The sequence below is a fragment of the Holophagales bacterium genome, from assembly GCA_016699405.1.
GTDB lineage: Bacteria > Acidobacteriota > Thermoanaerobaculia > Multivoradales > JAGPDF01 > JAAYLR01.
The window spans coordinates 4386662-4444332 of the sequence record CP064972.1 but is presented as its reverse complement, the minus strand read 5'-3'; the positions used below and the strand labels follow the sequence as shown (position 1 = coordinate 4444332).

At 69.7% G+C, this 57671-nt stretch carries 44 protein-coding genes (1 of these 44 cut by a window edge); 15 read left to right on the top strand and 29 right to left on the bottom strand.

What is annotated here, in order from left to right; all coding sequences use genetic code 11:
* Positions 1-3: 3 nt before the first annotated feature.
* Positions 4-645, bottom strand: a complete 642-nt coding sequence (locus IPJ17_18335; GenBank protein ID QQR73417.1) for a GNAT family N-acetyltransferase — start codon at positions 643-645, stop codon at positions 4-6.
* A 142-nt stretch (positions 646-787) separates the two neighbouring features.
* Here IPJ17_18335 and IPJ17_18330 point away from each other — a divergent pair, with 142 nt between their 5' ends.
* The 4 genes from IPJ17_18330 (at position 788) to IPJ17_18315 (ending at position 5560) form a co-directional block, all read left to right on the top strand.
* Positions 788-1915 (top strand): alanine dehydrogenase, encoded by a 1128-nt coding sequence (locus IPJ17_18330; protein QQR73416.1) that lies wholly within the window; start codon positions 788-790, stop codon positions 1913-1915.
* Between the two features lie 3 nt (positions 1916-1918).
* Positions 1919-3217 carry an acetyl-CoA hydrolase/transferase family protein gene (locus IPJ17_18325; protein QQR73415.1) on the top strand — a complete coding sequence of 433 codons (1299 nt, stop codon included), beginning with the start codon at positions 1919-1921 and terminating at the stop codon, positions 3215-3217.
* A complete protein-coding gene (locus IPJ17_18320; protein QQR73414.1) occupies positions 3214-4473 on the top strand; it encodes a PLP-dependent aminotransferase family protein in 1260 nt (419 codons plus the stop codon). Before IPJ17_18325 ends, IPJ17_18320 begins: the two co-directional genes overlap by 4 nt.
* 76 nt (positions 4474-4549) lie before the next feature.
* Positions 4550-5560: a malate dehydrogenase gene (locus IPJ17_18315; protein QQR73413.1), complete on the top strand. Its 1011-nt coding sequence runs from the start codon at positions 4550-4552 to the stop codon at positions 5558-5560.
* An 84-nt stretch (positions 5561-5644) separates the two neighbouring features.
* Here IPJ17_18315 and IPJ17_18310 read toward each other — a convergent pair whose 3' ends face one another.
* From IPJ17_18310 to IPJ17_18265, 10 genes are all read right to left on the bottom strand, one after another.
* Positions 5645-8998, bottom strand: a complete 3354-nt coding sequence (locus tag IPJ17_18310; GenBank protein ID QQR73412.1) for a DUF499 domain-containing protein — start codon at positions 8996-8998, stop codon at positions 5645-5647.
* A 53-nt stretch (positions 8999-9051) separates the two neighbouring features.
* The gene (locus tag IPJ17_18305) at positions 9052-9576 is read right to left on the bottom strand and encodes a DUF4276 family protein (protein QQR73411.1); all 525 of its coding nucleotides are present in this window, start codon (positions 9574-9576) and stop codon (positions 9052-9054) included.
* 32 nt (positions 9577-9608) lie between these two features.
* Positions 9609-10784 carry an AAA family ATPase gene (locus IPJ17_18300; protein ID QQR76219.1) on the bottom strand — a complete coding sequence of 392 codons (1176 nt, stop codon included), beginning with the start codon at positions 10782-10784 and terminating at the stop codon, positions 9609-9611.
* 9 nt (positions 10785-10793) lie between these two features.
* Complete coding sequence (locus IPJ17_18295) at positions 10794-13793, bottom strand: DUF1156 domain-containing protein (GenBank protein QQR73410.1); 3000 nt, start codon at positions 13791-13793, stop codon at positions 10794-10796.
* A gap of 7 nt (positions 13794-13800) precedes the next feature.
* Positions 13801-14562 carry a hypothetical protein gene (locus IPJ17_18290; GenBank protein ID QQR73409.1) on the bottom strand — a complete coding sequence of 254 codons (762 nt, stop codon included), beginning with the start codon at positions 14560-14562 and terminating at the stop codon, positions 13801-13803.
* A 208-nt stretch (positions 14563-14770) separates the two neighbouring features.
* A complete protein-coding gene (locus IPJ17_18285) occupies positions 14771-16375 on the bottom strand; it encodes a TolC family protein (GenBank protein ID QQR73408.1) in 1605 nt (534 codons plus the stop codon).
* A gap of 46 nt (positions 16376-16421) precedes the next feature.
* Positions 16422-17024 (bottom strand): hypothetical protein, encoded by a 603-nt coding sequence (locus IPJ17_18280; GenBank protein QQR73407.1) that lies wholly within the window; start codon positions 17022-17024, stop codon positions 16422-16424.
* Between the two features lie 26 nt (positions 17025-17050).
* Complete coding sequence (locus tag IPJ17_18275) at positions 17051-18757, bottom strand: DUF262 domain-containing protein (protein ID QQR73406.1); 1707 nt, start codon at positions 18755-18757, stop codon at positions 17051-17053.
* 27 nt (positions 18758-18784) lie between these two features.
* Entirely contained in the window at positions 18785-22363 is a 3579-nt protein-coding gene (locus IPJ17_18270) for a DUF3883 domain-containing protein (protein QQR73405.1), read from the bottom strand.
* Positions 22364-22585: 222 nt separating this feature from the next.
* Positions 22586-23572: a hypothetical protein gene (locus IPJ17_18265; protein ID QQR73404.1), complete on the bottom strand. Its 987-nt coding sequence runs from the start codon at positions 23570-23572 to the stop codon at positions 22586-22588.
* Between the two features lie 98 nt (positions 23573-23670).
* Between IPJ17_18265 and IPJ17_18260 the strand changes: the two genes are divergently transcribed.
* Positions 23671-25359 (top strand): hypothetical protein, encoded by a 1689-nt coding sequence (locus IPJ17_18260; GenBank protein ID QQR73403.1) that lies wholly within the window; start codon positions 23671-23673, stop codon positions 25357-25359.
* An 82-nt stretch (positions 25360-25441) separates the two neighbouring features.
* Here IPJ17_18260 and icd read toward each other — a convergent pair whose 3' ends face one another.
* The 4 genes from icd to IPJ17_18240 form a co-directional block, all read right to left on the bottom strand.
* Positions 25442-26740, bottom strand: coding sequence for an NADP-dependent isocitrate dehydrogenase (gene icd, locus IPJ17_18255; protein QQR73402.1), 1299 nt, complete (start codon positions 26738-26740; stop codon positions 25442-25444).
* Between the two features lie 97 nt (positions 26741-26837).
* A complete protein-coding gene (gene aceK, locus IPJ17_18250; protein QQR73401.1) occupies positions 26838-28553 on the bottom strand; it encodes a bifunctional isocitrate dehydrogenase kinase/phosphatase in 1716 nt (571 codons plus the stop codon).
* Entirely contained in the window at positions 28550-30043 is a 1494-nt protein-coding gene (locus tag IPJ17_18245; GenBank protein QQR73400.1) for a UDP-N-acetylmuramoylalanyl-D-glutamyl-2, 6-diaminopimelate--D-alanyl-D-alanine ligase, read from the bottom strand. The genes aceK and IPJ17_18245 overlap by 4 nt, the downstream gene beginning before the upstream one ends.
* Before the next feature lie 12 nt (positions 30044-30055).
* Positions 30056-31648, bottom strand: coding sequence for a radical SAM protein (locus tag IPJ17_18240; GenBank protein QQR73399.1), 1593 nt, complete (start codon positions 31646-31648; stop codon positions 30056-30058).
* Between the two features lie 144 nt (positions 31649-31792).
* Here IPJ17_18240 and IPJ17_18235 point away from each other — a divergent pair, with 144 nt between their 5' ends.
* From IPJ17_18235 to IPJ17_18225, 3 genes are all read left to right on the top strand, one after another.
* On the top strand, positions 31793-32434 hold the full coding sequence (locus IPJ17_18235; protein ID QQR73398.1) for a DNA-3-methyladenine glycosylase 2 family protein: 642 nt from the start codon (positions 31793-31795) through the stop codon (positions 32432-32434).
* A gap of 130 nt (positions 32435-32564) precedes the next feature.
* Positions 32565-32924, top strand: coding sequence for a hypothetical protein (locus tag IPJ17_18230; protein ID QQR73397.1), 360 nt, complete (start codon positions 32565-32567; stop codon positions 32922-32924).
* A 31-nt stretch (positions 32925-32955) separates the two neighbouring features.
* Positions 32956-34344 (top strand): hypothetical protein, encoded by a 1389-nt coding sequence (locus IPJ17_18225; protein ID QQR73396.1) that lies wholly within the window; start codon positions 32956-32958, stop codon positions 34342-34344.
* An 8-nt stretch (positions 34345-34352) separates the two neighbouring features.
* Here IPJ17_18225 and IPJ17_18220 read toward each other — a convergent pair whose 3' ends face one another.
* Complete coding sequence (locus tag IPJ17_18220; protein ID QQR73395.1) at positions 34353-36002, bottom strand: VCBS repeat-containing protein; 1650 nt, start codon at positions 36000-36002, stop codon at positions 34353-34355.
* A 114-nt stretch (positions 36003-36116) separates the two neighbouring features.
* Entirely contained in the window at positions 36117-37769 is a 1653-nt protein-coding gene (locus tag IPJ17_18215) for a SpoIIE family protein phosphatase (protein QQR73394.1), read from the bottom strand.
* A gap of 78 nt (positions 37770-37847) precedes the next feature.
* Between IPJ17_18215 and xth the strand changes: the two genes are divergently transcribed.
* Positions 37848-38618, top strand: coding sequence for an exodeoxyribonuclease III (xth, locus tag IPJ17_18210; GenBank protein ID QQR73393.1), 771 nt, complete (start codon positions 37848-37850; stop codon positions 38616-38618).
* Positions 38619-38670: 52 nt separating this feature from the next.
* Here xth and IPJ17_18205 read toward each other — a convergent pair whose 3' ends face one another.
* Positions 38671-39216, bottom strand: a complete 546-nt coding sequence (locus tag IPJ17_18205) for a YaeQ family protein (protein ID QQR73392.1) — start codon at positions 39214-39216, stop codon at positions 38671-38673.
* An 84-nt stretch (positions 39217-39300) separates the two neighbouring features.
* Positions 39301-40998, bottom strand: a complete 1698-nt coding sequence (locus tag IPJ17_18200) for a hypothetical protein (protein QQR73391.1) — start codon at positions 40996-40998, stop codon at positions 39301-39303.
* Positions 40999-41240: 242 nt separating this feature from the next.
* On the opposite strand from IPJ17_18200, the gene IPJ17_18195 reads away from it, so the two are divergent.
* Entirely contained in the window at positions 41241-41747 is a 507-nt protein-coding gene (locus IPJ17_18195) for a hypothetical protein (protein QQR73390.1), read from the top strand.
* A gap of 103 nt (positions 41748-41850) precedes the next feature.
* Here IPJ17_18195 and IPJ17_18190 read toward each other — a convergent pair whose 3' ends face one another.
* Complete coding sequence (locus tag IPJ17_18190) at positions 41851-42285, bottom strand: tetratricopeptide repeat protein (protein ID QQR76218.1); 435 nt, start codon at positions 42283-42285, stop codon at positions 41851-41853.
* An 856-nt stretch (positions 42286-43141) separates the two neighbouring features.
* Positions 43142-43372 (bottom strand): hypothetical protein, encoded by a 231-nt coding sequence (locus tag IPJ17_18185; protein ID QQR73389.1) that lies wholly within the window; start codon positions 43370-43372, stop codon positions 43142-43144.
* A gap of 613 nt (positions 43373-43985) precedes the next feature.
* Here IPJ17_18185 and IPJ17_18180 point away from each other — a divergent pair.
* Entirely contained in the window at positions 43986-44924 is a 939-nt protein-coding gene (locus tag IPJ17_18180) for a hypothetical protein (protein QQR73388.1), read from the top strand.
* The gene (locus tag IPJ17_18175) at positions 44921-46663 is read left to right on the top strand and encodes a hypothetical protein (GenBank protein QQR73387.1); all 1743 of its coding nucleotides are present in this window, start codon (positions 44921-44923) and stop codon (positions 46661-46663) included. Before IPJ17_18180 ends, IPJ17_18175 begins: the two co-directional genes overlap by 4 nt.
* Here the strand turns inward: IPJ17_18175 and IPJ17_18170 are convergent.
* Together IPJ17_18170 and IPJ17_18165 are read right to left on the bottom strand one after the other, a co-directional pair.
* Positions 46632-46901, bottom strand: coding sequence for a hypothetical protein (locus tag IPJ17_18170; protein ID QQR73386.1), 270 nt, complete (start codon positions 46899-46901; stop codon positions 46632-46634). The genes IPJ17_18175 and IPJ17_18170 overlap by 32 nt on opposite strands.
* 108 nt (positions 46902-47009) lie before the next feature.
* Complete coding sequence (locus tag IPJ17_18165; GenBank protein ID QQR73385.1) at positions 47010-49739, bottom strand: serine/threonine-protein kinase; 2730 nt, start codon at positions 49737-49739, stop codon at positions 47010-47012.
* 250 nt (positions 49740-49989) lie between these two features.
* Between IPJ17_18165 and IPJ17_18160 the strand changes: the two genes are divergently transcribed.
* The 3 genes from IPJ17_18160 to IPJ17_18150 all read left to right on the top strand — a co-directional run bounded on the left by IPJ17_18160 (position 49990) and on the right by IPJ17_18150 (position 54566).
* Complete coding sequence (locus tag IPJ17_18160; GenBank protein ID QQR73384.1) at positions 49990-51663, top strand: cobalamin-dependent protein; 1674 nt, start codon at positions 49990-49992, stop codon at positions 51661-51663.
* Between the two features lie 48 nt (positions 51664-51711).
* Entirely contained in the window at positions 51712-52560 is an 849-nt protein-coding gene (locus IPJ17_18155; GenBank protein QQR73383.1) for a YihY/virulence factor BrkB family protein, read from the top strand.
* 260 nt (positions 52561-52820) lie between these two features.
* Positions 52821-54566, top strand: coding sequence for a M20/M25/M40 family metallo-hydrolase (locus IPJ17_18150; protein ID QQR73382.1), 1746 nt, complete (start codon positions 52821-52823; stop codon positions 54564-54566).
* Positions 54567-54704: 138 nt separating this feature from the next.
* On the opposite strand, the gene IPJ17_18145 is transcribed toward IPJ17_18150, so the two are convergent.
* The 6 genes from IPJ17_18145 to IPJ17_18120 form a co-directional block, all read right to left on the bottom strand.
* The gene (locus IPJ17_18145; GenBank protein ID QQR73381.1) at positions 54705-55259 is read right to left on the bottom strand and encodes a BON domain-containing protein; all 555 of its coding nucleotides are present in this window, start codon (positions 55257-55259) and stop codon (positions 54705-54707) included.
* A 71-nt stretch (positions 55260-55330) separates the two neighbouring features.
* Entirely contained in the window at positions 55331-55480 is a 150-nt protein-coding gene (locus IPJ17_18140) for a lmo0937 family membrane protein (protein QQR73380.1), read from the bottom strand.
* A 187-nt stretch (positions 55481-55667) separates the two neighbouring features.
* Positions 55668-56492, bottom strand: coding sequence for a pirin family protein (locus IPJ17_18135; protein ID QQR73379.1), 825 nt, complete (start codon positions 56490-56492; stop codon positions 55668-55670).
* 91 nt (positions 56493-56583) lie between these two features.
* On the bottom strand, positions 56584-56856 hold the full coding sequence (locus IPJ17_18130) for a GlsB/YeaQ/YmgE family stress response membrane protein (GenBank protein ID QQR76217.1): 273 nt from the start codon (positions 56854-56856) through the stop codon (positions 56584-56586).
* A 186-nt stretch (positions 56857-57042) separates the two neighbouring features.
* Positions 57043-57210 (bottom strand): DUF3309 family protein, encoded by a 168-nt coding sequence (locus tag IPJ17_18125; protein QQR73378.1) that lies wholly within the window; start codon positions 57208-57210, stop codon positions 57043-57045.
* A gap of 228 nt (positions 57211-57438) precedes the next feature.
* Positions 57439-57671, bottom strand: the 3' portion of a protein-coding gene (locus IPJ17_18120; GenBank protein ID QQR73377.1) for a CsbD family protein. Its footprint extends 67 nt past the window's final position; only the last 233 of its 300 coding nucleotides appear in the window; its start codon lies beyond the right edge, outside the window — the gene reads right to left on this strand; it ends in the stop codon at positions 57439-57441.

Sequence of the window (57671 nt, the reverse complement as noted above, 5' to 3'; positions counted from 1 at the left end):
ACGTCAGAGCAACCGGCGTCCGAGGGCGTCGCGGGCCTCGACGACCCGGCTCGCGGCGAAGGAGGCCGGGTACTCGTCGGCCAGCAGCGCATAGAGGACGAGGTCGCGGGGATCGCCGGGGCCGAACGGCGTGCGCTGGCGCAGCACCCCTTCGCGGCGGAAGGCGAGCTTCTCGGCGACGCGCAGGCTGGCGACGTTCTCCGCCACCGCGTGGAGCGTCACCCATCCCACCTGATCGACCACGAAGGCGACCTGGACCAGGGCGCCGGCGGCTTCGGTCGCGAACCCCCGGCCGACCGCCGAGCTGCGGATCCAGTAGCCGACCTCGCGCGAGCGCCCGTCGTCGCGGACGTGCAGGCCGGCGCCGCCCAGCACCGAGCCGTCGAGCGGGTCGAAGACCCCGTAGTGGAACGCCTGGCCGAGGTCGAACTCGCCCCGGAAACGGCGCAGCAGCGCCGCCTTGTCGTCGAGCGACATCGGCTCCTCGGCCGCCCAGGGGAGGAAGGGGCGCAGCTGGTCGAGACTCTCGTCGACCGCCTCCTGGGCGCGCGGAGCATCCGCCGGCTCCCAGCAGCGGAGGAGTAGCCGCTCGGTGCGCAGGCGGTAGGCGGGGCCCCTGGGGCGAGGGGAGGCGGGGGCGCTCATCGGCCGGACGATAGCAGGCGGCCGGACCTGGCCGTCTGGGGCGGCGGGGCAGCCGCTACCCAAACGGACGGCAGGCGGCGGAAGAGGGCGGGTTACCATCGTTCAGGACGGGTTTCCTCCCGTTCCAGAAAGGACATTCAACGTGCAGATCGGCATTCCGAAGGAGTCGCGGGCTCGCGAGCGCCGCGTCGCGTTGACCCCCTCCGGGGTGCGCGCGCTGGTGCAGCAGGGTCACCGCGTCTGGGTCGAGACCGGGGCCGGGGCCGGCGCGGGATACCCCGACGCCGACTACCAGTCGGCCGGGGCGACTGTCGTCTTCGGGCGGATGGAGGCGTTCCTCCGCGCCGAGATCGTCGCTTCCGTTTACGCTCCCGAGCCCGCCGAGTTCGAGCTCTTCCAACCAGGCCAGACCGCGTTCGCGTTCTGGGCCCTTCCCACCGTTCGCCCCGGCGACGTCAAGATCCTCCAGGACCGCGGCATCACCGCCGTCGGTCTCGAAGCGATCGAGGACGACAAGGGGCAGGCACCCGTGCTCACCGCCATGTCGGAGATCGCGGGCGGGCTCGCGCCGATCATCGGTGCGGGGCTCCTGCTCAGCGAGTTCGGCGGCAAGGGGATCCTGCTCGGCGGTGCGCCCGGCGTGCCGCCGGCGCACTTCGTCGTGCTGGGTGCCGGAGTGCTCGGCCGCACGGCCGCGCGCGGGGCGCTCGGCATGGGCGCCCAGGTCACGCTGCTCGACCGTTCGGTCGAGATGTTGCGCGAGGCCGGCCGCGAGCTCGGTGCCGGGGCCACGACGATGCTCTCGACTCAGCCCAACATCGAGAAGGCGCTGGGATTCGCCGACCTCGTGCTCGGCGCGGTCGCGGTGCACGGCCAGCGGGCGCCGATCCTGGTGCGTCGCGACATGCTCGCGCGGATGAAGCCCCGCTCGGTGGTGATGGACCTCTCCATCGACATGGGCGGCTGCTTCGAGACCTCGCGCCCGACCAACTTCCCCGACCCGGCCTACCTGGTCGACGGCATCTTGCACTTCTGCGTTCCGAACCTGCCCTCGGCGGCAGCCCGTTCGGCGACGCTCGCCCTCACCAACGCCCAACTGCCGTTCCTCGAGGCGATCGCCGCCCAGGGAGCGGACGCGGCGTTTGCCTCCATTCCCGAGCTCAAGCGCGGCGTTTATCTCTATCGCGGTCGCTGCGTGCGCGAGTCGCTCGGGCGACTGCTCGGCCTGCCCTGCGAGCCGCTCGACGTGCCCGCGGAAGGAGAGGTCTGACCCATGCAGTGGAGTGAAACCTACCGCCGGAAGGTCACCACCGCCGAGGAGGCGGTCAAGGCGATCAAGTCGCACGATCGCCTCTGGGTGCATGCCGGCTGCAACAACCCCGAGGAGCTCATCCGCGCGATGACGGCGCGGGCCGACGAGCTCGAAGGCGTCGAGGTGGCCCATCTGCTCACCTTCGGCGCCGCCGACTACACCGAGCCGAAGTACGCCAAGTCGTTCCGCCACCGGGCGCTCTTCACCGGCGGCAACGTCCGCCAGGCCGTCAACGACGGCCGCGCCGACTGGGTGCCGGTCTTCCTCTCCGAGATCCCGCGACTGATCTACTCCGGCCTGCAGCCGGTCGACGTGGCGCTGATCCATGTTTCGCCGCCCGACGAGCACGGCTTCTGCTCCTACGGGGTCGGCGTCGAGTGCACCAAGGCGGCGGCCGAGCGCGCGAAGATCGTCCTGGCGCTGGTCAACCCGCAGATGCCGCGCTCGCTCGGCGACTCGTTCATCCACGTCTCGAAGCTCACCCACGTCGTCGAGATCGACCGCCCGCCGGTCGAGCTGGCGATGGCCGAGGAGGTCGGCGAGACCGCCAAGGCGATCGGCGCGCACATCGCCGAGCTGATCGAGGACGGCGCGACCCTGCAGATGGGCATCGGCGAGATCCCCGACGCCGTGCTCCTCTTCCTCAAGCAGAAGCGCAACCTCGGCGTGCACACCGAGATGTTCTCCGACGGCCTGGTCGAGCTGTTCGAGAGCGGCGTCATCACCGGCGAGGCGAAGACGCTCCACCGCGGCAAGATCATCTCCTCGTTCGTGCTCGGCACCCGGAAGACCTTCGCCTTCCTCGACAACAACCCGTTCGTCGAGTTCCACCCGAGCGACTACGTCAACGACCCGTTCATCGTCTCGCAGAACGAGCGGATCGTGGCGATCAACTCGGCGATCTCGGTCGACCTGACCGGGCAGGTGAACTCGGACTCGATCGGCACGCGCATCTACTCGGGGTTCGGCGGCCAGGTCGACTTCATCCGCGGCGCCGCACGGGCCAAGGGCGGCAAGCCGGTCATCGCCCTGCCGGCAACGGCCAAGGACGGCAAGCTGTCGCGCATCGTCGACACGCTGGCACCGGGCGCCGGAGTGGTGACCAGCCGGGCCGACGTGCACTACGTCGTCACCGAGTTCGGCGTGGCCTACCTCTTCGGCAAGAGCCTGCGCGAACGGGCCGAGGCGCTCATCGGCATCTCCCACCCGGACTTCCGCGACGAGTTGCGCGCGGCGGCCCGCAAGAGGAACCTGCTATGACCCAGCTCGTCGATACCCCGTGGTCGGATCGCTTCGCGATGCGCACCGAGGGGATGACCAGCTCGGCCATTCGCGAGCTGCTCAAGCTCACGGCTGACCCGGAGGTCATTTCCTTTGCCGGCGGGCTGCCGGCGCCCGACGTCTTCCCGCTCGAAGAGATCGACGCCGCCTGCGACCGCGTGCTCGCCGAGCAGGGCAAGGCCGCCCTGCAGTATTCGACCACCGAGGGCTACCTGCCGCTGCGCGAGATGCTGGTGCGGCACATGGAGCGCTACGGCATCCAGGTCCAGCCGGCCAACGTGCTGATCACCTCCGGCTCGCAGCAGGCGCTCGACCTGATCGGCAAGCTCCTGATCAACTCCGGGGACCACATTCTCACCGAGGAGCCGACCTACCTCGGGGCGCTGCAGGCGTGGAGCGGCTACCAGGCGCGTTACCTGCCGGTGCCGATGGACGACGACGGCATCCGCACCGACCTGATGGAGGAGGAGCTGCGCGGCGGGGCGAAGTTCATGTACATCCTGCCGAACTTCCACAACCCGGCCGGCGTGACGCTGTCGCGCGAGCGCCGTCTCCGCGTGGTCGAGCTCGCCAGCCGCTACGGCGTGCCGATCCTCGAGGACGACCCTTACGGGCAGCTGCGCTACGAGGGCGACCATCTGCCGACGCTCGTCGAGCTCGACTCGGAGTATCACGGCTCGCACGCCGCGGCGCACCCGTTCCGCGGCGGCGTGATCTACCTCGGCACCCTGTCGAAGACGCTCGCCCCGGGGCTGCGCATCGGCTGGGTCGTCGCGCCGACCGAGGTCATCGGCCGCCTCGTTCAGATGAAGCAGGGCGCCGACCTCCACACCGCCACCTTCACCCAGATGGTCGCCTACGAGGCGGCGCGCGGTGGCTTCCTCGATCGTCACGTCAAGCGGATCCGCCAGGTCTACGGCGAGCGGCGCGACGCGATGCTCGCCTCGCTCGACCGGCATTTCCCTCCGGGTTGCCACTGGACGCGGCCGCAGGGCGGTCTCTTCCTCTGGGTGACCCTGCCGGCGGGGCTCGACTCCGGCGAGCTGATCCACGAGGCGCTGCGCGCCAAGGTGGCCTACGTGCCGGGAGCCTGCTTCTTCCCGCGCGGCGGCGGCGAACGCACGATGCGCCTGAACTTCTCGTACTGTTCGCCCGAGATGATCGACGAGGGGATCCGTCGGCTCGCCCGGGTCGTCGAAACGAGTCTCAAACCGGCGATGGTCGCGGTGCCGTGACGCGGCGAAAGGTCGACGGGCCGCGCGCCCGGCGACCGCGACGTGCGATTTCACTGACCGAGAAAGGAGAAACGCCTTGCTGAAGAAGATCGGTCTCATCGGAGGTGGCTACATCGGGGGCGTGCTGGCGCAGGAGATCGCGCAGCGCGGATTGGCGCGGGAGATCGGCATGACCGACCCGGCGCCGATGCCGAACCCGGCCGACCCGGCGGATCGCCAGGAGGTCGTCAAGAAGCAGTCGGTGTCGATCGGCAAGTGCCTCGACATCGCCGAGGGCCTGCCGGTCATCGGCAAGGACGTCAAGCTGGTCGGCTCGAAGGACTACTCGGCGCTCGCCGGCGCGGAGATGGTGATCAACACCGCCGGGGTGCCGCGCAAGGCGCGCCCGGACGGCACCTTCCCGAGCCGCGAGGAGCTGCTGGCGATCAACCTCAAGGTCACCCTCGAGGTCGCCAAGGGGATCCAGCAGTACTGTCCCGACGCGATGATCCTGTCGATCGCCAACCCGCTCGACGCGATCGTCTTCACGCTCGACAAGCGTCTCAGCCTGCCGAAGAACAAGATCCTCGGCATGGCCGGCGTGCTCGACTCGGCGCGCTACCGCTGCTTCGTCGCCGAGGCGGCCAACGTCTCGGTCGACAACGTCAACGCCATCGTGCTCGGCGGCCACGGCGACGACATGGTGCCGGTGCGCAGCTCCTGCCAGATCGCCGGCATCCCGGTCGCCAAGTTCCTCGACGCCGACACCCTGGCGAAGATCGAGGCGCGCACCCGCAAGGCGGGCGGCGAAGTCGTCGGCCTGCTCGGCTTCGGCTCGGCCTTCGTCTCGCCGGCCTGGTCGGCGCTCGAGATGGCCGAGGCGGTGATCTTCGACAAGCGCAAGATCCTGCCGGTCTGCGTCAAGCTCGAGGGCGAGTACGGCGTCAACGGCCTCTTCGTCGGCGTGCCGGCGATCGTCGGCAAGAACGGCGTCGAGAAGGTCATCGAGCTCGACCTGACCGAGGACGAGAAGGCCGCCTTCGCCAAGTCGGCCGCCGGCGTCGGCAAGACCTGCGCCGAGGCCGAGGAAATGCTCAAGACGATGTAGTCGCACCGCGTCGGGCCGCTCGGCCCGACGTCGCTCGATCGACCGGGGCGGAGCGCGTCTCCGCCCCTTTTTCTTGCTTTCCGATCAGTCTTCTTCGAATCCCTGACTCTCGAATCCCAGAGTTCGGCAGTTCTCGGTGACCGTTCGAACGATGTGGTGGGGTACGCCGGCCGCAGTCCGGGCTTCGATCTCGAGGGTGACCCGAACATCGGCTCCTACCAATCCGACGAGGTGGGCGATGACCTCTTCCGCGATGCGGGAGGCGTCGCGGCCGACCCGCTCCGGGTCGAGGGTCACACCGCCGTGGAAGCGCGTGGGTGGGGCAGGGCGTGACAGAGGTGATGGAGAGGTCACTCCCTCGCCGATGGCTCCAGCGATCGGATCGCCCGCCGTCTCCCGCGGCGACGGTAGGGACGCGGGCCGAGTGGCTTCCCGTTCCGCATCCAGTTGTGCCCGGGCGACCTCGGCCTTCACGACCAGGGCGGCCGGGCCCTCCGAGACGAGCACCCGTTCACCGGCGCGCAGACCCGCGTAGCGCGCGCCGGTCGAGTCGTAGGAGTCCGCGTACGCGAAAGTCTCCCGGGCCCACGTCAGCAGCGCCACGCCATCGGCCACGGCGCGGCGGAGGACCTCGGGGCCTGAAAGGCGTGGCAGGTAGAGGTAGCTCGCGAAGTCCTCGACGAGCTGGCGCACCGAAACGTGGTCGGCACCACGCCAGAGGGGCACGCGGTCGAGCTGCATTCTCAGCAGGGTTCCGGCGAGCGTTGTCACCATGAGCTCGTCGTTGCGGAGCTTCTTGCTGACGCGGGCCGCGAGCGGTTCCTGCCCGGCGAGCCGGTAGGTCTCCCACTTCGGCTCTTCTTGCGGCGAGCCCTGGGCCGGGACGAGGAGCCACTGGTACGCCTCGGGGAGGCGGCTGATCACCGTGCTCTCGGCGTTGCCGCGTTGAGTCTCCGCCTGCTTGGCCTGGTGGGGATCGAGGTTCAGCGCCTCTCGTTCGGCGAGGATCGACTCCCATGCGAGGAACTTGCGCACCGCTTCGTCGAGGTCCTGCAAGCGAGTCTGGTCGACCGCCAGAAAGACGAGCGTGTTCTGGAACCGCCGCGGCGTGTTGCCGCGCGCGGCGAGGATCGCCCGGGCCGCCGTCTCGGCGCGGTTGCCAGGCTCTTTGCTGAAGGGATGGTCGACACCGAGCACCACGAGGCGTGTGTCCAGGTCGTCCGGCACGTCCTGACCCGAGGCCGGAAGCGGATGGACGCGAGCGAATTCTCCCGTGCGGCGCAGGTCGACACGCAGCCGCTTCTCGATCTCCTGTGCGACGGCGTCGGGATTGCGCCGCAGCTGCTCGGCGCGGTCCTCGGCGAGCTTGGTCACCGTGGGCTGGGTGGAGTACCAGTAGCGGGAGCCGTCCTGGTAGAGGTAGGTCGCGCTCGTCGAAAGGCGGCGCAGGGCATCCCCGAAGATCGCCGGGGTCTCACCCGGCATCACGCAGCCGAGCTTGATTCGCCGGTCCTCGAGACCGCGGTTGGCGGCCGTCGCCGTTGGCGCCGAGCCGAGGTAGATCGTCCGGGCGACGCGGCGACAGGCCGACGAGCGACCGAGGTTCGGGACCTCCCGGTCGAGCCGCAGCGGCAGCGCACTCTCGCCGTCGACATCGTTCTCGATGACCGGCAGCCAGTTGTCCGAGAGGTAGCGGGTGAGCTCGAAGCGGACCTGTCGATCGTCGATCGGGAGGTTCGACGGCAGAATCAGCGGATTGCGGTCGCCCTTCTCCCAGAGGCTGTGGATCACCGCGGCCATCAGCCGCAGCACGCCGCGGGTGCGCTGGAACTTCACCAGCGTCGACCAGTCGTTGTAGAGCCGGTCGAAGACCTCCGGGTGGATCGGGTAGGCCGCCCTGATCCGCTTCTCGTAGTCGGCGTCCCGGCACTCGGGCGGGAACTCCTGGTGCTGCGTCCGGTACAGGTCGTAGAACGCCCGGGCGATCGAGTCCCGGGCGACGAACTGCTCCCGCTCCACGATCGGCTCGAAGAGACGTCGGCGGACGATCTCGAACCCCTCTTCGGCGCTCGCTGGCCGCCACGAGGCCTCGACGCGCCCGATGGCGTTGCGCAGCCGGTCGAGAGCCGCGCGACCTCGCTCGCCGCCGACCTCGACGTCATCGGCGCGCGCGTGGGGCGAGCCCACGTTGTCGGAAGCCGGGAGGCTGACGACGAGGAGGCAGTGCTTGGCGAGCTTGGCCGACTCGGTCAGCGCCTGCGCGAAGCTGAAATGGGTTTCGAAGTCGCCGCCCGGCAGGTTGGCTCCATCGTCGAGCTGATGGAGCTGCCGCGCGTAGGCAACCCATTCGTCGATCAGCACCAGGCACGGGCCGTGCTCGTTGAAGAGCTCGCGCAGGGCGTCTCCCGGGCTGGTCGCCCTCTCGTCGTCGGCCCGCAGCCGTTCGAAGGCCTGCCGGCCGCCGAGCTGCCAGGCGATCTCGCCCCAGAGGGTGCGGACGATCGTTCCGTCCGCCTTCACGGCCGGATTCCCCGGAGAGATCTTGTTGCCCACCAGCACCACGCGCTTGACCTGCGGGAGCTTCGGGACGCCGGCCTCGGCGAGCACCTTCTCGATCCCTGGAAGCTCGTGAGGATTGGCGTCGGAGAAGAGGTGGTAGAGGGCGAGCATCGAGTGCGTCTTGCCGCCGCCGAAGTTGGTCTGCAACTGCACGACGGGATCTCCCATCTCGCCGGCGAGCCGGCGCACGGCGCCGACCAGGAGGTCCTTCAGGCTCTCGGTGAGGTAGGTGCGGCGAAAGAACTCGACGGGGTGCCGGTACTCGTCGCTCCCCTCGCCGATCGCGACCTGCCAGAGGTCCGCTGCGAACTCCGCCTGCTGGTAGCGACCGCTCGCCACATCCCGGTGGGGGCTCACGACTTCGCGCCAGGGCTTGAGTGCCCCGGTGACCTGGCTCTCGATCGCGGTCCCGGCGATCTTGCGCTTCTCGCTCCGCACCTGTTCGTCGAAGCGCAGACGCAGGAGCTCCTGCTTCATCTTCTCGACCTCGTCGGCTTGCGATGCGGAGACCGCGATCAGCAAGCGTGAGGCGGAGTCGAGGGCCCGGTACGTGTCGTCGCCGGAGAAGGTGGCCTGATGCGCCCACTTGTTGCGGACGTCGCGGAGCTCGGACACCAGCGTCCGCTCGGCCTGGCCAAGGGTCTTCTTGAAGACGAGGTTCCACTCGTTCCACATCACGGAGAGCAGCGCCGCCGCATCCCACGTGACCGATGCCTCGCTCTGGAAGAGCTTCTCCTGCGTCGGCCCGACGGCGTTCCGGGCGTGCTCGAGCCACTGCTGAGCGTGCTGCGCCTTCAGCTCCCGCTCGACGAACGGCAGGAGGCCGTCCTTCAGAAGCTCCAAGGTCCTGCCGACGCGCTCGTGATTCGTGATCGCCATGGCCTCCGCTCCTCCTCGGAATCGAGCGGCAAGCCGCTCGCGTCCGTGCGTCCCTACCCTTCTGGAGCGCCCGCCAGGCGCCGCACACCGGAAAGAAAGACCTGAAAGCTCCTCGAGCGATTCGCTTCCGGCCGCAGCCTCCCTCCCAGGAGGCGTGCCGCGGAGATCTTCTGAAACTCGGGCACCAGTGCTCGCAGCTCTCTCGCCGGGTTCTGGAGGACGTCCGGGTCGCGAAACTTCGCTCTTCGCTCGAGAGAGGCGAGTGAGCGATCCGAGAACGCCTCGGCCAAGATCTCCAGGTCTCCCAGATACCAAGCCTCGAGCTCCTGGCACGGAATGCGAATCAGGCTGTCGCTTCGTCCCCCCTGAATGCACAAGTCGCGCAGACGGCCCTTCAGTACGCGACAGTCGCTGCCGTCGTTGTCCTGAACAACCACGAACCGGACACCCGGTTCGCGCCAGGCTCGGAGCTTCCGGGGAATACTCCTCTGCAGGTCGCGCTTGCCTTCGTGAGGAATGCAGAGAAACTCGACGCCCGGGAGCACGCGAGGCAGCAGCCCTTCGAGGAGGGCCTTCATCGAAGGCTCCTCGAGAAGAAAGACGACGCGGCTCACCGCGCCCACGCTCCGGCGAAGAGCCCTTGCTTCCAGAGCGCCCCCGGAAGGTCTCCTTCCCTCTGGAGCTCTCTCAGTGTCTCGCTTTCGGAGGCGCGCCGAATCGTCGAGAATCCGTCCCGCTTCTCGAGCCAGTAGACCTCGGACAGGTCAAGACCATTCAGGAAGTCCGGTGAGTGCGTCGAGACGAACACCTGGCCACCGCGATCCGCGTAGGCGCGGAACTCTTCGGCAAGCTCCGGGAGGAGCTCCGGGTAGAGCTGATTCTCGGGCTCTTCGACCGCCAGTAGCGGGAACGGCTTGGGGTCGTGGAGAAGCACGAGATAGGCGAACATCTTGATCGTACCGTCCGACACGTAACGTGCGATGAACGGGTCCTTGAACGAGCCATCCTGGAAGCGAAGGACTAGGCGACCATCCTCGGTCGGCTTGGCCTCGACCTTCTCGATTCCTGGCACGCGGCGCTTCATCGCATCCAGGATCTTGTCGAAGCGTTCCCGGTGATGTTCGAAGAGGAACTGCGCAACCTGCGCCACGTTGTCGCCGCGGGTGGACAGGTGCTCCGAGTAGCCCTGCTCGGCGCTCGGCCGCGCTTCCGCGATGTGAAAGTCGGAGATCAGCCAGTTCTCGATCAGGTTGCGGAACTCGGCCACCACCCGGAACTCCTTGAACTGACCAAGTCCCTTGATGGCGAGCAGAGTCGGTTCGTCGAGCACGTGCTCTTTGCGCTCCTCTTTGGCACCGGGGCGACCGTACATGGCCTCGTTGGTGATGGCGCTGCCACGCCCGCGAGAGAAATCGACGAAGTGCCACGGCTTGCCGCGCTGCCCCCGGCGAAACTTGAGAACCTCCCGCTCGACGATCGGTAGCCCGTCCTGAAGCCCGACTTCGAGCTGGTAGGTCGCCAATCGCCCTCCGGTCTCACGAAACCGGATCACCACGGAGATCGGTCCCTTCTCTCCCCGGCTGACGAGCTCGGCGAAGCCTCCACGCTTGCCCACGGCAACGGCAACATTGTGGGTGAGGGCGTCCTTGAGGAACGAGAAGACGTCGAAGAGCGTGCTCTTGCCCGAGCCGTTGACTCCGACGAGCACGGAAAGCCGTGGAAGTCGATCCAGAACCGCTTCCCGAAAGACGCGGTAGTTGCGAATCTCGATGCTCTCGATCTGCATGCTCATGCGCTACTCCTGCTCAAACAACGACGTCTGCCCCACGCCTGTGGGCTCCTGCTGGGCAAGTCGGACGACCTCCGGCCAGCTCTGGACAAGCGCATTGTACGAGAGCGCCTCCGCCGCCCGCTTCTTGCGCTCGCAGAGGGTGTAAAGGCGGTAAGCGAGCTCGCGGGCGACTTCGGCCTGGGCTCCGAGCTTCTTCTGCAGCTCGGCCGCGGCACCTTCTCCTCCGGACTCGAGGACGCGAACGAGATGGTGGACGGCCTCCCACGCGGTGCGGCGACTGTCCTTCTCCGGGTCCCAGTCGGCGGGGAGCTCGGCGGGGCGCAGCAGGCGGACCTTGCCACCCTTGGACTTCAGGATGCCCGCATCCTCCATGCCGCCGACGCTCGTGTTCTTGGACTTGGAGAGCTGTTCGGCCACGCCGTACTCGCCCTCGTCGAAGCCCGACTGCTCGAACCAGGTCAGCGCCCAGCGGGTGTCGGCGTCGAAGTCCCCCTCCTGCTCGGCCAGCGCCTCGTCGAGGGTCTGATTGATGAGCGCGAGCGCCTCGCGCACGCTGAGCGCCTTCCCCTCGGCGTCGAGCACCTTGGCGTAGCGGGTGTAAACCGCCATACCCGGGCCGATGGCAGCCTGCGCCAGGTCCACTGGCGCGATGTTGCCGCGCTGGAGGTGGGCGAGCGCTACTGGCAGCTCTGCCTTGAGCGCGGTGACGAACTCGCGGCGCGTGGCAGTGGGTGCGGATCCGGAGCGCGGGCGGCAGACGAGGATGATGCTTGAAGCGAGGGCGTTGCTCTCTTGATTTCGTGTTCGGTTCTCGCGTTCAGTGCGCACCGGCCAGGTACCGTTGATGGCGAATCCGGCGCGTATTCCCGCAGCGAGGAAGACCTCCCACCCCGTGCTTGCAGTTCCCTCAGTTCCGTCGCCCTCGGACTGCTTGAACGCATAGTAGATCGTGACCGGGAAGGCCGGGTGCGCCTGCTCGGCGAGGCGATGCATTACTTGCGTCATGCCGTTCAGGAAGAACTCCTCGGCCTTGTGCTTGCCCCCGTGCCTGTCAGGTGTGGCAACGAGCTCCGCGGCCTTTGGCACGACGACCGTGGCGAAGAGATCAGAGAAGACCGGCTTCAGCGAGGTGCGAAGCCAGACATAGAAGAAGTCCGACAAGTCGGCGTACCCAACATTGTCGTAGTAGGGGGGATCTATCGAGATCACTTTCCCTACTGAGTTTGTCTGTACCGCCGCATCCGCTTGAGCGGCAGCGCCGCGTGCGCCCGAAGCGGACATGAAGTCCAGTGCTCTAGCCGTGTCATCTACCATGCTCCAGAATGAGCCACTTGGTCCATTCAGCGAATTGGCTTCGGAGAAGTCCCAGCTCATCGGAATTGCATGGCGCCGGAAGAGGTGTCCGGGGCACTGCACCGAAGGCATCCACGTAGCCAGACTATTTGATCGATTCGATGTCTTCGACACTCCGAATGCGAGATATACCGCTACTGCGTCCGCGTAGACGGCGGCGCCGAAGCCACCGGCGTCCAGGCCGCGGCCTTCGTCGGATGGGCTGGCGACGAGCGCGTCGCGCTGCACCCGCTCGCGCGCTTCATGCACCAGGCCGGAGAAGGTCGTCAGAACTGTGAGTTGGCGGGATGTGAATAGGTCGCTCCACTTCCTCATTCCATAGTTGCCGACGCGAAAGCCGAGCGCCTGCTGGAAGAAGTCGACGTCCGGCCTCCACTCCGGCTGCGCCTCGAGCGCCGCCGCCTCGTGCTCCAGTGTCGGAGAGAGATAGACCCGCTCACGGCCACCTTCGGCCACGATTGCCATCAGCCGCGCACCCAACCGCCCGGCCTTGCCCTCGGCCATGAGGTAGTCGCCCGCGATCGGCGCGCCAGACATCAGGCAACGGAAATTCGAACCGCGCGAAAGCTTCGTGCCGTTCTTCGCCTCCTCCGCGTCCTTCGACGCCCCCACCTTCACCGTGAACCGATAGCCACCGCTCCCGATCACCGGCTCGACGTACGCCTCCTTGCCCGCCTTGGTGGAGAGCATGAAGGTCGAGGCGAGCGGCACGTCCACCTGCGCGAAGGCCGGATTCGGGCTCTTCACCGTGCGCGCCCAGATCCAGGCGATGACGGTGAGCCCCTTGCCGACGTACGGCTTCAGGTCGGGCCGCTCCTTCGCCATCTCGGCCGTGACCTCGATCTTCGGGTAGAGGTGGCCGATGCGCTTCTCGGCCTCGTCGCGCATCCACTGGCCGTAGTAGCGCACGTCCTCGGCGAGGCCCTCGGCCCCCTTCCAGGTGCGAAGCGCCTTCTCCTCGGGGCTCTTGCTCGTCCACTCCGGGTTGACCGGCGGCCTGCCCGCGAACTTCGGCGGGATCTCGATCATCGCCTTGTTGATCAGAACGGCGACAGGGTTCAGATCACTCGCGTAGCTCTCCAGCCCGAGCCGCTGCGCCTCGAGCGGCAATGCGCCACCGCCTGCGAAGGGGTCGTGGAAGGCGGGCAGCTCGTTGCGGTCGAACAGCTCCTTGGCCCGCGGATGGTCCGCGTTCTCGGCACAGGTCCGCCGCCAGCTCTGCCAGATCTCGTCGCGAGCGGCCTGGAGAACGGCCTCGTTGGTGGTGTTCTCCCAGAGGACCAGCTTCTCGATGATCTCGAAGAGGCGCTGCCTCTCGAGATCCGCCGCGCATTCGGCGAGCGTCGGCTCGGGCGATGCGGCCTCCTCAGCCTTCGCCTTCGTCGCCTCCCAGACTTTCCGTCGCTTGCGCAACTCAGTCTCGGCCTTCCGCCGCGTCCCCGGCTCCGAGAGCAGCACGTCGACGTACTCCGACGGATCGTCCACCATCTGCGCAAAGATCACCGCCCGCGCCGCTGCCAGCGGCCGGCGGGCCCACCAGAGGTGCAACGTCGACGGATGGCCGTGGCGGATCGACTTCTCCCGCGCCGAGGCCGCGTTGATGGCCTCGAGGGGGAGGGCGACTTCGATGAGCTTCTTGCGATTCAACATCCCAGCCTCACGTAACGAGAATCCCGGAGGGGTTGAGCTGCTTGAACATGGACTGACTCCCTCGATCAAGACTCCCTAGACCGCCGAGGATTATCCCCAGGGTCCTGATGTCGAGGTCGACGACCTCGTTGAACACCCGCCCGGGATTTGCGCGGTCTGGCGTGAGCCCGTACTTTCCGAACCAGCTCAGAGCTCCCATGAACAGGACCTGAATGCGAGAAGCTGTAGCCGGTCCGGCCACTCCTGGAGCACTTGCTCCGAACTGCGGACGCCAGATTTCGTCGTAGATTCGCGAGGAAATCATCACCCGATCCTCCGCGACCTGCGACAAGAGGGGCTCTGTCACGTCTCCCTGGTTCGAGACCGCGACCATCTTTGGAATCAGCCTGGTCATTTCCATCAGGCCCTGCACTCCCTCCCCGACCTGCGACCTCCATCGAAGTAGGCTCTCCGGTCCAATCCAAGATCGGTCCCCTGAGCGGATTCGTTCGAGAAGGTCCGGCGAGCAGTGGGCGGAGGCGTGCCGGCGGTCGCCGCTCATCTCCGCTTGCAGAAGAAAGGACGGGATGGGACACGCCACGGCACCTGGCGTGAGTCTCAGTTTCTCGGCGAGGGTTACGATCCGGTCCTCGGCCGGAGAGTCTTCGTGCCGTGGCACCACCCATTCCATCACGAGGTGCGTGGGCACGGCGAGCTGGAAGGTGGCGTCGAGTTCTTCCGCTCGGGAGTCGAAGCTCGAGTCCCGCACAAGGCTCTTGTCGAGCACCAAGAAAGGCTTGGTCGGATTTCCTTCTGCGGATTGCTGAAGAGGAGTCATTTGCTGACGCTCGTGCCCGATGCGCTAGCCCATCTCGCCCCGAGCTCGCGCTCGCACAGCCGTGGAAGGCGAAGAAGCAGCTGGACCCCTCCGAAGCGAGAACGAGGATTAGATGGCTGGTCGGTCGTTGTCATGAGTCCTCAACCTCATCTTCCAGAGGCTAAGACTGCGTGTTGCGCAAGTGCCGGCCGACATAAGCCACGACGACCTTGTCCTTCCGAAGTTGGGTCGAGAAGTGGATCGAAAGGCAGGTGTTCGCCGACTTCACACCGATGGTGAAGTGCTCTTCGAAGAGCTCGCGGCGGCCGTCGATAAGGAAGCGGTAGTCATCCCCCCACGTGTTCCGTGTCGTGTCCGAGAGCCGAGGCTTGTACTCAAAGCCCCGGTGCTCGAAAAACGACTTCCAACCGCCCTCGATTCGCCTGGTCCGGTTTCGCGTATCGGCGCCGTCTTGGAGCGCGCGAAGCGCAGCTCCGACGCGGTCCGTGAACTTGTAGGTCACGGGCACCTCGTCTGCCGACTTGCGAGCCGACTCCAGTACGAGGAGATCCGGAGAGTCTTCGGCTGCCTCCTCCAGGACCTCAAGAACCGTTGCCTCGTGGACTTCTGCTTCCGATTCGACCTGCGGCGCCAGCGTCGTCGTGAGATGGGCACCGGTCAACTGCCGGATGTTCTGTTGCGCGGCGTCGAGCGCGGACTGCAGAGCCCGTAGCTGCTCGTCGCGGCTCTCCAGGTCCTTTTGGAGCTGTTCCCGCTCTCGGGTGAGGGCGCGGTTCTGCGCCTCGAGCTCGCGCGCATACGATTCGTAGTAGCTGACATCGGCGGCCTGTTGGCCGCGGATCTTCTCGAGCTTTTCCTGGCGCTCGGCGTCCAGCAACTCTCCAAAGGTGCGAACGAGCGGCGATTCTCGAAACCGCGTGAGGGCCTTCTCGGCGAGCCGATCGAAGAGGAAGTCCGAGAAGTCGATATCCGTCAGTGCCTTCGCGTGAATCGTCTCTCCGAGGAAGTGCCAATGCCCGTCCACGCCCGAGCCGGGCTCCAGCCCGGGCGCAAACACGCGGATTGCGTTCGGCCCGATCGCAAGGGGACGTCCGAGGTACTGATCGAGGACGAGGGTGGCCAGCTTGTCGCGGACCCGGAAGACTCGCGCCGTTCCCGCCAAGCGGGTCGCCAGCGTCTGCGGGGCGATCGGCCAGTGCTTCGCGGGTAGATCCGGGGTGACCACCACGGCCGGAAGCTCTCGCTGGGGCGAGAAGAGCACGTCGCTGCAGATCGTCTCGACGTCTTGGGCGGTGACGAGGTGAGGGATCACCGAGACCGGATCGGGCCCAATGCGGCAGGTCCATCCCGGATGGCTGAGAACGGTGGACACCAAGCGTGGGCGGGACGGGCGGGGCCGTCGCGAATCGAGCAGCACCGCCTCGGCTTCGATCCCGAGCTGCAGCTGAAATTCGATCCGGCTCCCGTCGCTCAACAGCTCGACATGGGAGACCCAGTTCCGGCCGGGCTGGCCATCGTCCGCCTTGGACCAGTGAAACGCGTGGTGGAGGGCCCCGCACTCGAGACGCTGCATACGCACCTGGGGCTGGTGACTGCGAAGGTCGATCTCGGGGACCTCAGCCACCCCGGGGGAGGTCTGTCGACCCTTCTCGAACGAGCGGTCGACCCAGTCCGAGATCAGCGCGAGACACTCGCGCTCGACAACCTTCGCCGTCACCCCCGCACCTGGCACCAGCTCGAACCGGATCTTGTAGAGGGGTAGCATTCACGGCCTCCCCGGGCTCACCCAGCGCTTCATCTCGGCGCGCCTGTCATGAGTTGTTCGGTGGTTGGAAGCGAGCCACCTGGCCGGCGTGCGGCTTCCTCGGCGCCTGGCGGCGAACAGCGCGCTCGACGGCCCAAAGGAGGTCGGCCGCCGTCACACCGAGCGGGCTCAGGATCTCGAGCGCCCGCATGACGAGGCGGTCGCGTCGCTCCATCACGGCCTCGAGCTCAGGGCCCAGCCCCGATTGATCGATGACCGTAGGCGCATGGGTGCCGCGCAACGCAAGCACTTCGCCCGGCGACGGATCCATTGGGAGCTCGACCCGGCCCCCGACGACCGGTCCCAGCTCACAGGGTAGTGTGATCGGACCGATGCGACACCCGTTGCTGCTGGCCGAGATCTCGATGCGATCGAGGCGAGGAAGGCGGCGGGCGAGGCCGACGAACAGGCCGCCTGGGACCCGCACCCGCATCCTCCATCGACCCTCGCCCGGGATCTCGCCCCCGACCCCTCCTAGCGCCACTCCGAGTCCACCCGGCGCCGGCTCGAGCACTGCCTCCTGCTTGGTGTCCAGTCGAAGGAACCTTCCCATTGGGCGCAACACTTCCAGGAGGTCCTTGCGCGCAACCAGCAGGCGACAGTCACTCATCTCGGGTCCATCCTCTACCGGGCGCGTCAGGAGTCCTGAGCAGATTCGAGGTCTGTTGCTTCTACCAGTCCCGTCACGCGCCGAATCTCCGCCCAAAGCCTCTCCTGCCTCCACATGAGGAACCGGTCGAAGTCGTCGCACAACAGGGCGGACTCGTTTCCACTGGGCAGGCAATGCGACGTCAGCACTTCGTCAAACGGAAAATCTCGCGTTGTCCTCATCTCAGCGAGATAGTCCGACGGGGCCCGATTACTGATCCTCTGATTCGTCGACCGGTCGATCAGCGTGCGGTTCAACACGCAGTCGCGCCGTCTCGCGAGAGAGATGCCCCTGTGGCGCAAGAGGTAGTCGTCGGGGAAAACGTGGTGATCGTCGATGTCCTGGTCCACCATCAGACTTGTGGTTATGAGACCACCACTATGAAAGTCGCGCGCCCCGGTCCCGGAGCCCAGAATCAGACAGATCGTGCCAGAGTAGATCGCGCGCTGGCGAGGCGTCACATCCAGAAGGGTGTTCGGGTCGAATCGAAGGCCACGGACTGACTCTGGTGCAGGACCTCCACCCATCCAGGTCCTCAGTTCCGCAACATCCTTCGCAGCCTGACTGTTGGCTGAGCTGTCGTACGCTTGCCCAAAGACGGCGCACCAGAACCAACGCTTGAGCTTCTCCCGCATTGCCCCCGCTTCGGGGCCTCTCGTGGAGCTTGCGCCAGCGAGGACAGCCGCGAGCGGGGCGATCATCGAGTTGTAGGGGAGCCACTTCGGCAGCATCACCTTGCAGTCGTCTCGAAGTATGCCGAGACCGTCGACAAGACCGAGAACGACTCGATCCCACCACTCTCTAATGTCGGAGGCGCTCATGTTCAAGACATCGCCACGCTTGCACGATGGCGTGTCGCGGCTGGCTAGGGCGATCGCTTGCAGGACGCTGTAGGGGTCCACCTCAAAATCCGCGATGATCGGGTACGCTGCCTTGGCCTCGTCCCATAGAGCTCGCAGGTTGATTCCGTGTGGCCAGAAGCGAGCCGTGAGGAGCTCGAAGACGCTGAGTTTGACCCCTGTCCGGTTCAGCGTCTCGAAGATCGTGCAAAGGGCATCAGCTTCAGTCTTCTCTGAGAGAGTCACCACGGGGAAGTGATAGTCATCGATAGTCTTGATCCAGTCCTCGTCGATCCTCGTCAGACGGTCCAGCATCGCGGTGCGGTCATCTGCCGGCATGGGATTCGTGACCTTGATGACCCACTGAAGGAACCCTCCCGCACCACCTTTCAAGACCGAGAGCGGCATCAGGAGTTCTCTTGCTTGAACTGAGAAGTCCTCACGCGCCTGCGCCCACTTCGTGCTCGCACGGACATGGAAGAGCGCGTCTTCAAAGTCCGCTCCGTCGATGAGCTTCTTAAGGCTAAGGTAGTACTTGTGCTCTCCCACGCCGAAGAAAGCCTGGTATAGGGATGTCAGCCGCTGCTGGCCATCGAGCACAAGGAAGGTGTGCGTCCCACCGTCGAGCTTCGGCGCTCCTTCAAACTCGCGAGCAGCGAAAAGGCGTGCTCGATCCCGGACTCGAAGGATGCTCCCAGCCGGGTAGTTGTAGGCGATCGACACGATCAGCTCTTGAGTCGCGACCGGTTCCCAGACGAAATCACGTTGAAAGTCGGGAAGAGCCATAGTTCGGGAATGGATCTCTCCGAGGAGGTCCTTCAGGGCTCGCGGATTGGTGTCTTCGAAGATGCTCAACGTTCGCCTCCCATCGGTACGTAGGTTCTAGGCCGGCGGCAGGGCCCGCACCAGGAGCTCGGCGAAGTCGTAGTTCACGCTCGTCACCCCGAAGTCCGGTTCGCGACGGAAGGGCTCGCGAAGGTAGAGGACGCGGTGGTTGCCGTCCTGGCCGAACTCGACAATGGCCAGGATGTAGCTCTCGGGCTGGTTCAACGAGTAGAGAACCTCGTTGCGGGTCACGGTGAGCGTCGCGGCCCCTTCAATGCGGCCCTTCACCTCGAGGATGCGCAGGCGGCCGGTGTGTGGGTCGCGGCTTTCGAGGTCGTAGCCGAGCTTGTCGAGCTCGCGGTCGACCGGCTCGAACCCCAGGCTGCGCTCCGTCGCCATCACCAGCTCGCGGGCGCGCGCCGCGGCGGCCTGGGTGTCACGCGTCGGCAGAGTCACGGACGGGCCTCTGCCGGCCATCTTGTCGAGAAGCCCGGCCGGCACGACCACGAAGCCACCCATCACGAACGGCGGGAGCGCCGAGATCTGCGACTCGAGATCGAGTTGCTCGAGGCGCTTCTTGAGACGCCCTTGGAGCTCGTCGGCTCGACGGCGGGCCTCCTGTGAATTGAGACGAGCATTGGGGCGACCCGCCTGCTCTTGGTGTTGGAGCTCCTGCGCGCGATGGTCCCAGTGCATGATCTCTCGCGTCAGGCGGGCTTTCACGGCGGCCCTGGTGCGTTCCACCCAGGCAACACGCCGATCGCGCACCTCGGCAAGGTGCGCCGGAACGAGCTCGGCGATTGCGTGGCCTTGCGCGGTGCGCTCGAGCTCCCGCGTGATCCAGGCGCACTCCGGGCGGTCGAGAAGAGCCTCGACGGCCGGTTCGCCCTTCTCTAGGGGTCGGTAGTCGAGGTAGGGCGCGTACTGGATGTGCCGTGCGTTTCCGGCGGGATCCATCTGCACGTAGAGCATCCGCTTCGAGACCGTCCGGCGCTCCCCGACGCGAGTGAGGCTCGCGTCCTGGATCGCGTGCTCCAGGGCGAAGACCACCCTCGGTGTCTCGCCCGCGTCGGCCGGGTCGATGAGCACCGCGCCGCGGCGGAGGAGGTCCCGGTCGCGCTCGAGGGTGAGGTCGATCACCGCATCGAGCAGCGGGTGCCCAGGGCAGAGGAAGGCTGCGGGAGCGAGCCCCTGCGGGCTGATCTCGCCCTTCTCGAAGGCGACCCGCTCGTACCGCGGCAGGACTGGTTCGCCCTGACCGATGAGCCGGTCGCGGTTGCGGACCGGCGCTGGCACGTGGGTGACCTCGTAGCGCCGCCCTTCGCGCTGGCGGATCGACCCCCCGAGCCGCCGGAAGGCATCGAGGAAGAACGACTCGATGAAGTGCGGCTGGAGGCGGCGCGTCTCGGCACGCTCCATCTCGTCGCGCACCCGCTGGAGGCGGGTCGAGTCGAGCGCGTCGTGCGCCAGAGCCCGTTCTTCGAAGAGCAGAACGAGCTGCTCGAGGTCGAAGGCCCCCTCGACGACCTGGGTGAGCCTCGCGCGCACCTCGGGAAGGTCGCCGTAGCGGATCGCTTGAATGAGCAGGTCGCGCAGCGGCCTGCCATCGAACTGGACCTTGCCGAGAACGTCGAAGACCTGGCCGCCGAGCGACTTGCGCGCCTCGTCGAGCTTCTCGAGGAGCGTGCGGTAGACGTCGCCCTCGCGGGTTTCCTCGGCGATCAGGTTCCAGAGGTGGCAGACCTCCTTCTGGCCGATGCGGTGGATCCTCCCGAAGCGCTGCTCGATGCGGTTCGGATTCCATGGCAGGTCGTAGTTCACCATCAGGTGCGCGCGCTGCAGGTTGATGCCTTCGCCGGCAGCGTCGGTGGCCACGAGGACCTGGACCTCCGGGTCGTGGCGGAACGCCTCCTGCGTCTTCATCCGTTCCTCGCGGCCCATCGAGCCGTGGATGACGACGACTGCGTTCCTCCGGCCGAGGACGGTCGAGATCTTCTCCTGCAGGTAGTTCAGCGTGTCGCGGTGCTCGGTGAAGAGCACCAGCTTTTGCCGTGGGGACGGCGTGGGTTTCGGAGGATCTTCGTGGCCGAAAGGCCTCTCTGCTTCTGCGACCTCGTCGGCGAGCGTGGACGGGGTGAAGATCTCGCCGAGCAGGAGGGCGAGCTCGCGCCACTTGCAGTCCTGCCCGCTCCGCCGCACCGAGCTCGCCAGCTCCTCGAGCTGTCGGAGGGTCGCGATCTCGGCCTTGAGCTCCTCGATTGTCCGGGCTGCTGTCGCCTGGTCGAGGATCTCCTCCTCGACCTGCTCGACCTCCTGGTCCGGGGCCTCGTCGAGGTCATCCCAGTCGTCGGCGTCGAGCGTGCGGGTGCCGGCCTCGATCGCCGAGCCGACCGCCCCGCGATGAAGCACTTCGAGCTCGCGCAGCTTCTTCTCGAGGCGCTCGCGGCGGCGCCGGAGCGACTGGTAGATCGCCTCGGGCGAGGAGGCGAGGCGGCGCTGGAGAATCGTCAGCGCGAAGCCCACCGTACCGGCGCGCTTCTCGTTCTGCAAAGCCTCGGCCCGGTTGAACTCCTCGCGGACGTACGCGGTGACCTCCCGGTAGAGCCGGGCCTCCGGGTCGGAGAGCTTGTATGGCACGGTGTAGGCAATCCGCTCGGGGAAGAGCGGCGTGCCGTCGAAGCGAACCAGGCCTTCCTTCACCGTGCGCCGCATGAGGTCCGAGACGTCCGTGGTGTGGGCCCCGTCGCGGAACTGTCCCTCGAAGCGGTCGCCGTCGAGCAGCGCCATGAAGAGGTGGAAGTCCTCCTCTTTCCCGTTGTGCGGTGTCGCCGTCATCAGCAGGAAGTGCCGCGTCAGGGTCGCGAGCCGCTGGCCGAGGAGGTATCTCTTGGTCCTCTTGATCTCGCCACCGAAGAAGGTGGCGGACATCTTGTGCGCCTCGTCGCAGACGATGAGGTCCCAGCGGCAGTCCGGCGTTGCCAGCTTCTCCTGGACGTCGGCATTGCGCGAGAGCTTGTCGAGCCGCGCGATGACCAGATTGGTCTCGAGGAACCAGTTCCCGGTCCGTGCCGCCTCGAGCTTGTCGTTGGTCAGGATCTCGAATGGAAGGTGGAAACGCTTGTTGAGCTCGTCCTGCCACTGCTCGGCGAGGCTCCCGGGGCAAACGATGAGGCAGCGCTGGAGGTCCCCACGGACGATCAGCTCCTTGATGAGCAGGCCGGCCATGATCGTCTTGCCGGCTCCGGGGTCGTCGGCGAGCAGGAAACGCAGCGGCTGGCGCGGCAGCATCGCCTCGTAGACCGCAGTGATCTGGTGCGGGAGCGGCTCGACCAGAGAGGTGTGGACGGCGAGCACCGGGTCGAAGAGGTGCGCGAGACGGATTCGGTGGGCCTCGGAGACGAGCCGAAAGAGCCCGCCCTCCCCGTCGAAGCTCCAAGGACGCCCGGTCTCCACGACCTCCAGCCGGGGCTCGTCATGGCGGTAGAGGATCTCGTTGGCGACCCGCCCGGCAGGGTCCTTGTAGGTCAGCTCGAGGGCGTCGCTTCCGAACCACTGGACGCTGACGACGGTGGTGAGGGTGTTCGGGAGAATGCCGCGAACAGCGGCATTGGGCTGGAGCTCTTCAAGGCGTGCCATGAGGTCTCGTCACCATGGTCGATCGAGCCGCCGTCGCCGGAGTGGGCCCGAGTGCAGTCGAAGCGCGAAGCGGGGATCGCCTCTCCCTTCGTACTGCCTTCCGTGCTGTCATCGAGACTACATCGAATCTTCCGCAAATGGGCAAGCACCGGAGGTGATGATGGGGTCTGCCCGCTTCCGGGCGAGGCCATCACGCGCAGGCTCGACTTCCTCCCCGACGTCTCAGCGGGCGTGCCAGGAGAGCGAGAGCAGGAGTGAGCGGTCGATGCCGTCGTGGGTGAAGCGCTCGAAGAGCGGGTAGAGGAGCGCCGCGCCGAGGTCGAGCTCGAAGCCGCTCGCGCGGTCGCGCAGGCCGGCGCCGAGGGCGACGAAGCCGTCGCCGATCCTGCCGGGGCGGCCGCCGGGGTCGCGTGTCGAGCGGTCGAAGCCGGGGCCGGTGATGCGGGTGTGGAGGTCTCCGGCCGGCAGTGGGGCGCCGGCGACGACGCGCGGCAGCAGGAGGAGACGCGAGCCGAGCGGTCGCACCCACTGGATACCGACGAGCGGAGTGACGAAGTCGTTGCTGCCGCTCTGCTCGACCGTGCCGCTCACGCCGGCGGTCGTCCCGCCGAGCAGGCGGTAGCGGAACGCGTAGGCGTCGCGCTCGAGCCGGTCGATCGTCAGGCCGGCGACGAGGTTCCACCGCGAGGCTCCGGCCGAACCGCCGAACGCACGTTCGACGAGCACCCCGCCGCCGAGGTGGCGGACGGTGCCGCCGGCGCCGGTGATCTCGACGCGCTCGGGCAGGTCGAGCGGGAGCGCCGGAACGCCGCCGTCGCTCAGCACCTCCGCGCCCTTCCCGGCCCGGACGTCGAAGCGGTCGTAGAAGGCGAAGATCGACACGCCCCAGTGCTCGCTCCAGGCGCGCGATGCGCCGACCGTGGCGAGCGCGCCGCGCAGCGTCGCGACGCCGCCGTCGGCCGATGCGCCGGCAATGCCGGCGTGCAGCTTCCATCGGCCGGGGGACAGGCTCCCTTCGGGCCAGAGCAGGGAGAACGCGCGCGCGTCCTGCGCCGCCTCGGGGAGGTGCTCGGTGAGGAAGAAGAGGTCCTCGTGCGGCGGGTTGGCGATCGCCGCGCCGGCGGGAGCGTAGGAAGCGAGCATCGATGCGGCCAGGGCGACGACGCCGAGGGTGAGCGGAGGCCGGGAGCGGTGCGGGCAGGAGCTCATGCCGGAATCCTACGACGAGCGGCGCTCGTCGCCCGGTGCGCGAGACGCGGTGGCCGTTCACCGGCCGTTCATGCGAAAGGTGTCAGAAAGTGGGGTTGATGCTGCCGCGAACCCGTCTCGCCGTCGCCGTCGCCCTCCTCGCCGTCGCAATCCGCCCGGCTCGCGGTGACGAGCGCCCTGCCCCCGACCTCTCCGGCTGCGAGTCGGCGTCGGCGGCGGAGCTCGAAGGGCACGAGCGTCGCGTCGGGCGGATCGAGGTGATCGCCGGCGACATCTTCGACGAGTCGAAGCCGGAGGAGCGCTTCGCGCTCTTTCGCGCGGCCAACCGGCTGCACCGCACGACGCGTCCCGAGGTGATCCGTCGCATGCTGCTCTTCGCCTCGGGAGACCGCTACTCGGCCCGGCTCGTCGCCGAGTCGGAGCGCATCCTGCGCAGCCACCGCTACTTCTTCGACGCCCGGATCGTGCCGATCCGCTGCGAGGGCGATCGCGTCGACCTCGAAGTGCGGACGCGCGACGTCTGGTCGCTCGACGCCGGCGCCCGCTTCGGGCGCAGCGGCGGGACGAACTCGGTGAGCTTCGACGCGCAGGACAAGAACTTCCTCGGCACCGGCAAGGAGCTCGCCGCGGTCTGGGAGACCAACGTCGACCGCGACACCGCGCTCCTGCGCTATCAGGACGATCGCCTGCTCGGGACCCACCTGCGGCTCGAGACCGAGGTGGCCAAGAGCACCGACGGCCATGCGGTGCTCGTCGACTTCGCCCGTCCCTTCTACTCGCTCGACACGCGCTGGTCGGCGGGGTTGCACGTCGTCTCGGACGATCTCGTCGACTCGCGCTACCGGCTCGGTCACGTCTTCGACCGCTTCCGCCACGCCTCGGAGCTCGTCGAGCTCTCGGCCGGGTGGTCGCCGGGTCGACAGGGCGACTCGACGATGCGGCTCTCGGCGGGCCTGCGCTACGAGGACCAGAGCTTCACGGCGGTCGGTCCGGACGACGGCAGCGGTCCGCCGACCGGAGAGCTGCCGCGGGATCGCACGCTCGCCTATCCCTGGGTCGCGTGGGAGTGGGCCGAAGACGGCTACGTGGTGGCGAGCGATCTCGACAAGATCCGGCGCAGCGAGGACCTCAACCTCGGCCGCGAGGCCGCCGTGCGTCTTGGGCGCAACCTCGGCGGGCTCGGGGCGAGCGAGAGCTCGTGGATCGTCTCGGCGCGCTGGAGCGACGGCGTGCGCCTGGGCGAGCGGCACCTGCTCGTCTACGAAAGCGGCTTCTCGGGTCGCTTCGGCGACGGCGGAGCGCGCGACGTCCGCGCCTCCTTTTCGGCGCGCGACCTGATGACCGATTTCGGACGCCACCGCCTGGTGCTCGGCGTCTGGCTCGACGCCACCCGCCGCGCCGACCCGGAGACGCAACTGCTGCTCGGCGGCGACAACGGGTTGCGCGGCTATCCACTGCGGTATCAGGAGGGCGACCGGCGCGTGCTCTTCTCGATCGAGCAGCGGTTCTACAGCGAGCGCGAGATCCTGCACGTGGCGCATCTCGGGGCGGCGATCTTCGCCGACGCCGGCCGCGCCTGGTTCAACGAGCTGCACGAGACACCGGCGCGCTCGCCTGGCCCCGGCCCGGCGAGCGGCTGGCTCGGCGACGTCGGCGTCGGGCTGCGCCTGAGCTCGAGCCGTTCGTCGCGCGGGGCGATGATCCACTTCGACCTCGCCCTGCCGCTCGCCGGTCCCTCCGACCTCGCGCACCTGCAGTGGCTGGTGACGACCAGCGACCGCTTCTGACCGCCGCGCACCAAAGCAAAGGGGCGGCTCAGCGCCGCCCCTGGTCCTTCGCTCCTCGACCGGCGCGAGGCCGGCGAGGCGTTCACATGTGGGCGATCAGCGCGTCGCCGAACTCGCTGCACTTGATCTTGGTGGCACCTTCCATCAGCCGCGCGAAGTCGTAGGTGACGCGCTTGGCGGCGATGGCACCGTCCATTCCCTTGATGATCAGGTCGGCGGCCTCGGTCCAGCCCATGTAGCGCAGCATCATCTCGCCGGAGAGGACGACCGAGCCCGGGTTGACCTGGTCGAGATCGGCGTACTTCGGTGCCGTGCCGTGGGTCGCCTCGAAGACGGCGTGGCCGGTCGTGTAGTTGACGTTGCCGCCCGGCGCGATGCCGATGCCGCCGACCTGCGCGGCGAGGGCGTCGGAGAGGTAGTCGCCGTTGAGGTTGAGCGTGGCGATGACGTCGAACTCGTCCGGCCGGGTCAGCACCTGCTGCAGGGTGATGTCGGCGATGGCGTCCTTGACCAGGATCTTGCCGGAGGCGAGCGCCGCCTTCTGCTCCTCGTTGGCCGCCTTCTCGCCGCCGGTCCGCTTCGTGCGCTCCCACTGCTCCCAGGTGTAGACCTTGTCGCCGAACTCGCGCTCGGCGAGCTCGTAGCCCCAGTTGCGGAAGGCGCCCTCGGTGTACTTCATGATGTTGCCCTTGTGCACGAAGGTGACGCTCTTCTTGCCGTTGGCCAGGGCGTACTGGATGGCGGCGCGCACCAGGCGCTCGGTGCCCTCCTGCGAGACCGGCTTGATGCCGATGCCGACCGTGCCGGGGAAGCGGATCTTGCCGAACTCCTTGGGGAACTCGTTCTTGAGGAACTCGACGATCTTCTTGACCTCGGGCGATCCGGCCTGCCATTCGATGCCGGCGTAGATGTCCTCGGTGTTCTCGCGGAAGATCACCATGTCCACCTTCTCCGGGTGCTTGACCGGGGAGGGGACGCCCTGGAACCAGCGCACCGGGCGCAGGCAGACGTAGAGGTCGAGCAACTGGCGGAGCGCCACGTTGAGCGAGCGGATGCCGCCGCCGATCGGCGTGGTGAGCGGTCCCTTGATGCCCACCAGGTACTCGCGGAACGCCTCGACCGTCGCCTCCGGCAGCCAGCTACCGGCCTCGTCGAACGACTTCTGACCGGCGAGCACCTCCATCCAGGCGATCTTGCGCTTGCCGCCGTAAGCCTTCTCGACCGCGGCGTCGAGCACGCGCACCGAGGCGCGCCAGATGTCACGCCCGGTGCCGTCGCCTTCGATGAACGGGAGGATCGGATGGTCGGGGACGTGCAGCTTGCCGTCGACGAGCGTGATCTTCTCGCCGCCGGCGGGGACCGTGAATCGCCAATCGGACATCGTCAAAGCCTCCTTGGGGGTGGATCGGCCGGAGAAAGACGGCCTGAGGGGTCAGAATACCATCGCCGCGCGCCGTGGTCCCCGCCCGAACGTGCGGTCAGTCGCGCCGCAGCCGGCGCGCGGCCGGGTAGGGGAGGACGTCGAAGAGGCGACCGGCGAGGAGCTCGGTGCGCAGGTTGCGCCAGTAGGCAGAGGTGAGCAGGTCGCCGTGGGCGGCGAGGAAGCGCTCGCGGGCGCTGCCGCGCAGGCCGAGGAAGCGCAGGAACTCCTCGGGGAAGATGTCCTTCTCGTCGACGTAGAACCAGGCCTCGCCCGCCGTCTCCTCCTCGTCGCTCGAGGGCTCCGGCAGGTCGCGGAAGTTGCTGTCGGTGACCCGGCAGAGCTCGTCGTAGTCGTAGAACACCACCCGCTTGTGGCGCGTGGCCCCGAAGTTCTTCAGCAGCATGTCGCCGGGGAAGATGTCGGTGGCCGCGAGGTCGCGCAGCGTCTCGCCGAAGTCGAGGATCGCCGCGTCGGCGTCGGCGGGCGAGGCCTCGCGCAGGTAGACGTCGAGCGGGGTGAGCCGGCGCTCGGTGTAGACGTGGGCGATGTCGACCTGCCGTTCGCCGATGCGCACCGTGCCGCTGACCTTGGCGGCGAGCTCGGCGAGCAGCTCGTCGGAGAAGCGACGCCGATCGAAGGCGAGATGCTCGAACTCCTGGGCGTCGACCAGCCGCCCGGCGCGGTCGTGCTCGAAGACCAGCCGGTACTTGGCCATCACCTCGGCTCGGGTCGTCGACTTCGGGTAGTCGAAGCGGTCGCGGATCACCTTGAACACCGAGTCGAAGCCCGGCAGGTCGAAGACGACCATCACCATGCCGCGCTCGCCGCGGGCGATCTCGAAGCGGTCGTCGGTGGTCTCGAGATGGTGGAGGAGCGCGCGGTAGAGCTCGGTCTTGCCGTGCTTGTTGTGGCCGATCGAGTTGTAGAGCTCGCCGACCGGCTTGCGCGGCATGATCGACTTGAGGAAGCGCACCAGCTCGCGCGGTCGCTCGCAGTCGACGAAGAAGTAGGAGCGGGTGAAGCTGAAGACGATCGAGACCTCGTCTTCGCTGAGCAGCACGGCATCGAGGTGCGCCCCGGCGGGCGGGCCCTCGGGATGGGTGAAGGCGAAGACGACGGGGCACCGCGCCGCCGGGGCCAGCAGGCGGCCGATGACGTAGGCGCCCTGGCCGCGATAGAACGGCGACTTGACGAGCTCGATCCCCGCGGCGTCGGCGTCCGGCACCTGCCGGCGGATGACCTCGACGGCCAGCGCGAGGTCGCCGGCGAGGTCGGCGAATCCTGCCCGCGGCAGATGGTGGGCGAGCGCCGTGGCGAGGAGCGCGGCGAGCGAGCCGCACGGGGCAAAGCGCTCGGTCTCGCCGGAGGGCTCGCCGGTGTCGCCGACGTCGGTCACCGGGCTGACGAACTCGATCTCCGGGTCGATGCCGACGGTGGCGAAGACGCGACGCGTGGCCGAATTGAAGAAGGTCTCGGCGAGCTCGAGGTCGGGCAGCGTCTCGGCAAGGTCGAGGTAGGCGGCCTTCATCTGGCGCCAGGGCTCGCGCTTGGCGACGTCGTCGCCCCAGAGCGAGCGCAGCTTGGCGAGGGTCTTGTCGAGCCCGCGGCGGTAGGCGGCGTGCCGTTCGACCGAATCGCGCTGAGCGCTCGCCCAGTCGCGGGCAGCGAAGCGGTCGGCGGCCTTCAGCGTCAACACGCGGAAGGCGCCGCGGTACTGGAGATAACCGCCGAGCAGCAGCGAGGCGCCGCGGGAGGCGCGTGGGTCGCTCACCCTTCGGCTCCGAAGCGGGCCGCGAGCGGCTCGAGCAGGCGCTCCATCCGCATGCCGCGCGAGCCCTTGATCAGCAGGACGTCGCCCGGGGCGAGCGCCATGGCGAGCGCCGGCGCCATCGTCTCGGAGCTGGCGGCGACGAGCCGGGGCAGAGCGAGCCCTCTCGCCCGCACCGCGGCGAGCATCTCGCTGCCGACCAGCGCCAGGAGCGCCGGGGCGGCGCGCTCCGCCTCCTCGAGGACGGCGCCGTGCATGGCGCGCGACAGCTCGCCGAGCTCGAGCATGTCGCCGAGCGCGACGATCAGCCGGGCGCCGCGCCGATCGGCCACCTCGCGCGCCGCGGCGAGCGCGGCGCGCATCGACCTCGGGTTGGCGTTGTAGCTGTCGTCGATCACCAGGATCCGACCGGAGCGGCGCGGAGTGAGACGTCCGGGGACCGCCGGGACGGCGCCGAGGGCGGCGGCCACGGCGCCGAGCTCGTCGACCGACAGCGGCTCGCCGCGCAGCACGGCGGTCGCGGCGACTGCCGCGGCGAGGTTGTTCGCCGCCGCGGCACCGAGCAGGGGGGTGGAGATGACCAGCGGGCGCGGACCCCCGGCGGCGAGCCGGGCGGAGACCTCGAGAGCGATCGCCGTGGTGCCGTCGTCGCGCACCTCGCGCCCGGCGATGCGCACGTCGGGTGGCGGTGCGCCGGCGGTCCCGTGGCCGAAGGTGAACGTCTCGATCCCACGTCCGCTTCGCTGCTGCGCCAGGCGGCTCATCAGCTCGAGGTCTTCGTGCCAGGTGATCGCGGCGCGGCGGGCGGCGGCGAAGAGCGAGCCCTCCTCGTCGGCGATCGCGGTGAGGTCGCCGAGGCCCGCCGAATGCTCGATGTCGGCGTTGAGCACCAGCGCCACGTCGGGCTGGACGATCCGTCCGAGGCGCGGGATTTCGCCGGTCGTCGAGGTGCCGCACTCGATCACCAGCACGCGGTGCGACGGCCCCAGCGTGAAGAGGGTCATCGGCACGCCGAGGAGGTTGTTGAGGCTTCCGGCGGTGACCAGGACCGGCCCGAAGAGCGCCTCGGCCGCCGCGGCAGCGAGGGTCTTGGTGGTCGTCTTGCCGACCGCGCCGCCGACGGCGAGCGCCGGCACCGGGCGCCCGCGCGTTTCGCGGGCGACGAAGTGGCGAGCGATCTCGCCGAGGGCGACGAGCGTGTCGTCGACCTCGAGTCGCGGGCCGGCCAGATCGCGGCTGCGTTCGACGAGCGGAAAGGCGCCGCGCTGGCGCGCCGCGGCAACGAAGTCGTGCCCGTCGCGAGCGAAGGCGATCGGCCCCCCCGGCGCCACCCAGAGCGCGACGAAGAGACCACCCGCCGGGACGGTGCGCGAGTCGGCGGAAATGCCGGCGATCGTCGTCGCCGGGTCGGCATCGACGAGGCGACCGCCGGTCGCCGCGACGAGCTCGCCGAGAGAGAAGACAGCCTGATTGGAGGGGATCGGGGTCGCCACGACCCGATGAGCCTATCGCGCCGGAACGGGCGCCGGGGGGACCAGCGCGAGGGCCCGGGCGACGCGCTCGCGCGCCGCGTCGAGGCGGAGCGACACCTCTTCGCCGGCGAGCCGCCGGCCGAGATCCTGGAGGAGGGCCTCACTCGGCTCTCCGGCGTCGAGGCGTCGTCGCCACGATTCGGCCTCGGGCGACTCCGGATCCTGTCCCAGCATCGCTCGGCAGATCTCGTGGGACAGCCCCGCGGCGGCGCGGAGCGGACCGTCCCCGACCTCGAGATGGCAGATGGCCGGGGCGGAGCTTCGTTCGGAGAACCAGGCGACCCCTTCGTGGACCAGATCGACGAAGAGTCGATAGCGGCCCGGCTGCTCCGGGGCCTTGCCGTCGAGCACCAGCCAGCCCGAGCCGTGGCGGCGGCCGACCGCCTCGGGGAGCGGCAGGCCGGGGAGCTCGCGAATCGGCCGGCCCTCCGGCGTCTCGAGACGGACGCCGAGGCGCACGCCTCGCGAGGATCCGACGGGCCAGGTTCCCGGACTGGCGTTGGCGATTCTCACGATGGTGGCGAAGCGCCCCCCGGGGGTGGTGCGCAAGGCCCGCGGCTCCGGTGCGATGCTGGCGGCATAGAACGACGACGCGACGCCGCGATGGCGCCAGAGGCTCGCCATCCGGGCATCGCAGGTGAGCGCCCGGTAGTCGTCGCCGCCGAGCAGGCGGCGTGCGGCATCGCTTCCTTCACGGATCCGACGAGAGGCTCCCTGGGTGTGGGTGAGCACCCACTCGATCCTCACGCCGAGTCGGCCGGCGAGCTCCCGCGCCGCGGCGAGCTCGGCCTCCGAGTCGTTCCACGTGAAGAGGATGTACTGCCAGAGGACCTCGACGCGCCGGCGCGTGGCGTGCGCGTCGAGCGCCTCGAGCAGCAGCCGCATCGCCGCGAGGGCCTTGCTCAGCGAGCCGCCGACCCGGTAACGGCGATAGCTCGATTCCCGGGCCCCGTCGATGGAGAAGACGATCCGGTCGAGCAGCGCCTCGGCGGCGATCGCCTCGATGGCGGTGCGAGAGAGCGCCAGGCCGTTGGTGCTCGTGTGGATCGTGACCTCGGGACGACGGCGTCGGACTTCGCGCAGGAAGTCGATCGCCTGCGGATGGAGGAACGGCTCGCCGAAGTTGTAGAAGAGGATCTTCTCGAGATACGGAAGCTGGGCCACCACGTCGAGCATGACGGCGAGCGGCAGGACGGCGGCGCGATCGCCGCGGAAGGCCGGGTGCGTGCCGAAGGAGGTCGTCGGGCATTCGGGGCAGCGAAGGTTGCAGCGCGAGATCGGCTCGAGCTGCAGGACGCGGACGACGCGCCCCGTCGCCTGGTCGTCCGCGGTGGGGCGTGAGACGCGCCCGCCGCAGAACGACTCGATCACCGGGCAGTAGGAGTCGCCCGCCGCGGCGAGCTGGTCGCTGCGCGCGGCGCGGTAGAGCGGGCCGTTGTAGACCTCGTCGATGCGGTCGCGGTGAACGTTGCCGAAGACACGCCGACCCGGCGGATCGGCGCAGGAGCAGACCAGGTCGCCGTTGGCGTGCACGCAGAGCTCGTCGAAGATCATGCGGCAGATCATCGGCGCGCTCCCCGTGGCGACCCGCCGGCGACGACGGAGCCGGGCGACCAGGCGGTCGGCAAACGGGAAGACACTCACATCGGTGGATACGCGCCGCGACGGTCCGACGTTTGAGCCGGAGCGGTTGCTAGACTGCGTCGCTCGATGCGACACACCGCCTCTCCGCCGTTCGACACCCGGGCGGCGGCCGCCGAGCTGGCGCGCCGGGATCGCCGGCTCGGCCGGCTGATCGCGCGGGTCGGCGAGTGCCGGCTGGCCGTGGCGCCGGCTCGGGTCAGTCCGTATGCGGCGCTCGCCGAGGCGATCGTCTACCAGCAGCTCCACGGCAGGGCGGCGGCGGCCATCTGGCGCCGGCTCACCACGAGCTTCGGGCGGAGCGGTGCTCCCGCGGCGCGGCGGCTGGCGGTGGCCGATCTCGAGGCGCTGCGCGCGGTGGGGCTCTCCCGCAACAAGGCGTTGGCGTTGCAGGATCTCGCCCGTCGTGCCGTGGCGCGGCAGATCCCCGGCCGGGCGGCGGCCGAGCGACTCGACGACGAGGCGCTCGTCGAGCAGTTGACGGCGGTCCGCGGCGTCGGGCGCTGGACCGTCGAGATGCTGCTGCTCTTCACCCTCGGCCGTCCCGACATCCTGCCGGTCGGCGACTTCGGCGTGCGCAAGGGCTTCGCCTTGGCCTACGGGCGGGAGGCGATGCCGACGCCGCACGAGCTCCAGGCGCACGGCGAGGGCTGGCGTCCCTTTCGTTCGGTGGCCAGCTGGTACCTCTGGCGGGCCCTCGACACCCCGTGATCGCGGCCCGCGGCGGCGAGTCGGCCGAGCGACGATCCCGGCCGCTGCGAGGGGCTCGGCAAAAGGGGTGGCCTCCGAGTACCATTCCAGTCTGTAGAAGTCTGCTTTTCTCCCCCAGGAGGGCGGTCGGATGCGTTTCGGCGAGTACTTGATGGAGCGGGGTCTGCTCACCAGCGATCAGGTGGAGTCGGTACTCGAGGCTCAGGGCCGGACCAACGTCTGGTTCGGCACGCTTGCCTACCTGCTCGACTATCTCGATTTCGACGACATCGCCGAGATCCTCGCGGTGCAGCAGCGCGACGGCGGGCGTTTCGGCGAGATCGCCGCCCGGCTCGGCCTGCTCGACGGCGTGCAGATCGAACGGATCCTCGCGCTCCAGGAGCAGAAGCGGGTACGCTTCGGCGAAATGGCGGTGGCGCTCCAGGTGCTCTCGCGCGAACGACTCGCCGCGCTCCTCGAAGAGTTCCTGCAGCATCGCGAGAGCGCCTGACGCGCCTCTCGGCGTGCGGCCGCCGGATCCGATGAACGACACCGCGCCGCTCCCGCCACGCTCCCGTCTCAGCAAGGCGCTCCTCTGGGACGCCTTCATGGTCTGGGTGGCCCTGGTCAACCTGGGGCTGATCCTCTTCGATCTCACCTTCCTCTGGCTGCGTCCGACCTACGTGGCGTGGCTGCCGGTGGTCCCGCGCCTCTACGACCGGGTGAAGGGGATCCGGCCGCACCCGCTCACCGAGGCGATCCTCGGGGAGGTCGAAGGGGTGCGGCGGCGTGTCGAGGTGTCGCCGGCCGAGCCGGTGCCGGAGGAGCGGCTCGAAACGCTGCGGGCACTCTTCGCCCGCCTGCTCGTCGAGAACCCGTTCGAGCGCGCCGGCGAGAGCGCGAGCTTCGAGGCGATCCGGCGCCAGGTGGCGGTCGAGGTCGAGCAGCCCACCTTCGGGCTCGACGACCCGGCGCGCGCCGCGGCAGTCGCGACGGCGTATTGGCCGGCCGAGCGCGGGCTGCTGCGGCACCGCCTCGACCAGTTCGAGCGCTCGATCCGGCCGCGCCTCGAGGCGAACTTCTTTCGCGAGTTCGACCGCGACGGCCAGCTCGAGGACCACTTCTGGAAGCTCGACCTGCCGTTCCTGCTGCTCTTCGTCGTCGAGTTCGGCTGGCGCTGGATCGGCTCGGTACGACGGCGCGAGTACGCCCGCTGGTGGTTCTTCCCGGTCTTCCGCTTCTACGACGTGATGGGGTTGCTCCCCACCGCCTACCTGCGACCGTTCCGCGTCCTGCGGGCCGTCTCGATCTACATGCGCCTGCGGCGCAGCGAGCTCTCGTCAGTGGGGCGCGACGTCCTCAGCCGGGCGATGGGCACCTTCGGGGCGATCGTCGCCGAGGAGGTTTCGGACCGCGTGGCGATCCTCATCCTCGACGAGCTGGCGAGCGAGATCGGTGCCGGCACCCACCGGCGCATCGTCGCCGCGGTGGTGGGCGAACGCCGTGCGGCGATCGAGGCGATGCTGCGCTCGCAGGCGCGGGCCCTGGCGAGCGACCCGGAGCTGCTCGCCGGAGTGCGCCGTCTCGTCGAGCTGAACCTGGAGCAGGCGGTCGAGCGCTCGGTGGCACTCGACGCGGTGCCGCTGCCGCAGATGGTCGTCCGCCCGCTCGCCCGCTCGATCGGCGCCGTCGTCGTCGAGGCCACCTTCGAGTCGGTCGGCGAGACGCTGCGCTCGGCGGAGGGCGGAGCGGCGATCGACCGCCTGGTCGCCGCGGCGCTCGACCGCGCCTTCGCCGCCGAGAGCGTCGACACCCTCGAGCCGCTCGCTCGCGAGATCTCGCTCGAGCTGATCGCCCACATGCGCGCCACCGTCGCGGTGCGCAAGTGGGCGCGCCCCGCGGAAAAGGCGACTCCGAGCCCGCCTGCCTGAGCCCGGCGTCAGGGCGTGCGCCGCCAGCGCAGCGGCGCGCCGGTCTCGAAGCCGTCGCGGAAGAGGGCGAGCGGGAGATTGCCGTCGCGCAGCCTGCTGCCGCGACCGGTCGGCCAGAGGCGCCGCGCGTTGGCGGTGCCCGGCAGGTCGTAGGCGACCAGGCCGGTCGAGGCCGTCCCGAGCACCAGCTCGAGGTCGGCATCGCCGTCGAGGTCGGCGAGCGTCGGTGCGCCGAGCGCCCCGTTCCAGGTGGCACTGCCGAACGGCGCCGGCAGCGCGACCTGCTGCAGGATCTGGCCGCTCGACGAGAGGACGAAGAGGTCGCCGGTGCGTCCGGTGTTCTTCTCGGGCCACGAGGCGAAGATCACCTCCGCCTGGCCGTCGCCGTCGAGGTCGGCCACGGCCGGCTCGCTCGCGAAGCGGATGCCGCTGCCCGGCACGGCAAAAGGCCAGAGACCGTGTTCGCTCTTGTCGAGCCACCAGACGTGCAGCCGCCCGTCGTAGGAGGGAAGGAGGACCTCGCGGCGACCGTCGCCGTCGAGATCGGCGAGCACGGCGTTGGCCACCGCGTTCTCGATCACCGAGTAGTCCTGGGAGAGCGGGCCGCTCCCGGGCTCGGCGGTCGGGAGCACGGTCCAGTCGACGCCGCCCACCGTCGCCCGGCGGCGATCGGCGCGGAGGATCCAGGGCAGGTAGTGGAGGTCACCGTCGGGATCACCGATCGAACAGTCGTAGACGTCGCCCGGCAGGACGAGCTCGAGCGAGCCGTCGCGGTCGAGATCGCCGATCGCCGGCGCGGCGTTGGCGAAGTTGGGGCGGTGCTCGACCCCGCACTCGGCATAGCCGCGCAGGTCGGCGGCGAGATCGACGTGCACTCCCACCTGACTCCAGACCTTGCCGGGCCAGGTCGCGGGGTCGGCGGCGCGCTGATTGCCGTCGCGATCGAAGACCGAGACGTAGTGGGTGTCGGTGGGAGCGTAAATCTCCGGGCGGCCGTCGCCGTCGAGGTCGCCGACGGCGAGGTTCTCGTTGTACATGCCGGCGCCGTAGCCCGGCTCGCCGTCGCGCCGGGCCGGCCAGCCCGGGCGCAGATCGCCGCCGCTCGAATAGACGGCGACCTGTTGCGTCGACCCGCTCGAGGCGCGGCCGACGAGCAGCTCGACGCGGTCGTCGCCGTCGAGGTCGGCGGCGGCGAGCGTCCGCACCTCGCCGCCGGCAAAGGGATGGCGGCTCCAGGCGAGCGCGCCGTCGGCCTCGACCACGGCGAGCTCGTTGCCGCCGCGGCCGACGGCGATCTCGAGGGCTCCGTCGCCGTCGAGGTCGGCGACCACCACGCCCGGCCAGGAGCGCTGGCCGCTCGCCGAACGCCAGACGAGCGTGCCGTCCGTGCCCTTCACCGCGACGAGATCGTAGGAGGCCCAGATCACCTCGACGGTCCCGTCGCCGTCGAGGTCGGCGACCGCCGGCGATCCGTACCAGCCGGTCTGGCACCACGAGGTGAAGCAGCCGCCGCGCACCCACTTGAGCACCGGCGTGGCGACCGCGGCGCCGAGCGGCGACGCGACCGCCAGGACCGCCACGGCGACGACGCCGAGGCTCCAGGGCCGGAGTGAGGCGAGGGCGTCGAGAATGGAGGGTCCTTGCCGGCGGGTCGTCATGGCGTCACCTGTCTAGCACCGCCTCGAGCGGACCGGCTGTCGCCTGTTTCGCAGGGCGGAGCGGGCGAGGGGTGCGGCGGTGTGCGCGGCGGGCGGGACGCGGTGCGGAGCGACTCAGCCGCTCTTCCGGCGCAGGAAGAGGACGGTGCGGTCGTCGGCGAACGGGACGCCGCGCACGAAGGTGTCGACGGCGCGCTCGATGCACGAGCGGAGCTCGCCGAGCGGCGCGTCGCGGTGCTTGCCGGCGATCGCCGCCAGACGCTCGAGACCGAACTCCTCGTCGGCCGGATCGACCGCCTCGGTGATGCCGTCGGTGTAGATCAGCAGCAGGTCGCCGCGGCCGAGCTCGGTGGCATGCGCCTGGTAGTCGGCGTTCGGCAGCAGTCCGAGCGGCGGGCCCGAGGCGGAGAGACGTTCGATCGTGCCGTCGCGCCGCAGGAGGAGGGCCGTGTTGTGGCCGGCGTTGGCCCACTCGAGCCGGTGGCTCGACGGATCGACCCGGGCGATGAAGCCGGTGGCGTACTTCTCCGGGGGGGTGCGCGCGTAGAGACGGCGCGAAACGCGCACGCAGATCCCCTCCGGGGGGAGTCCGATCTCGATCGGTCCGGTCGCCAGCGCCTCGAGCGAGGCGCCGAGGAGCGACGCGGCCATCCCCTTGCCCGAGACGTCGCAGACCAGGCAGGTGAGCACTCCCGTCTCGGGATGCACTTCGGCCTTGTAGAGATCGCCGGAGACGCCGCGCGACGGCACGTTGCCTGCCAGCAGCTCGTAGCCGTCGACCTCGGGCAGGCGCGACGGCAGCAGGGCGAGCTGGATGCGGCGGGCGAGCTCGAGCTCCTGCGCCAGTCGGCGCCGTTCGGCGGCCTCCTCGGCAAGGTCGAGGTTGCGCAGGTGGAGGGCGGCCACCGAGGCGAGCGAGGCGAGCAGCACGAGGTCCTCGTCAGCGAACTGCCGCACCCGCAGCCGCGACGAGAGGACGAGCATGCCGAGCGCCCCGGCCGGGGTGAGGAGCGGAGCCGCGATCAGGCTGCGCACGCCGGAATCGAGGATGGAGGCCGCACCGGCGAAGCGCTCGTCGCTCGGGGCGTCGAGCACCAGCGCCGCCTGACGTCGTCCGGTGACTTCGCGCAGCAGGCTGCGGGAGAAGAAGACCCGCTCGGGCGAGAGCCCCGAGGGTCGCGTCACCGAGGCGGTGAGCTCGCCGGTGGCGTCGATCAGCAGCACGGCGGCCTGCTCGGGGCGCAGGGTGGCGAAGACACGGTCGAGAATCATCTCGAGCAGGGCGTCGCGCGACGGCGATTCGCCGAGCGCCTGGTGCACCTCGTTGATGAGTTGCAGGCGTTCGGCGTAGCGGCGCAGCTCGGTCGCCGAGCTCGCCGCCTCGAGGTCGGCGCGACGCACGAGCATCGATGCGGCATCGCGAAAGACCGCACCGGTCGTCGGCGGATGGTCGCCGTCGTCGGCGCACGACGAATGACGAACGACGATCCGCGTCTCCTCGGAGAGGTCGAGAAGATCGCCGTTGGCGAGCCGGCCGCCGGCCGGCACCGGGCGGCCGTTGAGCCGCGTGCCGCCGCGCGAGCCGAGGTCCTCGACCCAGAGCTCCTCACCCCGCCGCTCGATCGTGCAGTGTTGACGGGAGACGTGCGGGTCGGCGACCTGCAGGTGGCAGTCGGCGCCGCGGCCGACGATCAGCAGGTCGCGGTCGACGTCTCGGGAGGTGCGGGGCTGGCGGCCGGTTTCGATCTCGAGGACCCAGGCGGACATCGCCGTCGAAAGCTATCACCGGGCGACGACCGGGCGGCGACCGGGCGTGCGGTACGGCACGCGGCTAGAATCGCCGACGTGAAGACCGCCAAGATCGCCACCTGGAACGTCAACTCGGTCAAGGCCCGCCAGGAGCGACTCCTCGCCTGGCTCGGGCGGCATGCGCCCGATGTCCTCTGCCTGCAGGAGCTCAAGACCGAAGCCGCGGGATTCCCGCTCTCCGCCGTGCAGGAGGCTGGCTATCGCGCGGTGCTGCACGGCCAGAAGACCTACAACGGGGTCGCCATCCTGGCGCGCGAGGAGCCGCAGGAGGTCGAGGTCGGTTTCGGCGACGGCGGGGACGAGAGCCAGGCGCGGTTGATCGCCGCGACCGTCGGCGACCTGCGGGTCGCCTCGGTCTACGTGCCGAACGGTCAGACGGTCGGCTCGGAGAAATGGGTCTATAAGCTCGACTGGCTGCGGCGGCTCGCCGCCTGGGTCGAGCGCCAGCCGGCCGCGCCGCTCGTCGTCTGCGGCGATCTCAACATCGCTCCCGAATCGCGGGACGCGGCGAACCCCGAGAGCTGGGCGGACTCGGTGCTCTGCCACCCGGATGCGCGCGCCGCCTTCGCCCGGCTGCTCGCCGCGGGCCTGGTCGATGCCTTCCGCCTCCTGCGCCCGGAGGACGGCCTCTATTCCTGGTGGGACTACCGCCAGCTCGGCTTTCCACGCAACGACGGGCTGCGGATCGACCACGTTCTCGTCGCCTCGGCGCTCGCCACGCGCTGCACCGCCGCGGCGATCGACCGCGACGAGCGCAAGGGCAAGCTCCCCTCCGATCACGCGCCGGTGATCGTCGAGCTCGGCTGAGCCGCGACGCTGTCCTGAGGATGGCCTCCGAGAAGCTTGGCGGACCGGCCCGTCAGCCGGCCCCGGCCTTCAACACCAGCGGCTCGATCTCGAGCGAGGTCGCCTCGTCGGACCACCAGAGGTGGCCCTCCTGGATCGTGCACTGCACCTGCATCGTGCGGCCGGCGCGCTCCGCGAGTCCGCGAGTGGCGTCCGGCGGCAGGGCCACGACGCGGAGGTTGTCGAGCCGGGCGAGCGCCGCGCCCTGCTGTTTCCACCAGACGGCCGCGGCGCTGCCGTAGGCGTAGACGGCGACGCGCGGCGCGCGACCGCAGGCGCGGCGCAGGTCACGCTCGTCCGGCAGGCCGACCTGCACCCAGAGCTCGAGCGCTCCCGAGAGATCGGATTGCACCAGGTCGGGCTCGTCCTCGGTGGAGAGGCCGCGACCGAACTCCAGCCGCTCGTCGGCGTGCAGCGCGAAGGCGAGGAGCCGCACCATCATCCGTTCGTCGGTCTCCGACGGGTGGCGCGCGAGGGTCAGCGAGTAGGTCGCGAAGTGACCGCGATCGAGATCCGAAACGGTGAGCTCGGCCTTGTGGATCGTCGCCTTGAGGGCCATGGATCGTTGCCGCCTGGGGAGGGTTCGGAGGGGAGTCGGCCGGACGGCAAGGCGCTCCGTCCGGCCGCAAGGGGGGCGTCGCGGCTACGGTGTCTTGGCCGACCAGAAGCCGGTGCCGCCGACCTCGAAGCCGTTGATGAAGAAGGTGCTGCAGGCGGCGAAGCGGAAGGAGGCGATGCGCGTCCGCCACGAGAAGGCGCTTCCGCCGGAGTATTCGCCGGCGAACCAGAAGGTGCAGTCGTCGATCGGGTCGACCGTCAGGTCGCTGTAGTCACCCCACCGCGTGGCACCGGTCTGGGAGCTGCTGCTGGTCAGCACCGTGCTCTCGCCCTGGGTGAGCGCGTTGAGCGGGTCGCCGACGAGCCGGCCACCGATGCGGATGCTCGGCCGGACGCTGGCGCTCGAGCCGTTGTAGCCGAAGGCGATGTTCCCCTGGCTGTCCATCGCCCCGCTGGCCATCCAGCGATGGTCGGTGTCCGGGGCGAAGGTGCTCTGCTGGTGGATCGTCGGCGGATTGCCGCGCGGATCGCGGATCTCGTACCAGCGGATGGCGGAGCGGTCGGTGGCGGCGTCGACGGTATGGTTGAGCACGAGCGATTCGTGCGTGCCGAAATTGCGATAGGCCAGGCGGAACATCAATCGGTCGGAGAGCGTGTCGAGCTTGTTCGTGGTGCCGGTCTGCGGCACGCAGGCGTTGAAATTGCAGAGCAGTCCGTCGAAGGCGGCGACCGGGACCTGGATCGGCGTCTGGTTGAACGTGGTGTTCGCCGGGGTCGCCCAGTCGACGTGGAACTGGTGGAAGTGCAGCTCGTCGTTCGGCCAGTTCGGCGGATCCCAGGAGCCGTCGACCACCTCGACGAAGACGTTCGGCGCCCCGTCCGGCGGCAGCGCCGTGCCGTCGAGATCCGAGGGCAGGGCGCCGCCCCAGTCCGCTGGCGGCAGCTCGAAGAACTGCATGGTCGCCGTCTGCCCGGCGAGCATCCTGGTCCGGTCGAAGGCGTAGACGCCGGTCCCTGCCCAGTTGTTGCCCGAGAAGAGGTTGGCGCTCATGTAGTAGCCGTCGGGCCAGACTCCGAGCTTCGGATAGTCGTTGAACTTGCTGGCGCTGGTCTGGAAGGCGTAGCGGTACCAGGCACCGGTCGGGTCTCCGGTCTGCGAGACGGCGAGGCACTCGAAGAACGGCGCGATGTCGTCGGTGAACTGCGAGATGACCCAGCGGTCGGCGAGCTGATCGTAGAGCACCACCGGGTCGCCGGCGTTCTCGGTCTCGCACGCGCCGCCGAAGCCGGTCCAGATCATGTTGATGTCCACCGGGCCGAAGAGGCTGGTGCCGGACTTGCTGAACACCTGCAGGGCACTGTTGGCCATCTCGAGGACGTGGTGCGGTCCGACCTCGGCGTTGGTGTCCGGGGGCGTGCAGCCGCAGGCGCTGGTCGTCGCCGTCATGCCGTCGAACTGGGTGATCACCGAGGGCATCGCGGCGGGAAGGCGCGGCATGGCGGTCTGCAGCGCCGCGTCCGGCGTGTTGATCGAGCCGAGTGGCCGGCGGTGCATGATCTCTTCCTCGAGGGGCAGGCGGGCCCGCGGCGCCAGGAAGCGGATCTCGGTGAAGGGTGGCGAAAGGTCGTGCTTTGCCTCGACGACCACGGTGACCGGCCCCGGGTTCTCTTCCGGGTCGCCGAGGCGCACCGGCGACTCGACGGAAGGCGCGTCGGCTGCCGGGAGGAGCGCCGGCAGGGACAGCCAGAAGGTGGCGATCAAGAGGCAAAGGCGTCGCGTCATGGTCACACTCCGTGCGGTCGGTACTCGTGGCTCGCGGCGAGAGCTGGGGTGTCGGACGAAGGGGGGATCATAGGTCAGTTTTCCCGCGCCAGTCACCAGAAGGACGGTGCTCGCGCTGGCGCGGCAGCGATGATCCGACCTCGTGCGTGCCGCCCTGTGCCCCCCGTGCGGAGGGGCGGCCGACCTGCGAATTCTGCGGCAGCGTCCTGGACGCGACCTCTGCCCAGGCTTGGAAGCGCGACGTGCGGCTCGACCGCGCCGATGTCGAGCGCATGCGTCCCGATGGCACCGCCAACTGCCGGGACGACGCCGCTGCGGAAGTGCTTTGCCGCTTCGTCTCACCGGGACGGGTCGAGGAGTTCGAGCGCCAGCGCGATCTCGCCGACGGCGTCGAGGGCGAGTGGGAGCTCTGGGTGACGATCCGGCGGGGGGCCGTCTGGGTGCGAACGATCCGCAGCGGATCGCTGCCGCCCTACCTCGAGCGCTCCACGGCCTCGGTACGCGAGCGAGTGGATTCGGCCGCCGGCGAGGTGCGACTGCTGCCGCCGCTCCCCGCGATACCGCCGCTGCGTCAGACCGTTTCCCGCGCGGCGCAAGACCGCCGCTGGGTGGCGCGGCCGTTCTACAAGGCCTACCTGCTCTACGCTCCGGACCGTGGCTGGGCCTGGTCGATCGGCGGGATCGCCGGACGCGACAACCTCCCCTGGATCCGCGCGAGCGACGGGAAGATGGCGCCCTTCGACCGCTGAGGAAGGCCTTCCGATCTTCTCCCGTTCCGGGGATCGAGCCCTGGGGGTGAGCATGGAATCGCGCCGTGCCGTCGCTCGTCGAGAGCGGCTCGGTGTCGGGCCCTCAGGGTGTCGAGCCGCCCGCGTCATCGCCGCTCGGCCGGCGGCAAGTGCCGAGCAGGCGAGCGGCGATCGCGGAGTCGGGTCGTGCGGCGAGGGCCGCTTCGAGGTGCCGGCAGCCGGACTCGGTCCGGCCCTGACGCAACTCGGCCCAGCCCAGCAGGGCGAGTGCTTCGGAGTGTCCCGGCCGTAGCGCCAGCGCCTCGCCAAGAGAAGCTTCGGCGGCCTGCGGGTTGCCGGCGGCGATCTGCGCGACGGCCTGGCGGATTCGCGTCTCGAAGGCTCGCGCGCGGCTCGCCGACGGGTAGCGCAGGGCGAGCCCGGCGCTCAGGCAGAGCAGGAACACGGCCATGGCGGCGATCGGCGACGGCGCGGTCGAACGCACTTCGCGCTCGCGGCGGCCGGAGAGCGCGAAGGCGGCGAGCGCCGCAAGCGGCATCCCGGTCCACAACCCCGAGACCGTGCCCGCGACGAGCCGCTGCGCGCTGGTCGTGGCGAGCAGCACGGCGACGGCGACGGCGATCCGCGTTCGGCCGGTCTCCTGCGACAGCGACGGCCACGAGCTCGGCCCACGAGCCATCGCGGCGCCGGCGAAGAGCAGCGCCACCAGGCCCGCATGGACCCAATCGAAGCCGGAGAAGGGGAGCGGACCGGGCAAGGCTCCGGTGAGCGCGTGACCTGCCATGTGGAGCGGAAAGAGCCCGAGGCTGGCGAGCCGAAGGGAGAGCCGGGCCTGGCGATGCCAGAGCTCGAAAGGGAGGAGGAAGTCGATGGCGACGAAGGCCCAGTCGACGAGGGCGATGGAGGGAAAGGACAGCGGACTGCCGGGAGGCACTTGCAGGCTCCAGGTCCACCAACCCCCGGCAACTGCCGCACTCTCGACGGCGAGACAGACCGTCGCCAGGCCGACCCCGGCGGCGAGCGTCGTCCGGAAGGCGTCGGTGGGCTGCCCGAGTCGACGCAGCAGGCGATCGGCCAACCAGGCGGCGATTCCCACCGCGACCACCCAGCCGACCAGCTCCTGGAGCGGAACGCCGGCCAGCGTGGCGACGGGCGCGTTCAGCCGATAAGGGAGGTTGCCACCGAGTCGGACGTCGACGAGGCGACGGATCGTCGTGCCGCGCACGAGACCGTAGAGGCTCGCCGAGACGAAGAAGGCCAGGGTCGAACGCCCGCCGAGGTTCCGCCGACGATGGTCGAGGAGGAGCAGCAGCGCCGCCCCGGAGAGCAGCGCCAGGGCGGCTGGCGGGAGCGAAACGCCGTGCGCCGGCAGGAGGGGCATGCCGCGCTCCACTTCAGACTTCCGGGGCGAGGATCTCGAGGCCCGACTCGGCGATCAGTCGCTCCTGGATGGCGGTCACGCCGGCGTTCACGCTCTCGTCCTGGAGCGCGCGGCGGCGAACCGCACCGCCGTCGTATCGGGCGATGACCGGATCGGAATCGTGCTGTGCTGGGCCCGACGGTGTCTGGGAGCGGGCCAGGTCGAGAGGTAGCGCGACACCAGCCGGCAAGGATCGTGGTCTCAAGGTCGGACTCCGGGAATCGCGGTCGGAGGCGAAATCCTATCCGAACCCACCAGACGCTCTCGTCTCAGGAAATCGGCGGTCGCTCTGGAGGCGACCCGAAGCTCGGCTGGACCCCCGTGGCCGAGGCCCTCGAGCCCGGCGCCGAGCCGAGCGCGCTCCACAAGCATCGGGCGCCGGCGAATGGCAGGGACGACCCCCGGACCGCGAGCCGCGTCACGAACGCTTCGGCCGGAAGCGGCGCCTCGTCGCCGACCTCCTCGCCGAGCGCCATGGGGTCGTCGGCTCGGTCATGAATGGACGGCTCAACGCGCAGCTATCATCTTGGCCGATGCTCGAACGGATCGCCGCAGACGCGCTGAACCGCGGCCTGGCCACGGCGATCCGGGTTGCCTCGGCGATTGCCCTAGCCCGCATTTCTGACCCCGCTCCTGCTGCGGCGCCGCATCTGGCCGCGTCTGCAGCGTTGCGCTCGGTCGGCCGGCTCGACGTACTGCCCAGTACGCCTGCGCCGGCCTCGGTCGCGGCGCCTTGCAGCCACAGCCATCTGCGCCGCCTCGCGACGGAACGGGGTGAGAAATCCGGGCTAGCTTGGACGAAATCGTGCTCAGACAACGTGGCGGTCGATGAGCTGCGTCATCTCGTCGCCGGTTTCGCGGCGCTGCACGACCGCGACCTCCGGCTGCGCCCAGATCAGCCGCCGCTCGGCCGGATGATCCTCACGGCGGAGCGGTGGCTCTCGCGCCCCGGCGTGGGGCGGTCGGGCGTGCTCGTTCTCCGGCGCGGTCTCGGGTCGCCGACGCTCGCCGTCGGCCTCGGGCTCTTCGCCGTGCGCTACACCGCGCTCCGGGTGACGAGCGGACTCACCCTCGGCTATCGCCGCCTCCTTCCGGCGACGACGATGCTCGCGGTGAGTGCCGCGAGCGTGGCCCCGCCGCGCCTTGCCGCGCCGTGGAGAGGGAGCGTGGAGCTCGGAGTCGTCGCGGCTCTGTCGTGGCTCGCGCTCGGCACGTGGTGGGCATCGCCGCATCGGCTCGAGTACTTCAACGAGGCGGCAGGCGGGTGGCGGCGTGGACACCTCGTTCTCGCCGACAGCCATCTCGACTGGGCGCAGGATCTGTTGCGGCTGCGCGAGCGCCTGGCGAGCCCGAGCGGTCCAGACGAAACGACGCCGGTCTGGCTCGCGCCGGCCGGCGATCCACCGCTGCCGCGCGATCTTGCGGTGCGGCGCTTGCTCGGGCATGGGGCGCACGCGCCGTCGCCGGGCACGATCTCCGCGGGCTGGTACGTCGTCAGTGCGACCGAGCTCCTCGGGGTCTCCCGTCCGCTCGCGCGCGCCGCGACCTGGTGGGATGGAAGATTCTTCGCCCAGTACGAGTCCCTGGCCCACGGGACGGCGCGCGACGCGGCGGGAGAGGTCGGCGTCCCCGAGACGCTGCGGCGGTTCCGGCTCGTCTCCCGGCTCGCCCGGCGCGAGCCCGACGAACGGATCGGCACCTCGCTCTTCGTCTTCCAGCTCACCGGCGACGAGGTGGCGGAGGCGACAGCGCCGTGAGCCCCGAGCCGGCGACAGCGCGGCAGGACGCGGCGATCTCCTCGGGGTGGCGCACGGCGATGGCTGCCGGGGCGTTCGCGGCCCTTCTGGCGGCGATTCTCTGGGCGTACGCGCCGGTGCTCGACAACGGGCTCGTCTGGGACGATGGCGCCAACCTCGTGGCGGCGCGTGCGCAGTGGGATCGCGGCCTGGCGGGCACAGCGTGGGCGTGGCGGATGCCGTTCAACGGCCACTACCAGCCGCTCACCTGGCTCTCCTACCAGCTCGACGCCGCGGTCTCGGGCGCGACGCCGCGCGGGCTGCACGCCACCAACCTCCTGTTGCATCTGCTGACGACCGCGCTGGTGGGCTGGCTCACCTGGATGCTCGCCAGCTACGCCGGCGGCGACGGCGGCGGCGACGTGGACTCGATCGCGAGGGACCGGGCGCGTCGACTCGCGCTCGCCTGGGTCGCCGCAGCGTTCTTCGCGCTCCACCCAGTCCGTGTCGAGTCCGTCGCCTGGGCGACCGAGCGTCGTGACCTGCTCTCCGCCGTCTTCGTCCTGGCGGCGCTCGCGGTTCACCTTCGCGGGGCGCCACGCGACGACTCGCCCTCGCCTGTGCGGGGCTGGGTGGCGTTGCTGCATGCGCTCGCCGCGCTCTCCCGGGCGCAGATGTCGCTGCCGTTCGTGCTGCTCCTGCTCGACGTCTGGCCGTTGCGGCGCCTGAGCCGCGGGCGGAGCCTGGTGCGGCTCGTCGCCGAGAAGGCCGTGAGCCTGGCGATCGCCGTGGCGTCCGCCGTCGCGGCCGCGTGGGCCCAGCTCGGCGGGGGAGCGATGACCGGAATCGACGAGCATGGGCTCGTCGCTCGCCTGGTGCAGGCCGGCTACGGGCTCAGCTTCTATCCGGCGGCGCTGCTCGGGGCGAACCGTCGACTGCCGCTGGTCGAGCGACCCTATCCGTTCGACCCGACCGCTCCGGCGCTGCTCGGCTCGGCGCTCGCCACCGTCGCGGTGGCGTTGGCGCTCGTCGTCTGGCGGCGGCGGTTGCCAGCTGTGGCGACGGCGTTCGGCGCCTACTTCCTGCTCGTGCTGCCGGTCCTCGGGCTGGCGCAGTCCGGCATCCAACTCGTGGCGGACCGTTACGCCTACCTCGCGACCGTGCCGCTCGTGCTGCTCGTCCCATCCGGCGCCGAGTGGGTCTGGCGCGTGACGACTCGGCAGGCGGCTCGTTGGGGACTCGGCGTGGCGCTCCTCGTCCTGCTCGGGGCCGCGTCGATCGTCACGCGACGCCAGACGGCGGTGTGGAGGAGCGACGAGACGCTCTGGCGCCACGTGCTCGACGGTTCGCGCTCTTGCCTCGCCGACAACAACCTGGGACAGCTGCTCTTCGCGAGGGGAGAGACCGGTCCGGCGCTCTTCCACCTCGTCCGCTCGCTGGAGGTGGCGCCGCCCTACGGCCGGCCGTGGCGTGCGCTCGTCGCGCTCCTCGAGCTGCCGCGGACGAGCGCCGGGGCGCCGCCACCCGAGAAGGTCGCGGCGGTCCTCGAACGGGCAGCGGTGGCACAGCCCGGGGGTGTCCTGCCGCGGTACGCCACGGCGCTCGCCTGGTGGCGAGCCGGCGAGAGCGCGAAGGCCGAACGGGCCCTGCGCCAGGTGCTCGCCCTCGAGCCCGGCCACTCGGGTGCGCGACTGGCGCTCGCGCGGCTGGGGACGGTGCGCCCGGAGGTCAGCGCGCCAGGCGCTCGAGCTCCGCGGTGACCGCCCGGTCCGCCGCGGCGTGGCGAGTGGCGCGCAATCCGCGCCGCGCCGCCGCTTCGCTCTTCCTTCCGAGCTCGACGATCCCGTGGGGCGAGCGGACCATCTCGTTCTCGAGGAGCAGCGGGCGGTCGTCGAAGAGGAACCCGTCGCCGAGCGTCGGCAGGTAGAGGAGCACCGACAACAGCACGGAGGCCAGGCCGGCCAGGAAGGCGAGTCGCGTCGTCAGTCGCTCGGGCATCGAATGGAGCCCATCGGACGAGCGGCCCGCGGCGACGGCGGACTCCCGAGTCCTCGTTGCGCTCGGCGGTGAGGTCGGTCGAGGCGAGGCACCGGCCGCGGGAAGCGGTCAGTGGCGCTCGGCGAGGGCGTTCCAGTCGGTGAGCAGGGTGACGGCGGAGACATCGCCCTCGCCGAGCGGCTCGCGAACCAGGAAGCGCTCGCCGTCGGCGGAGACGTCGTAGGTCCAGCCGAGGAACTCGACGATGCGGAAGAGGGGGATGGGTGTGCCCACCGAGAACGTGCCGGAGCCGGTCTCGATCGGGACGGCGTTCAGCATGTTGTCCGGCGTCTTGAAGAGGAGCTCGCCGCCGGAGGGTCGCCAGCGCGGTTGCACGCCGCCGGCGCGCGAGACCTGGACCGGGGCGCCGCTGCCCGGGAACGGCGCGACGTAGATCTCGTAGCGCCCGGACTGGTCGGAGGCCCAGGCGAGCCAACGGCCGTCGGGGGAGATCTGGCCCGAGGAATCGTCGGCGGGGGAGCTGACGACGGTCTGTGCCGCGCCGTTGCCGGCGAGCGGCCGGAGGGTCACGTCGAAGACCCCGAGGTCGTCGTCATCGCCCAGGTCGTAGAGCAGCCCGGCACCGTCGCGGGTGAGCGCGGTCGGCATCAGGTAGCGCTCGTCGCTCGCGAAGAGGACGCTCTCCGCGCCGCTGCCGAGATCCCGTCGAACCATCAACGACCGGCGGTCGCCGCTCGCACGCGAGCCGAAGACGATGCTGCTGCCGTCGGTGGCGAAGACCGGGGAGAAGTCGTCGGTTGCGGGCCGGGCGAGGCGGGTCTCGGTGCCGCGAGCGAGGTCGTAGATCCAGATGTCGCCCTCGCTCGTCCCTTCGTCGATGCGCGACACCGCCGCCCAGCGGCCGTCGCGCGACAGCGCCAGGCCACCGAGCCCCGAGAGCACCCCGGGGGTGCCGAGCTCGCCGAGACGACGTCCGTCGCGACCGCGCCAGGTCAGTTGCGAGCGATCACTCTGGTGCCCGGTGAGAAAGGCGAGGACGCCGCGCTCGGCAGCCGAGAAGACGCCGTAGCTGAAGCGCCGGTTGACCAGGAGATCGCCCACCAGCGTCCGGGCCTCGCTGCCGACCGCGTGGCTCGCGAGGTCGAACGGGCGCGCCACCAGCGCGCCGTCCCGGGTGTGGAGCAGTTGTCCCTCGGCGTAGGCGGCGTTGGTGGCACCGTCGAGCAGCTTGGCGACCGGCTCGAGCGAGCCGAGGCGACCGAGCATCACCTCGGCCTTCCGTCCGGGGCCGTAGCTCGCGGTCCGCGCGAGATAGAGGAAGTGCTGGCCGTCGGGCAGGAACTGCGGAAAGCGGTGGGTGCCCGACCGCACCGGACCGCCGAGCGAGGTCGCGGGATGGGCTTCGCCTCCCCGCTCCGAGATGGCGAGCAGCGGACCGTACTGGTACGGAGCGAAGACGATCGTGCCGTCGCGGCTCCACGTGCCACCCCGCGCGTCGCGTGCCCGGGCGAGCTCGGCGACGGCGCCACCGTCTGCCGGCGTGGTGGCGAGGTGGCTCCAGGTGAAGAAGCCGATCCGGCGATCGTCGGGCGACCAGAACGGGCGGTAACCCTCTTCCGTTCCGGGCAGCGGCTTCGCCGCGCCGGTCTCGAGCTCCTGCACCCAGATGCGCATCGCCCCGGCCCCTTCGCGCGCACCGAAGGCGACGCGGCGGCCGTCGTGCGAGAGCGCCGGCATTCCGGCCCGCTCGCCGTCGAGCTCGATCGAGACCCCGGCGGGAAGCGGCAGCACCGCCCGGATGATGCGGGGCGGCGCCTCCGGCCCGCGTCGTTGGGCGATCCAGGCGGCCGTGACGCCGAGCGCCGCGACGGCGAGCAGGGCCGCCGCCGACCAGGCGAGCGCTTCTCGCCGGCGCCGGGGAACGGTCCGGGCAGCGGTCGCCGTCGAGGTTTCGACCGCGCTGCCCGGCGCCCGTTCGAGCGCGATCCGAGCTTCGCCGATGTCGCGCAGGCGAAGCCGCGGGTCGCGCTCGAGACAGCGTGCCAGGAGCGCGCGCAGCGCCGGCGGCGTCGTCGCCGGGAGCAGGCTCCCGTCAATCTCCTGGCGGATCACCGCGGCGAGGACTTCCGAAGCCGTCTCCCCGCCGAAGAGCGGACGGCCGGAGAGCATCTCGAAGAGGACGACGCCGAACGACCAGATGTCGGCCCGCTTGTCGACCGCCTTGCCCTTGGCCTGCTCCGGGCTCATGTACGACGCCGTGCCGAGGATCACACCGAGCTGCGTGCCGTGGGCGGCGGTCAGCGTCGGCGAGTTCATCAGCGTCGGGGAGCGCGCGAGATCGGCCGCCGAGGAGAAGGCCGCCACCGGGTCGAGCGCCTTGGCCAGGCCGAAGTCGAGGACCTTCACCGTGCCGTCCGGCGAGAGCTTGACGTTCTGGGGCTTGAGATCGCGGTGCACGATGCCGCGCTCGTGCGCCGCCTCGATCGCTTCGGCGATCTGCCGGGCGATCGGCAGGAGCTCGTCGAGCGGTAACGGCCCGCGCGCCATGCGGACCGCCAGGTCGTCGCCCTCGACCAGCTCCATCACCAGTCCGCGCACACCGCCGGACTCCTCGAGGCCGAAGACCGAGGCGATGTGAGGATGGTGAAGCTGCGCGAGGAGCCTGGCCTCGCGCTCGAACCGCGCCAGCCGCTCGAGGTCGGCGGTGAACGCCGCGGGGAGCACCTTGATCGCCACGTCGCGGTCGAGCTTGGTGTCGGTCGCCCGGTACACCTCGCCCATGCCGCCCTCGCCCAGCCGCGCGGTGATTCGATAGGGGCCCAGCGTCGTTCCGATCAACGGTCACCTCTTGTGGAGCATCTGGCGCTACGGCGTACGGCGTGCGACGCCCTGGATGTCTTTCGACGGGGAGCGCGCAGAGTATCGAAGTTCGGCCGGTGAGGCGAGCCGCGCGCTCGGGTTGCGCTGGAAGCGCCGAGCCCCTCTCGCGGCGCTTCCGTGACGGTGGTGACAGAAAGGGACGCGCCCGCGACCGAGGGCTGACAGGAGCGTGACCGCGCGGGACAGAGGCGGCTGCTACGGTGAATCCATGCAGATTCATCCGCTCGGAAATCAGGCCCGCATCCTGCTCACCAGCGTTTTCGGGCCCTACGCACAGGACGACGAATACGGCTCGCGGGCGATCAACCCGATGGAGCTCTACCACAACCAGGTCACGCGGGTGCAGGACGTCTTCTCGCTGCGCATGTTCCACCGCTCGTGGGGGCTCATGCTGATCCAGGCGAATCTCGACGCCGACTGCTCGCTGCTCGATTTCCCGACCCTCGAGCGTTTCGTCGACGAGCTCGGCAAGCGTCGCTACGACATCGTCGGGGTGAGCGGCATCATGGCGAACGTCGGCAAGGTCGAGAAGATGTGCGCGCTGATCCGCGAGCTCCAGCCCTGGGCGACGATCGTCGTCGGCGGGCACGTCGCCAACGTCCCCGGACTGGCGGAGCGGATCGACGCCGACCACGTCGTCGCCGGAGAGGGCGTCCGCTGGTTCCGTTCGTTCCTCGGCCAGGACCCCTGCCAGCCGATCCGCCATCCGGTGATCCGCTCGGCGGTCGAGACGCGCATCCTCGGTTTCAAGCTGCCGTCGGGGGCCGAGCACACGGCGGCGACGCTGATCCCCTCGGTCGGCTGTCCGCTGGGCTGCAACTTCTGCTCGACCTCGGCGATGTTCGGCGGCAAGGGGAAGTTCGTCAACTTCTACGAGACCGGCGACGAGCTCTTCGACGTGCTCTCGCAGCTCGAGACGGCGCTCGCGTGCCAGTCGTTCTTCGTCATGGACGAGAACTTCCTGCTCTACCGCAAGCGGGCACTGCGCCTGCTCGAGCTCATGCGCGCGGCCGGCAAGTCGTGGTCGCTCTACGTTTTCAGCTCGGCCAACACGCTGCGGCTCTACAGCGCCGAGGAGCTCGTCGGCCTCGGGATCTCGTGGGTCTGGCTGGGCCTCGAGGGCAAGGACAGCGTCTACACCAAGCTCAAGCAGGCCGACACGCGCGAGCTGGTGCGAGAGCTCCAGTCACACGGCATCCGCGTGCTCGGCTCGAGCATCATCGGCCTGCCCGAGCACACGGCCGAGAACCTCGACGCGGCGATCGAGCACGCCATCGCCCACGACACCGAGTTCCACCAGTTCATGCTCTACACCCCCATCCCCGGGACGCCGCTCTACGCCGAGCACCTCGAGAAGGGGACGCTGCTCTCGCCGAGCGAGTGTCCGGAAGCGGACGCGCACGGCCAGTTGCGCTTCAACTTCCGCCACCCGAACCTGCGCGACGGTGCGGAGACCGGCTTCCTGCTGCGCGCCTTCGAGCGCGACTTCGCGGTCAACGGCCCGAGCCTGGTGCGGATCGCCCGCACGCTCCTCCAGGGCTGGAGCCGCCACCACGACCATCCCGAGCCGCGGGTGCGCGAGCGCATCGCCCGCGAGTGCGCGGCGCTGCCGACGATCTACGCCGCGGCGCTGTGGGCCACCGAGCGGTGGCCGACGAGCGACGATCGCCTGATCGCGAGGATCCGCCAGTTGCGCGCCGCGATGGTCGAAGCCTTCGGCTGGAAGGCGCGCCTCACCGCACCCCTGCTCGGGCGTCTCCTCCTGCTCTCGATGCGGCGCGAGCACCGCCGACTGCAGCGCGGCCACACCTACGAACCGCCGACCTTCTTCGAGACCCTGCAGCCCTGGGTGACGCCGCGCCGGCTGGCAACGGCGCCGTAACGGGCGAACGGCCCGACCCGATCCGCGTTGCGGTATCGTCCGCTCATCATGAGCTGGAGAGGGTTGAAGGCCGTCGCGGCGAGGCTGGCGCGAGCCGACAGCGCTGCCGCCGAGATGGCGTTCTTCCTGGCGATCTCGCTGGTGCCGTTCGTCGCGGTGTCGGTGGCACTCGTCCGCCGCTGGCTGCCGATGGACCTCAGCGCCTCGTTCGCAGAGGTGTTGCACGGCGTGCTGCCGGCGGAATCGCGCGTCGAGGCGGGCGAGGTGTTGCAGTCGGCGCAGTCGTCGACGAGCCAGGGCTGGCTGACCGTCGGCTTCCTCGTCGCGCTCTGGACCTCGTTCCGCTTCATGTCGCGCTGCGTGCGGTCGCTCACCCTGGTCATCGCCGGCGAGTCCTCCGAGCCGGAGCGCTTCTGGCACTCGACCTTCCGCTCCGTCGCCCTGCTGGTGGTGTGGACGGCCGTGCTGGTGGCGACGGCGCTCTTTCTCGTCGCGACGCCGGAGATCGAGCACGGACTGCTTCGAATGCCGGTGCTCTCGGAGCTCTCGCTGTCGATGTTCGCGGCGACCCGCGCCGCCCTCGTCGCCGTCGTGCTCTTCAGCGCGATCGGCCTGACCTACCGCGTGGCGGCCGGTGCCCGCGCGAGTCGCCTGCGAGTGGCGCTCGCCGCGCTCGTGGCGACCGGCGGCTGGATCGGCGCGAGCTTCGGTTTCTCGCGCGCCATCGCCGTGCTGTGGGGTTCGACGCCGCTTTACGGAACGCTGGGGAGCGTCGTGCTCTTCCTGTTCTGGGCCTATGCCATTGCCTGGATCCTCCTGCTCGGCGGGCACCTCCTGGTCCCGTTCGACGGCGGACGATCCGCGGCCACCGGAGTCGCCAAGGAGGAGAAGCGATGAGCAAGCTGTTGCGAGGAGTCGTGGCGGGGTACGGGGCGAAACGGCTCGGGGGTTGCGGCTGCGGCGGGTGCCTCCTGTTCCTGCTCTTCTGGTGGCTGCTCGGGCACTCGGGGATCAGCCTCTTCCAGTAGAGACGGCTGGCTCGTCGTGAGCGGACGCCACGCGGCGGCCCGCGCGGAGGCCGTTGCGGTTCTTTGGCTTGGGACGGAGCGGTTCCTGTGCTAGAACCCGTGCTTCCGACCGCCACGAGGAGACCTCGCATGACTCGCACCGTCCGCCGCCTCTCGGCTCTCGCCCTCGCGGTCGTCGCCGCGCCGCTCGTCGCACCGCTGGCCGCCGCCGAGCCCGTCGACTACGACATGGTGACGCGCATCCGCCAGGAGGGGCTGCGACGATCCCAGGTGATGGAGACGTTGACCGAGCTTGTGGACGGCTACGGGCCTCGGCTCACCGGCTCGCCGCAGCAGCAGGCGGCGAGCGATTGGGCGCAAGCCAAGCTGGCCGGCTGGGGGCTGGTCAACGCACACCAGGAGACCTATCCGTTCCGTGCTGGCTGGAGCTACAAGGCCTGCGATCTGCGTGTCGTCGCGCCTTTCGCCGCGCCGCTGCACGCCCTGCCGCTCGCCTGGACGGTCGGCACCGCGGGGCCGGTGCGGGCCGCCGCGATGAAGGTGAAGCTCGCCGCCGAGGAGGACCTCGAGCCGCTGCGTGGCAAGGTGCGGGGCAAGATCCTCGTCGTCGAGCCGGTCGCCGAGGAGGTGCGCGGACGGGAGCCGTCGCGCGACGCCGACGATCCGACCGCCGAGCGTCCGTTCCGCCGTTACGACGACGACTCGCTGCGCGAGGTCGGAGCCTTCCGCATCCCTGGCGACCGTCCGGAGGAGCGGCGGCGCGAGCAGGGTCGCAAGCGCTGGGCGTTCACCGAGGCGCGGAACCGCTTCCTCGTCGAGGAGGGCGTGGTCGCCACGGTGGAGAAGTCGACGCGCGAGAACGGCATCCTCTGGGTGACCGGCGGTGGCGGCGGCGGCTGGCCGGGGCGCAGTCCGGGGGTGCCGGGGCTCGTGCTCATGGAGGAGCAGTTCCTGCGCCTGACGCGGGCGCTCGACGAAGGCAAGGAGGTCGAGCTGGCGCTCGACGTCGTCGCCGAGTTGCACGACGCACCCGAGCCGCAGGCGGCCAACGTCGTCGCCGAGATCCCGGGCAGCGACAAGGCGGGCGAGATCGTCATGGTAGGCGCCCATCTCGACTCCTGGCACGCCGGCGTCGGGGCGACCGACGACGGCGCGGGCACGGCGGTGGTGATGGAGGCGGCGCGGATCCTCCAGGCGCTCGGGACGAAGCCGCGGCGCACCATCCGCTTCGCGCTGTGGAGCGGCGAGGAGCAGGGCCTGCTCGGCTCGCGCGCTTACGTGAAGAGTCACTTCGCCACGCGGCCGAAGCCGATGGACCCGGAGGTCGCGGCCTTGCCCGACCAGTACTGGGGAGAGACCTGGCCGCTCTCGACGCTGCCCGAGCACGCGAAGCTCTCGGTCTACTTCAACCTCGACAACGGCTCGGGGAAGATCCGCGGCGTCTACGCCCAGGAGAACGCGGCCGCGGTGCCGATCTTCGAGGCCTGGCTCGCCCCCTTCGCCGACCTCGGCGCGACCCTGGTGACGATGCGCAACACCGGCGGCACCGACCACCAGGCGTTCGATGCGGTCGGCCTGCCGGGCTTCCAGTTCGTCCAGGACGGCCTCGAGTACATGAGTCGCACGTGGCACACCGACCTCGACACCCTCGACCACGCGTCGCGCGAGGACCTGATGCAGGCGGCGACGGTGATGGCCTCGTTCGCCTACCACGCGGCGATGCGCCCCGAACCGTTCCCGCGCAAGCCGATGCCGACGCCGCCGCCGGCGGGAGCCAAGCGGAGCGAGAGCGGTGGCCGCCCCGCGACGGCGCCGGCGACACCGGCGGCGGCCGGAAAGCCCGCCACGCCGCCGAAACCGCCCTCCGGTCGCTGAGCGCGGGCTCGGGGGAGCATCCCGGCGCGCGCCCGTCGTTGTCGACGGCGAGTGCCGGCGCGATTTGGAGACAGAAAACAAGAAGGGCCCGCTCGACCTGCCGAGCGGGCCCCTGCTGCTTCAGGTGGTCGAGTGACGCTACTTCTTCTCGACCGAGACCACCTTCGAGACGCCATCGACGCCCTTGGCGACACCGATCGCCTCTTTGCGGCGACTGTTCGCGAGCCCACGGTCGAACTCGAGGGTCACGACGCCGCTCGCCGCCTCGGTGCCGATCTTGAAGCCGTCGCTTCCCATCTTGTTGACCAGCGCGAGGCGCAGCCGCGTCTCGAGCATCGCGTCCTTGACCTCGGCCTCGGCCTCGGTGACCGCGGCGCCGCTCTTGCTCGGGTTGGCGACGGTGGCCTCGAGGCGGATGTCGTTCTTCACGGTCTTGACGCCGTCGACCGACTTGGCGATCGTGGCGGCGAGCTCCATCGTCTCGCGCTTGTCGACCGTCCCCGTCAGCATCACGGCGGAGCCTTCCGACTCGACCGCGACGTGCAGGCTGTCGGCCCCGAGCTTGTCGAGCAGGGCGAGCTTGACGCTCAACGTGGTGGTCCAGTCGGCCTGGTTCTCGGCGGCCTGTGCCACCGAGGCGCCGAGGAGCATCGCGCCGATCAGGGCGAGCTTGGCGAGGGACTTGATCTGCATCGTGGATCTCCTTGTGAGTGCGGCGAAGCGGAAGAGCGGGGAGTGGCGGTGGCGAGGTTGGGGCCGATCCGTCAGAGGACTCGTCGTCCCTGAATGATGCGGACGAGGAAGATCACGATCGCGACGACGAGGAGGAGATGGATGAACCCTCCCATCGTGTACGAGGAGACCATTCCGAGGGCCCAGAGGACCAGCAGGATCACGCAGATAGTCCAGAGCATGGCGCTTCCTTTCTCGAGCGACTGCAGAGTGGCTCTACCGCAAGACGAGTGCCAGGGAGCCGAGGGCGGTCCGGAAGGACGGGCCGCAAGCAGAAAGGGGCCTGCGGCGGGGCTCCGGTGCCCTGAGGGTGCTTGCGAGCTTCTCGGGAGAGGCCGTGGCGGGCACGAGTCGAGGCGGAGAAGTCGATCAGGTTGAGCCACCCGTTCCATCAAGACGATCCAGTCGGTCGTCGACGCGCTCGTCGTGGTCGCGAAGTCCGTCGGGGAGAGTCGTGGCGGCGACGCGACGCGACTCGCCGACGACCCGCTGTGGAGCCGGGAGGTCGAGGAGCAGGATCTCGCTCTCCTCCCGTGCGGTCATCGACACCGAGCGTTCGGCGGTGATCGCGGCACCGTCGCCGGCGTCGAGAATCAGCTCGTCGAAGGTGACGGCTCCGGCCACGAGGTGAAGCCAGGCGCTGCGATCCGTCGCCAGCGGGTGGATGAGGTGCTGACCGGGTCCGAGAAGCGCCGAGAAGATCAGGACCTCCTGGTCGAGGCGTAGCGAGCCGCGCCGGAGATCGGGAGAGGCGACGACACAGAGCCCGTGGCGTCGCTCGGCGGTGCTGAAGCGCTTCTGCTCCGGGTCGCTACCGATCGCCGAGCCCACCGGGCGAAGCCAGAGCTGAAAGACGTGGGTGGATGCCGTCGGCGACGGGTTCACTTCGTGATGGCGCAGGTCGGGGCCGACCGACATGCGATGGAACTCGCCGGCGCGGACGAGGCTCGACACGCCCGTGGAGTCCTCCCGCACGAGAGTCCCCTGGCGCACGTAGGTGACGACCTCGGCCGAATGGCGCGAGTGCCGGGGAATCGCCGCGCCCGGAGCGAGGCGGTGCTCGTCGAGGCTCGTGAGGACTCCGAAGCCGTCGGCGAGCGCCGCCGTCGCGCTCGCGGCCGGGAAGGTGTGCCACGCCTCGAGCCGGCGCCGTCGTTCGTGGCGGCGCTCGTCGGATCTGCGGAGGAGGATCAATCTCCCCGCCTTCCGGTCCTGCTGCCGCCTGGCGAGGCCGCGGCGCCGATCCGCGTGGAGTGGTCGACGTCCTCGCCGGGCGAGCCGTGGGTCACCAGCGCCTCGACAGCAGGTGGATCAATGCCACGAAGATCGCGGCGCCGATGATCGACCAGAGGATGCCGAAGGAATGCCCGCCGACGACGATCGAGAACGGCTCGGCGAGGTGGAGCTGTGAGGCGATCCACGGGCCGAGCAGAGCGCCGATGAATCCGAGCGCGATCGACACGACGAGCCCGCCACGCGTGCCGCCGGCGAGCGCCCTGCCGATGGACCCGCAGATGGCGGCGATCAGGAGGTAGATCAGCAGAGCAGGAAGCGACATCGTCATGAGGGGTCTCCGTCACGGGTTGGGGTTGCCGGCGGGCTCGGGACGTGCTCGCCCGCTGTTCGATGGCGTTCGCGCCGGCGCGATGGTCGCGCCGGCCGCGGTTCACGAAGGCCGGGCTCGGTCGCGACGCGGCTCGCGCGAGCCGCAGGCCACGAGCCCGGCAGGTCGGGGAAGCAGCCCTCAGCGGGGCAGGTGCACGCCGCCGAAGAGAAAGGCAATCACCAGGACGATCAGCACCAGGCCGACGATGCCGATGCCGCCGCCGGTTCCCCAGCGACGATAGCCGTAGTAGCCGCCTCCGCCGCCGAAGACCAGCAGCAGAAGGACGATGAGAAGAATCATGGACATAGGAGCTCCTTTTCAGTTTCTGGGGTGGATCCCAGAAGGTCGTTGCCGATCTTGTCGGCACCGTCGACGGTGCGATCGAGTGGCTCGTGACGGTGAGACCGCCGGTCGATTCGTGGCGCGCGGATCGGCGGTTGCCGCTGCCGTGAGGCGACGTCGCGGGAGCGGCGGGGCCCCTCGCGCGGCTCGCGCCACGGCAGGCCGAGCCTTTCGGTAGGTGTCAGGGGAAAGTCAGCGATTCGCCTCCTGGCGCGCTTCGCCCTTGAGCTCCTTGACCTTGCCCTCGACCTGCATCTGCTCGTTGCCGAGCAGCGCGCCGACGCGGTTCTTCAACGCGCCGGTGAGCTCCTCGACCTTGCCCTGGACGCGCTCGGCGGACTTGGCCGCTTCCTGCTTGGCCTGTCCCTCGAGCTTCCTCGCCTTCCCGGAAGCTTCCATCGCGTCGTTGCCGAGGACGTGGCCGA

What these genes read in the sequence shown, in the direction of transcription:
- IPJ17_18335 (QQR73417.1), bottom strand. Translation starts at nt 645, where the DNA reads ATGAGCGCCCCCGCCTCCCCTCGCCCCAGGGGCCCCGCCTACCGCCTG.
- IPJ17_18325 (QQR73415.1), top strand. Translation starts at nt 1,919, where the DNA reads ATGCAGTGGAGTGAAACCTACCGCCGGAAGGTCACCACCGCCGAGGAG.
- IPJ17_18320 (QQR73414.1), top strand. Translation starts at nt 3,214, where the DNA reads ATGACCCAGCTCGTCGATACCCCGTGGTCGGATCGCTTCGCGATGCGC.
- IPJ17_18310 (QQR73412.1), bottom strand. Translation starts at nt 8,998, where the DNA reads ATGGCGATCACGAATCACGAGCGCGTCGGCAGGACCTTGGAGCTTCTG.
- IPJ17_18305 (QQR73411.1), bottom strand. Translation starts at nt 9,576, where the DNA reads ATGAAGGCCCTCCTCGAAGGGCTGCTGCCTCGCGTGCTCCCGGGCGTC.
- IPJ17_18300 (QQR76219.1), bottom strand. Translation starts at nt 10,784, where the DNA reads ATGCAGATCGAGAGCATCGAGATTCGCAACTACCGCGTCTTTCGGGAA.
- IPJ17_18295 (QQR73410.1), bottom strand. Translation starts at nt 13,793, where the DNA reads ATGTTGAATCGCAAGAAGCTCATCGAAGTCGCCCTCCCCCTCGAGGCC.
- IPJ17_18285 (QQR73408.1), bottom strand. Translation starts at nt 16,375, where the DNA reads ATGCTACCCCTCTACAAGATCCGGTTCGAGCTGGTGCCAGGTGCGGGG.
- IPJ17_18280 (QQR73407.1), bottom strand. Translation starts at nt 17,024, where the DNA reads ATGAGTGACTGTCGCCTGCTGGTTGCGCGCAAGGACCTCCTGGAAGTG.
- IPJ17_18270 (QQR73405.1), bottom strand. Translation starts at nt 22,363, where the DNA reads ATGGCACGCCTTGAAGAGCTCCAGCCCAATGCCGCTGTTCGCGGCATT.
- IPJ17_18265 (QQR73404.1), bottom strand. Translation starts at nt 23,572, where the DNA reads ATGAGCTCCTGCCCGCACCGCTCCCGGCCTCCGCTCACCCTCGGCGTC.
- IPJ17_18260 (QQR73403.1), top strand. Translation starts at nt 23,671, where the DNA reads ATGCTGCCGCGAACCCGTCTCGCCGTCGCCGTCGCCCTCCTCGCCGTC.
- icd (QQR73402.1), bottom strand. Translation starts at nt 26,740, where the DNA reads ATGTCCGATTGGCGATTCACGGTCCCCGCCGGCGGCGAGAAGATCACG.
- IPJ17_18240 (QQR73399.1), bottom strand. Translation starts at nt 31,648, where the DNA reads ATGATCTGCCGCATGATCTTCGACGAGCTCTGCGTGCACGCCAACGGC.
- IPJ17_18235 (QQR73398.1), top strand. Translation starts at nt 31,793, where the DNA reads ATGCGACACACCGCCTCTCCGCCGTTCGACACCCGGGCGGCGGCCGCC.
- IPJ17_18230 (QQR73397.1), top strand. Translation starts at nt 32,565, where the DNA reads ATGCGTTTCGGCGAGTACTTGATGGAGCGGGGTCTGCTCACCAGCGAT.
- IPJ17_18225 (QQR73396.1), top strand. Translation starts at nt 32,956, where the DNA reads ATGAACGACACCGCGCCGCTCCCGCCACGCTCCCGTCTCAGCAAGGCG.
- IPJ17_18220 (QQR73395.1), bottom strand. Translation starts at nt 36,002, where the DNA reads ATGACGACCCGCCGGCAAGGACCCTCCATTCTCGACGCCCTCGCCTCA.
- IPJ17_18215 (QQR73394.1), bottom strand. Translation starts at nt 37,769, where the DNA reads ATGTCCGCCTGGGTCCTCGAGATCGAAACCGGCCGCCAGCCCCGCACC.
- IPJ17_18205 (QQR73392.1), bottom strand. Translation starts at nt 39,216, where the DNA reads ATGGCCCTCAAGGCGACGATCCACAAGGCCGAGCTCACCGTTTCGGAT.
- IPJ17_18200 (QQR73391.1), bottom strand. Translation starts at nt 40,998, where the DNA reads ATGACGCGACGCCTTTGCCTCTTGATCGCCACCTTCTGGCTGTCCCTG.
- IPJ17_18190 (QQR76218.1), bottom strand. Translation starts at nt 42,285, where the DNA reads ATGCCGCTTGCGGCGCTCGCCGCCTTCGCGCTCTCCGGCCGCCGCGAG.
- IPJ17_18170 (QQR73386.1), bottom strand. Translation starts at nt 46,901, where the DNA reads ATGCCCGAGCGACTGACGACGCGACTCGCCTTCCTGGCCGGCCTGGCC.
- IPJ17_18160 (QQR73384.1), top strand. Translation starts at nt 49,990, where the DNA reads ATGCAGATTCATCCGCTCGGAAATCAGGCCCGCATCCTGCTCACCAGC.
- IPJ17_18155 (QQR73383.1), top strand. Translation starts at nt 51,712, where the DNA reads ATGAGCTGGAGAGGGTTGAAGGCCGTCGCGGCGAGGCTGGCGCGAGCC.
- IPJ17_18150 (QQR73382.1), top strand. Translation starts at nt 52,821, where the DNA reads ATGACTCGCACCGTCCGCCGCCTCTCGGCTCTCGCCCTCGCGGTCGTC.
- IPJ17_18145 (QQR73381.1), bottom strand. Translation starts at nt 55,259, where the DNA reads ATGCAGATCAAGTCCCTCGCCAAGCTCGCCCTGATCGGCGCGATGCTC.
- IPJ17_18140 (QQR73380.1), bottom strand. Translation starts at nt 55,480, where the DNA reads ATGCTCTGGACTATCTGCGTGATCCTGCTGGTCCTCTGGGCCCTCGGA.
- IPJ17_18130 (QQR76217.1), bottom strand. Translation starts at nt 56,856, where the DNA reads ATGTCGCTTCCTGCTCTGCTGATCTACCTCCTGATCGCCGCCATCTGC.
- IPJ17_18125 (QQR73378.1), bottom strand. Translation starts at nt 57,210, where the DNA reads ATGTCCATGATTCTTCTCATCGTCCTTCTGCTGCTGGTCTTCGGCGGC.